General features: G+C 63.0%; 58 protein-coding genes (1 of these 58 cut by a window edge). 28 read left to right on the top strand and 30 right to left on the bottom strand.

Annotated features, from left to right (window positions below; translation table 11 throughout):
• Positions 1 to 128 precede the first annotated feature (128 nt).
• Both APY03_RS04755 and APY03_RS39990 read left to right on the top strand, forming a co-directional pair.
• A complete protein-coding gene (locus APY03_RS04755; protein ID WP_232324153.1) occupies positions 129 to 440 on the top strand; it encodes a hypothetical protein in 312 nt (103 codons plus the stop codon).
• A 269-nt stretch (positions 441 to 709) separates the two neighbouring features.
• Complete coding sequence (locus tag APY03_RS39990; protein WP_083944158.1) at positions 710 to 1102, top strand: DUF2924 domain-containing protein; 393 nt, start codon at positions 710 to 712, stop codon at positions 1100 to 1102.
• A gap of 551 nt (positions 1103 to 1653) precedes the next feature.
• Here APY03_RS39990 and APY03_RS04745 read toward each other — a convergent pair.
• The 3 genes from APY03_RS04745 to APY03_RS04735 all read right to left on the bottom strand — a co-directional run bounded on the left by APY03_RS04745 (position 1654) and on the right by APY03_RS04735 (position 3832).
• Positions 1654 to 2709 (bottom strand): acyltransferase family protein, encoded by a 1056-nt coding sequence (locus APY03_RS04745; RefSeq protein ID WP_068674418.1) that lies wholly within the window; start codon positions 2707 to 2709, stop codon positions 1654 to 1656.
• 32 nt (positions 2710 to 2741) lie between these two features.
• On the bottom strand, positions 2742 to 3323 hold the full coding sequence (locus tag APY03_RS04740) for a hypothetical protein (RefSeq protein WP_198161215.1): 582 nt from the start codon (positions 3321 to 3323) through the stop codon (positions 2742 to 2744).
• A gap of 89 nt (positions 3324 to 3412) precedes the next feature.
• A complete protein-coding gene (locus tag APY03_RS04735; protein WP_068674414.1) occupies positions 3413 to 3832 on the bottom strand; it encodes a hypothetical protein in 420 nt (139 codons plus the stop codon).
• 108 nt (positions 3833 to 3940) lie between these two features.
• On the opposite strand from APY03_RS04735, the gene APY03_RS04730 reads away from it, so the two are divergent.
• From APY03_RS04730 to mazF, 3 genes are all read left to right on the top strand, one after another.
• Entirely contained in the window at positions 3941 to 4918 is a 978-nt protein-coding gene (locus APY03_RS04730; RefSeq protein WP_068674412.1) for a helix-turn-helix transcriptional regulator, read from the top strand.
• Between the two features lie 153 nt (positions 4919 to 5071).
• On the top strand, positions 5072 to 5305 hold the full coding sequence (locus APY03_RS04725) for an AbrB/MazE/SpoVT family DNA-binding domain-containing protein (RefSeq protein ID WP_068674410.1): 234 nt from the start codon (positions 5072 to 5074) through the stop codon (positions 5303 to 5305).
• Positions 5302 to 5643: an endoribonuclease MazF gene (gene mazF, locus APY03_RS04720; RefSeq protein ID WP_068674408.1), complete on the top strand. Its 342-nt coding sequence runs from the start codon at positions 5302 to 5304 to the stop codon at positions 5641 to 5643. Before APY03_RS04725 ends, mazF begins: the two co-directional genes overlap by 4 nt.
• Positions 5644 to 5872: 229 nt before the next feature.
• Here mazF and APY03_RS04715 read toward each other — a convergent pair whose 3' ends face one another.
• From APY03_RS04715 to APY03_RS04695, 4 genes are all read right to left on the bottom strand, one after another.
• Positions 5873 to 7591 carry a hypothetical protein gene (locus tag APY03_RS04715; RefSeq protein ID WP_102906934.1) on the bottom strand — a complete coding sequence of 573 codons (1719 nt, stop codon included), beginning with the start codon at positions 7589 to 7591 and terminating at the stop codon, positions 5873 to 5875.
• Positions 7592 to 7878: 287 nt separating this feature from the next.
• Entirely contained in the window at positions 7879 to 8784 is a 906-nt protein-coding gene (locus tag APY03_RS41225; RefSeq protein WP_146039517.1) for a hypothetical protein, read from the bottom strand.
• 1366 nt (positions 8785 to 10150) lie between these two features.
• The gene (locus APY03_RS04700; protein ID WP_068674400.1) at positions 10151 to 10840 is read right to left on the bottom strand and encodes an SHOCT domain-containing protein; all 690 of its coding nucleotides are present in this window, start codon (positions 10838 to 10840) and stop codon (positions 10151 to 10153) included.
• 33 nt (positions 10841 to 10873) lie between these two features.
• Positions 10874 to 11371, bottom strand: coding sequence for a hypothetical protein (locus APY03_RS04695; RefSeq protein ID WP_068674398.1), 498 nt, complete (start codon positions 11369 to 11371; stop codon positions 10874 to 10876).
• Between the two features lie 192 nt (positions 11372 to 11563).
• On the opposite strand from APY03_RS04695, the gene APY03_RS04690 reads away from it, so the two are divergent.
• The 4 genes from APY03_RS04690 (at position 11564) to APY03_RS04680 (ending at position 16054) form a co-directional block, all read left to right on the top strand.
• On the top strand, positions 11564 to 11971 hold the full coding sequence (locus APY03_RS04690) for a hypothetical protein (RefSeq protein WP_232076906.1): 408 nt from the start codon (positions 11564 to 11566) through the stop codon (positions 11969 to 11971).
• Positions 11972 to 12051: 80 nt separating this feature from the next.
• Entirely contained in the window at positions 12052 to 13014 is a 963-nt protein-coding gene (locus tag APY03_RS41220) for a hypothetical protein (RefSeq protein ID WP_162570817.1), read from the top strand.
• A gap of 66 nt (positions 13015 to 13080) precedes the next feature.
• Positions 13081 to 15201, top strand: coding sequence for a GYF domain-containing protein (locus APY03_RS04685; protein WP_083944156.1), 2121 nt, complete (start codon positions 13081 to 13083; stop codon positions 15199 to 15201).
• Positions 15202 to 15226: 25 nt separating this feature from the next.
• Positions 15227 to 16054 carry a hypothetical protein gene (locus tag APY03_RS04680; protein WP_068674396.1) on the top strand — a complete coding sequence of 276 codons (828 nt, stop codon included), beginning with the start codon at positions 15227 to 15229 and terminating at the stop codon, positions 16052 to 16054.
• A 25-nt stretch (positions 16055 to 16079) separates the two neighbouring features.
• On the opposite strand, the gene APY03_RS41215 is transcribed toward APY03_RS04680, so the two are convergent.
• The 4 genes from APY03_RS41215 to APY03_RS04660 all read right to left on the bottom strand — a co-directional run bounded on the left by APY03_RS41215 (position 16080) and on the right by APY03_RS04660 (position 23582).
• A complete protein-coding gene (locus tag APY03_RS41215; RefSeq protein ID WP_146039522.1) occupies positions 16080 to 16505 on the bottom strand; it encodes a hypothetical protein in 426 nt (141 codons plus the stop codon).
• 562 nt (positions 16506 to 17067) lie between these two features.
• Positions 17068 to 17712, bottom strand: a complete 645-nt coding sequence (locus APY03_RS04670) for a hypothetical protein (protein WP_068674392.1) — start codon at positions 17710 to 17712, stop codon at positions 17068 to 17070.
• Positions 17713 to 17751: 39 nt separating this feature from the next.
• A complete protein-coding gene (locus APY03_RS04665) occupies positions 17752 to 20958 on the bottom strand; it encodes a UvrD-helicase domain-containing protein (RefSeq protein WP_068674390.1) in 3207 nt (1068 codons plus the stop codon).
• Positions 20955 to 23582: a PD-(D/E)XK nuclease family protein gene (locus APY03_RS04660; protein WP_068674388.1), complete on the bottom strand. Its 2628-nt coding sequence runs from the start codon at positions 23580 to 23582 to the stop codon at positions 20955 to 20957. The genes APY03_RS04665 and APY03_RS04660 overlap by 4 nt, the downstream gene beginning before the upstream one ends.
• Positions 23583 to 23688: 106 nt before the next feature.
• Between APY03_RS04660 and APY03_RS04655 the strand changes: the two genes are divergently transcribed.
• Together APY03_RS04655 and APY03_RS41210 are read left to right on the top strand one after the other, a co-directional pair.
• Positions 23689 to 24591, top strand: a complete 903-nt coding sequence (locus APY03_RS04655; RefSeq protein ID WP_232076905.1) for a helix-turn-helix transcriptional regulator — start codon at positions 23689 to 23691, stop codon at positions 24589 to 24591.
• Between the two features lie 96 nt (positions 24592 to 24687).
• Positions 24688 to 24840, top strand: coding sequence for a hypothetical protein (locus APY03_RS41210; protein WP_157103372.1), 153 nt, complete (start codon positions 24688 to 24690; stop codon positions 24838 to 24840).
• Positions 24841 to 24908: 68 nt separating this feature from the next.
• Here APY03_RS41210 and APY03_RS04650 read toward each other — a convergent pair whose 3' ends face one another.
• Both APY03_RS04650 and APY03_RS04645 read right to left on the bottom strand, forming a co-directional pair.
• Entirely contained in the window at positions 24909 to 25298 is a 390-nt protein-coding gene (locus APY03_RS04650) for a hypothetical protein (protein ID WP_146039523.1), read from the bottom strand.
• Positions 25299 to 25547: 249 nt separating this feature from the next.
• Positions 25548 to 26087 carry a hypothetical protein gene (locus tag APY03_RS04645; RefSeq protein ID WP_068674381.1) on the bottom strand — a complete coding sequence of 180 codons (540 nt, stop codon included), beginning with the start codon at positions 26085 to 26087 and terminating at the stop codon, positions 25548 to 25550.
• 245 nt (positions 26088 to 26332) lie between these two features.
• On the opposite strand from APY03_RS04645, the gene APY03_RS04640 reads away from it, so the two are divergent.
• The 5 genes from APY03_RS04640 (at position 26333) to APY03_RS04620 (ending at position 31535) form a co-directional block, all read left to right on the top strand.
• Positions 26333 to 27295 carry an MYG1 family protein gene (locus APY03_RS04640; protein ID WP_068674379.1) on the top strand — a complete coding sequence of 321 codons (963 nt, stop codon included), beginning with the start codon at positions 26333 to 26335 and terminating at the stop codon, positions 27293 to 27295.
• Between the two features lie 163 nt (positions 27296 to 27458).
• Positions 27459 to 28211: a GIY-YIG nuclease family protein gene (locus tag APY03_RS04635; RefSeq protein WP_068674377.1), complete on the top strand. Its 753-nt coding sequence runs from the start codon at positions 27459 to 27461 to the stop codon at positions 28209 to 28211.
• 15 nt (positions 28212 to 28226) lie between these two features.
• Positions 28227 to 29303 (top strand): MBL fold metallo-hydrolase, encoded by a 1077-nt coding sequence (locus APY03_RS04630; RefSeq protein ID WP_068674375.1) that lies wholly within the window; start codon positions 28227 to 28229, stop codon positions 29301 to 29303.
• A gap of 99 nt (positions 29304 to 29402) precedes the next feature.
• Positions 29403 to 30740 (top strand): type II toxin-antitoxin system HipA family toxin, encoded by a 1338-nt coding sequence (locus tag APY03_RS04625; RefSeq protein WP_068674373.1) that lies wholly within the window; start codon positions 29403 to 29405, stop codon positions 30738 to 30740.
• 141 nt (positions 30741 to 30881) lie between these two features.
• Positions 30882 to 31535 carry a hypothetical protein gene (locus APY03_RS04620; RefSeq protein WP_232324152.1) on the top strand — a complete coding sequence of 218 codons (654 nt, stop codon included), beginning with the start codon at positions 30882 to 30884 and terminating at the stop codon, positions 31533 to 31535.
• Between the two features lie 375 nt (positions 31536 to 31910).
• Here the strand turns inward: APY03_RS04620 and APY03_RS04610 are convergent, their stop codons facing one another.
• From APY03_RS04610 to APY03_RS04600, 3 genes are all read right to left on the bottom strand, one after another.
• Positions 31911 to 32306 (bottom strand): hypothetical protein, encoded by a 396-nt coding sequence (locus APY03_RS04610; RefSeq protein WP_068674366.1) that lies wholly within the window; start codon positions 32304 to 32306, stop codon positions 31911 to 31913.
• Positions 32307 to 32473: 167 nt separating this feature from the next.
• Positions 32474 to 33106 (bottom strand): hypothetical protein, encoded by a 633-nt coding sequence (locus APY03_RS04605; protein ID WP_068674365.1) that lies wholly within the window; start codon positions 33104 to 33106, stop codon positions 32474 to 32476.
• A gap of 288 nt (positions 33107 to 33394) precedes the next feature.
• Positions 33395 to 33685 carry a hypothetical protein gene (locus APY03_RS04600; protein WP_146039525.1) on the bottom strand — a complete coding sequence of 97 codons (291 nt, stop codon included), beginning with the start codon at positions 33683 to 33685 and terminating at the stop codon, positions 33395 to 33397.
• Positions 33686 to 34232: 547 nt separating this feature from the next.
• On the opposite strand from APY03_RS04600, the gene APY03_RS41205 reads away from it, so the two are divergent.
• Positions 34233 to 34775, top strand: a complete 543-nt coding sequence (locus tag APY03_RS41205) for a hypothetical protein (RefSeq protein WP_146039526.1) — start codon at positions 34233 to 34235, stop codon at positions 34773 to 34775.
• Positions 34776 to 34853: 78 nt separating this feature from the next.
• On the opposite strand, the gene APY03_RS04590 is transcribed toward APY03_RS41205, so the two are convergent.
• The 6 genes from APY03_RS04590 to APY03_RS04565 form a co-directional block, all read right to left on the bottom strand.
• Positions 34854 to 35222 carry a hypothetical protein gene (locus APY03_RS04590; RefSeq protein ID WP_198161214.1) on the bottom strand — a complete coding sequence of 123 codons (369 nt, stop codon included), beginning with the start codon at positions 35220 to 35222 and terminating at the stop codon, positions 34854 to 34856.
• 128 nt (positions 35223 to 35350) lie between these two features.
• The gene (locus APY03_RS04585) at positions 35351 to 36061 is read right to left on the bottom strand and encodes a hypothetical protein (protein WP_068674356.1); all 711 of its coding nucleotides are present in this window, start codon (positions 36059 to 36061) and stop codon (positions 35351 to 35353) included.
• 233 nt (positions 36062 to 36294) lie between these two features.
• On the bottom strand, positions 36295 to 37119 hold the full coding sequence (locus tag APY03_RS41200; protein WP_146039527.1) for a hypothetical protein: 825 nt from the start codon (positions 37117 to 37119) through the stop codon (positions 36295 to 36297).
• A 293-nt stretch (positions 37120 to 37412) separates the two neighbouring features.
• A complete protein-coding gene (locus tag APY03_RS04575; protein WP_068674352.1) occupies positions 37413 to 37949 on the bottom strand; it encodes an SAM-dependent methyltransferase in 537 nt (178 codons plus the stop codon).
• Positions 37946 to 38485, bottom strand: a complete 540-nt coding sequence (locus tag APY03_RS04570) for a hypothetical protein (RefSeq protein WP_068674350.1) — start codon at positions 38483 to 38485, stop codon at positions 37946 to 37948. The genes APY03_RS04575 and APY03_RS04570 overlap by 4 nt, the downstream gene beginning before the upstream one ends.
• A gap of 80 nt (positions 38486 to 38565) precedes the next feature.
• Positions 38566 to 39636: a DUF6973 domain-containing protein gene (locus APY03_RS04565; protein ID WP_102905940.1), complete on the bottom strand. Its 1071-nt coding sequence runs from the start codon at positions 39634 to 39636 to the stop codon at positions 38566 to 38568.
• 247 nt (positions 39637 to 39883) lie between these two features.
• On the opposite strand from APY03_RS04565, the gene APY03_RS04560 reads away from it, so the two are divergent.
• Positions 39884 to 40420, top strand: a complete 537-nt coding sequence (locus APY03_RS04560; RefSeq protein ID WP_068674346.1) for a hypothetical protein — start codon at positions 39884 to 39886, stop codon at positions 40418 to 40420.
• A 207-nt stretch (positions 40421 to 40627) separates the two neighbouring features.
• On the top strand, positions 40628 to 40900 hold the full coding sequence (locus APY03_RS04555; RefSeq protein WP_068674344.1) for a hypothetical protein: 273 nt from the start codon (positions 40628 to 40630) through the stop codon (positions 40898 to 40900).
• 54 nt (positions 40901 to 40954) lie between these two features.
• On the opposite strand, the gene APY03_RS04550 is transcribed toward APY03_RS04555, so the two are convergent.
• Positions 40955 to 41692, bottom strand: a complete 738-nt coding sequence (locus APY03_RS04550) for a hypothetical protein (RefSeq protein WP_068674342.1) — start codon at positions 41690 to 41692, stop codon at positions 40955 to 40957.
• A 182-nt stretch (positions 41693 to 41874) separates the two neighbouring features.
• Between APY03_RS04550 and APY03_RS04545 the strand changes: the two genes are divergently transcribed.
• A complete protein-coding gene (locus APY03_RS04545) occupies positions 41875 to 42354 on the top strand; it encodes a hypothetical protein (RefSeq protein ID WP_068674340.1) in 480 nt (159 codons plus the stop codon).
• Between the two features lie 94 nt (positions 42355 to 42448).
• Complete coding sequence (locus APY03_RS04540) at positions 42449 to 43408, top strand: endonuclease/exonuclease/phosphatase family protein (RefSeq protein ID WP_068674338.1); 960 nt, start codon at positions 42449 to 42451, stop codon at positions 43406 to 43408.
• A gap of 23 nt (positions 43409 to 43431) precedes the next feature.
• Here APY03_RS04540 and APY03_RS04535 read toward each other — a convergent pair whose 3' ends face one another.
• The 4 genes from APY03_RS04535 to APY03_RS04515 form a co-directional block, all read right to left on the bottom strand.
• Positions 43432 to 44280 (bottom strand): tetratricopeptide repeat protein, encoded by an 849-nt coding sequence (locus APY03_RS04535; RefSeq protein ID WP_068674336.1) that lies wholly within the window; start codon positions 44278 to 44280, stop codon positions 43432 to 43434.
• Positions 44277 to 45197 (bottom strand): non-homologous end joining protein Ku, encoded by a 921-nt coding sequence (gene ku / locus APY03_RS04530; protein WP_068674332.1) that lies wholly within the window; start codon positions 45195 to 45197, stop codon positions 44277 to 44279. Before ku ends, APY03_RS04535 begins: the two co-directional genes overlap by 4 nt.
• A 530-nt stretch (positions 45198 to 45727) precedes the next feature.
• Entirely contained in the window at positions 45728 to 45997 is a 270-nt protein-coding gene (locus APY03_RS04520; protein WP_068674328.1) for a hypothetical protein, read from the bottom strand.
• 7 nt (positions 45998 to 46004) lie between these two features.
• A complete protein-coding gene (locus APY03_RS04515) occupies positions 46005 to 46343 on the bottom strand; it encodes a hypothetical protein (RefSeq protein WP_068674326.1) in 339 nt (112 codons plus the stop codon).
• A gap of 472 nt (positions 46344 to 46815) precedes the next feature.
• On the opposite strand from APY03_RS04515, the gene APY03_RS04510 reads away from it, so the two are divergent.
• Entirely contained in the window at positions 46816 to 49359 is a 2544-nt protein-coding gene (locus APY03_RS04510; RefSeq protein WP_068674324.1) for an isoleucine--tRNA ligase, read from the top strand.
• Positions 49360 to 49374: 15 nt separating this feature from the next.
• On the opposite strand, the gene APY03_RS04505 is transcribed toward APY03_RS04510, so the two are convergent.
• Together APY03_RS04505 and APY03_RS04500 are read right to left on the bottom strand one after the other, a co-directional pair.
• On the bottom strand, positions 49375 to 49794 hold the full coding sequence (locus APY03_RS04505) for a helix-turn-helix transcriptional regulator (RefSeq protein ID WP_083944155.1): 420 nt from the start codon (positions 49792 to 49794) through the stop codon (positions 49375 to 49377).
• A gap of 238 nt (positions 49795 to 50032) precedes the next feature.
• Positions 50033 to 50335, bottom strand: a complete 303-nt coding sequence (locus APY03_RS04500; protein WP_146039528.1) for a hypothetical protein — start codon at positions 50333 to 50335, stop codon at positions 50033 to 50035.
• Positions 50336 to 50698: 363 nt separating this feature from the next.
• Between APY03_RS04500 and APY03_RS04495 the strand changes: the two genes are divergently transcribed.
• From APY03_RS04495 to APY03_RS43250, 5 genes are all read left to right on the top strand, one after another.
• A complete protein-coding gene (locus tag APY03_RS04495; protein ID WP_068674318.1) occupies positions 50699 to 51790 on the top strand; it encodes a hypothetical protein in 1092 nt (363 codons plus the stop codon).
• Between the two features lie 221 nt (positions 51791 to 52011).
• Positions 52012 to 52314 carry a hypothetical protein gene (locus APY03_RS04490; RefSeq protein ID WP_232324151.1) on the top strand — a complete coding sequence of 101 codons (303 nt, stop codon included), beginning with the start codon at positions 52012 to 52014 and terminating at the stop codon, positions 52312 to 52314.
• Positions 52311 to 52637: a hypothetical protein gene (locus APY03_RS04485; protein WP_068674314.1), complete on the top strand. Its 327-nt coding sequence runs from the start codon at positions 52311 to 52313 to the stop codon at positions 52635 to 52637. The genes APY03_RS04490 and APY03_RS04485 overlap by 4 nt, the downstream gene beginning before the upstream one ends.
• Positions 52638 to 52678: 41 nt before the next feature.
• The gene (locus APY03_RS04480; protein WP_146039529.1) at positions 52679 to 53167 is read left to right on the top strand and encodes a hypothetical protein; all 489 of its coding nucleotides are present in this window, start codon (positions 52679 to 52681) and stop codon (positions 53165 to 53167) included.
• Positions 53168 to 53391: 224 nt separating this feature from the next.
• Positions 53392 to 53715 carry a hypothetical protein gene (locus APY03_RS43250; RefSeq protein ID WP_068674310.1) on the top strand — a complete coding sequence of 108 codons (324 nt, stop codon included), beginning with the start codon at positions 53392 to 53394 and terminating at the stop codon, positions 53713 to 53715.
• Positions 53716 to 53846: 131 nt separating this feature from the next.
• Here APY03_RS43250 and APY03_RS04470 read toward each other — a convergent pair whose 3' ends face one another.
• On the bottom strand, positions 53847 to 54419 hold the full coding sequence (locus tag APY03_RS04470; RefSeq protein WP_198161213.1) for a hypothetical protein: 573 nt from the start codon (positions 54417 to 54419) through the stop codon (positions 53847 to 53849).
• Positions 54420 to 54595: 176 nt separating this feature from the next.
• Between APY03_RS04470 and APY03_RS04465 the strand changes: the two genes are divergently transcribed.
• Positions 54596 to 55022, top strand: the start of a protein-coding gene (locus APY03_RS04465; protein WP_083944154.1) for a DUF2726 domain-containing protein. Its footprint extends 2246 nt past the window's final position; only the first 427 of its 2673 coding nucleotides appear in the window; its start codon is at positions 54596 to 54598; its stop codon lies off the right edge, out of view.

Genomic DNA, 55022 nt, shown 5'->3' with positions numbered 1-55022 from the left:
ATCTCCCCCTTCAGCGGTGCGACGCATGAGACGCCAGCAGGCGCATCGTCGAGTCAAGAACCGCGCACAAGAGAATCCGACCCTCGAGAGAGTGGCAAGGGGTCTCAATCGCGTACAGAATTGCTCGCATGCCGCACAACGAGCAACCCGCAAGCCCAACAGAAGGAAGAGGCCGCCTCTTTCGCAGGGCGCGCCCTGTGCTTGGAGCAGCCTTGCTGCTAGCAGTGGCCATCGGAGTTCCCATCGCAGGTGTTCTTTACAAGCGCGAGCGCTGGCAGGCCTTTGTGAAGGAGCACGACTGCAAGAAGGTTGGACACAAGGAAGGCGACGTAGTCACGTCAGTCGGCATGGACTCCAAGGGCTTTCCTGTCGTCAGCACGGGCGTCACTGATGACAAGACCGCCTGGAAGTGCAAAGACGGAGTCACCTACTGGCGCTGAAACTACGCCGAGCCGGCAGCAGCCCGTAAACGAGACGGACGCGTGCTGGCCCGTCAGGCTCCCAGGGGAGGCCTGCTGCAGGCCACCGTGAGACTGCGAAAAGCCGGCCAGGGCCTCAGCCCCACTCAGGGTGCCTCGCGAGCCTGGATTCACGCTCCGGGGTCACGGAGGGCGCCGCGGACCGGCCTGTTTGACTGTAAGAACTGAAAGTACTATAGTACTTTCGCCGGCGCAGACACGTTGCTCTGCACGATTCGAAGGAGCGAGCCATGCATACCATTGAAGTTGACTTCGATGTCTACAAGGAGCTGACTGTTCGTCGCGAGACAGAGGAGGTCACGTACAACGCAGTCATTCGAGACCTTCTTGGCCTGGGCAAAGCTAAGCCCATTCCTCCCAAATCGAACGATGCGTCTCCTCAGGACTGGGTCGTGAAAGGTATCCGGTTTCCGGCTGGTGCCGAATTCCGAGCCACATACAAAGGAAAAGTCCACACCGCGCGAGTTGAAGGCGGCGCCATGGTCCTCAACGGAAAGCGCTATGACTCGCCGTCACCGGCGGCGATGTCTCTCACCGCAAGTCAAGTCAACGGTTGGCGTTTTTGGGAGTGCCGCCTGCCGGGAAAGTCGACATGGCAACTCATGGAAAGTCTTCGTCGATGAGGCACGGGTGCTGGCGGGCTAGCCTAATGGTGCGAGCGCGCTTCTCGCATGGCGGTCGCCATGTCGCTGATGGAGGACCTTGGAGCGGGAATGGTCGCAGGAACGGCTGCGCTTTGTTGCGAAGCCTGGTTACCAAGCGAACCTGCTGTTCGACACACTATCGCCAGAGCATGCCCACCTGGACGCCATGCTGAACGACAGGAGGCGATGGCGTGGATAGCGAGCAAGCCGTTCCTGCGACACCTGGTGGTTCAGACCTTGCGCGTCCTTCCAACCGTTCATCCGGCCGCAACCGCGCAGCCGTTGGACCCTCGGCCTGGAGTACGAGTGCTGGAGTGCTTCGAGAAAGAGTTCCCCTTGGCGCCAAGCCCGGGCTCCTACGAGCGGCTGTCCGGGAAGTGATGTGTGAGATGCCCGATAAGCTTCGGGCCCCGATGCTCAGTTGGATTCAGCAAACTGCGTAGGGAGTTCGAGGGAGGAAGACGCAGCCTTTTAGGCCCAGCCCTGCGCAGCCTCCTCCGCTGCTACCCCCGTTGACCTGGGGTCTCTTTTCATGTCTCGGTTCGCCCCATCTGCCCAAGCGCGTCACGCCGGCTATCCACAGGAGCAGAGCTCCGCTGCTGCGAGTACTTGTCCAGTCCCCAGTACAGAAGAAATGAGACCCCTACGACCGTGGCCAAGTAGAGGGTTGGAGATTCGAGCGAAGCGAGCTTCAGCAGATAAAACACTGGGATGTGGGCCACGTACATCGGGTAGGAAATGTCGCCAAGCAGTCGCAGCGTTGCCGAGCCACCTGCTCCCACCCCAGGGTACGTCGTGAACCGTCTGAACGTCCACAGTACAACGACCAACGTGAATGCCTGCAAGGCGAAATGGTCGATTCCGCTGTTGAGGAACTCATCGACCAAGCCACGCTTCCAGCTGGAGGCAAACTGAATGGCGGTAGCGAGCACGATGTGCAGCGCGAACATCCAGCCAACTTCTTTCAGGATGGAGATGGAGTTCTCCGGCTCTCGAGCAAGCCGAAGGCCGGCCAACCAGATGAACGAGAGCAACAGGAGGTTCAGGCCGAACCCCACCCCGGAATAGTAATTCCAGTGGAAGAGGGTTCGCCCGCAGGTGTACGCCAGGTAGGCTGCGAATGAAGCAGCCGTCAAGGCACGCAACGTGGACGGGCGGAGCTTGAAGAGCAAAGGGGTCAAACAGTAGAGCCAGACCTCCAGAGCCAAGGTCCAGGCTGGCCCGACAAAGGAGTCGCTGGTCAGAATCTGATTCAAAAACAGGACGTTGACCAAGACAAGCCAAGCCGACGGGAACGTGTCGTGCTCAAGCGCGAAGACGCCACACGTCAGTGCGACTGCCGCAAGGTAAACCGGATAGATACGCAGCGCCCGGCGCCAGAGGAACCCCTCTGGCTCCTTCGCGTACGACGCTCCGATGGAGTAGCCGCTGATGAGGAGGAAGCCGAGTATCGCCTCGAAGGCACCGAACTTCGGGATGAAATCCCAGGTGCCGATGGCCACGAAGTCGGGCAAATGAGTCACCGCGACGATGAACGCCAGGACGAATCTCAGGCCGGCGAGGGCGCTCCACTTTTGGACTTGCATTTTGTCGGATGAATGTTGATGGATTTGTGGGCTCAGCAATGCGACTGCCATCGCCAGCTGCGCGCCTGCGAGCCCATCGCGAAGGAGTAACGGGAGGGGTCATCGCCTCGGCCCCACCGGTCCTTCAAACGACCTAGCAGCGCCGCCAGACCCCTTTGCTTGGCTGCGCAGACCAGATGCTTGCGGTAGAGCTCGCGCTCCGTTGCCAGCGCCATCCGCAGGGAAGAGATGTTCTCCTCTGTGTACGCCCACACGCCGTGGACCACGAAGTTTCCGGGGCTGCTCGCGTCAGGCGTGGGACGAGCTTCAATGTCCGTAGCTCCAATGCTCCTCAGGAACTCGACGCGCGCCGCTGCGACCATCAACCCGTCGCCGAGCTTCCCGAGCTCCCGACTCAACGCGAAGTGCACGGCCTGAATAGCCGGGAAGCGCTCGGCAAGGAACATGGTTACCTCGGCCAGCAATAGAGGTGCGAAATTGCGAGCTTCCCTACTTGAAGACGGCGAGGGCACAAAGCGGCCGACGCGAACCTCCGACCTGTCGGGGCTGACCTCGACAGGCTCCACTGTGCCCAGCAGGCGGGCACCTTCATAGACGAACATCGGCTCGCCCAACTCGTACCTCGACAGGCCTGGGCCCGAGAGGTGGAGTTGATGCGGCGGGGAGGGCGGTGCCATCGATTTCATGCTTTCTCGCTCCCTCATCAATGAAGCGTTAGCCCGCAGTACGTCAAGCTCGTCGCTTGCGCCTTCGCGTTCAGGCGCAACAGCTTTCGGCCCCTGCCTTGTCGCGTGTCGGAGAGGCTGCGGTCGCGCAGCACCTTGCGGTAGCGGTAGCCGACGGTGACGACCTGGCCATGAGCGACGACCGCGTACGCGGAGCGGGTCTCACTCGCGAGGCGCAGCGCCTCGGCACATTCGTTGCGGGCAATCTTTCGGAGGGCGCTGCTGTCCAGGGTGACCACCTCAGCTCCGAGGTGGTCATGGGAGTAGTGGCCGTACCGCAGCAAACAATCGAGCAGGAGGCTGTTCATCCCGCGCTGCTGGGCGCGCAGGGCTGCGTGGGCGCTGAGAACGGCCGCGACGACCTCGGTTTGCGTGGAAAAGTGCATCGAACCTGACATCACGAACTCCTCTTTTTGTTTGCAATGCAGGTAGTATTTGCAGATGGGTGGCTCATAGCGTGAGCCACCGATACCAAAGAGTTACTCCCCAGCCGCCACAAGCCCCCCATGGACCGGACCGAGCGCTTCTACAAAATCGATTCCTTGCTCCAGCGTGGAAGGCCGGTGCCCATCGCTCGGATGCTGGAGGAGCTGGAGGTCTCCCGGGCCACCTTCAAGCGCGACATCGAATACATGCGCGACCGTCTCCAAGCGCCCATTGAGTGGGACCGAGATGCCGGTGGCTACGTGTACGCCGGCTCGGGGCCCGGCCTGGAAAGACAAGAACTCCCGGGGATGTGGTTTAACTCGAGCGAGGCGTATGCGTTGCTGATGATGCAAGCGCTGCTGTCGGAGATGCAGCCAGGGCTGCTGGGCTCACATATCGAGCCTCTGCGGGCGCGACTGCGCGCCGTCATCGAGACCGGACAGCACGCCGCTTCCGACGTCGAGGGCCGCGTGCGCCTGATAACCACCGGCGCGCGGCCCGTGCCAGACAAGCACTTCGAAGTCGTGGCCGCTGCCTTGTTACGCGGCGAACGCCTGAAGTTGAAATATTTTGCCAAGGGGCGTGGCGAAAGCAGCGAGCGAGAGGTGTCGCCCCAGATGCTCTTGCACTACCGCTCGAACTGGCTTCTGTGCGCATACTGTCATGTTCGCAACGGCTTGCGGTCGTTCGCGATGGATTCAATGGAGGCCGTGGAGGTTCTCGCTCGCCCTGCAGGGAAGGTGCCGAAGAAGGTGCTTGCCTCGTTCATCGGCGAGGGCTACGGCATTTTTAGCGGCAGCCAACTCACATGGGCAAAGCTGCGCTTCAGCGCCGAGCGCGCCCGCTGGGTGTCGCGCGAGAGCTGGCACCCGAAGCAACGCATGACGCGCGACGCCCAGGACCGCCTAGTGCTGGAGGTCCCGTATGCCGATGCGCGCGAGTTGACGATGGATATCCTGCGCCACGGGCCGCATGTCGAGGTCTTGGAGCCGCCGGCCTTGCGTGCACAAGTGGCGCAGGAGTTGGCTCGGGCGGTGGAGCAGTACCAAGCCGCTTGACGGGTTTGCATCGGACATCTGACCGCGCTGGCATATGCCTAGCATTCCGCGCCTGACCTACCTAGACCAGACGGAGCCGCTACCCTCCTCGATGGGAGCTTGCATTAGGCGCCAAAGGTATCTACAATGTATCTACATTGCAAGGAGAGAAACATGCGTGTTGAAGTTCAAAAGTGGGGCAACAGCGCCGCGGTGCGTGTCCCTGCTCCGGCGCTGAAAGACGCCGGTATGCAGGTCGGCCAGAGCCTTGAGCTGCGGGTTGAAGGGGGCAAGCTGGTCATCGAGCCGGCGACAGAAAGCCTCGAAGACCTGCTGGCGCAGATGACCCCGGAAAACCAGCATGGTTTGGCACTGGAAGGGCCGGCGGTAGGGGCTGAGGCTTGGTGACGGGTGCGTACGTCCCTGGCCGTGGCGACGTTGTCTGGTTAGACTTCGACCCCCAAGCGGGGCATGAACAGGCGGGTCGCCGTCCCGCGCTGGTGCTTTCACCGGCGACGTACAACGGAAAGAGCGGTTTGATGCTCTGCTGCCCGGTCACAAACCAGGCGAAGGGCTATCCCTTCGAAGTGCCGGTCACGCCGTCCTCCGGCAAGGTCACTGGAGTTGCCTTGACTGACCAAGTGCGATGCCTCGATTGGCGCTCTCGCAATGCCTCGAAGTTCGCTTCAGTCACGACGAAGTGCACACTGGACGTGAGCGCGAAAGTGAAGCTTCTACTGCCCTGACCAGCGAAAACCTGATTGGTCGGGGCGGCCGCTACCGCGACCGGCTTCAGTCGGGCCAATACCGGAAGTTCGTCCGCAACCCTCCAGTTTTGCCTGCAGCCATAGCTGTAAGAAGCCAATCCATCGAACATCGAACCATCCTTGATGGGGTCGCCCGAGTGCGGCTCCTGGCGCGCCCGGGCGGGCACGCTTTCACTCGGTTCCGGGTGCGCGACAGGAGCCCAGTTTTTCAGTGAGGGCTCGACGGCAGCAACCGGACATCTGACCGCGCGAGCCCACCGTCGTGGTCGAGCCGTCCCCCATGAAAACGTAGTGTCTGCTGCAGCACGTGAAGCGGGCCGCCGCCCACGGTCCCTAAGGGCTGAGCCTCTGCTTCCACTCGGTCCTCGACGTACTGAAGCGTGCTGCAGTCGATAAAGCCGCGTCGCGTGGTGCCATCCCAAAGTGAAAGCCGGCTATCGCTTTCCAAGCGAACATTGGGCGACATAAGGCTCAAGGGACCAAGAGGCATTTGCCTCAAGATACTTCCCGTCATCGCATCGCGTTCGACAAGCGTGTAAGTGAAGCGAGTTTTCGGCTGGGCGGGCTTTGGCTGTGACTTGAACAGGCGTCCCAGGAAGCCGCCTTTCTCGGCACCAGCCGGAGCCGACTCATCCATCAGTTCCTCTTGGCTGGTCACGGCCCACCAACTGCCGCTTGATTCAGCGAACTGCCATCCGCCTACCGGACAGGACCCGCCTTGGTCAAGAAAAGGAAACTGCCACATCAGGCGGTTCGTGCTTAGGTCGACGCCCACGTATGCGCCTTTCTCTGAATCCGCCACCAGGCCAACCCATATTGGCCGCCCGTCAATCACCGCGAGCTGTTGTTCTACGCGCCAGTCGGAGCGGATGACCACTGCCGGTTTGCCTGATTCAAAAATCTGAAGCTTCGAAAGTTGCAGCTCGCCGGACTTCTTAAACCGTTCCCCGTCGAAGGCATAAAGCTGCTGCCCAACAAGGACAAACTGCTGGTTAGGGTCAACTGCCAGCCACTTGCCCGCACCGTGCAGGAAGACAGAACCGGCGGAAAACTTGTCCCTTAAATCAGCTGGAAGGGGCAATGAGAATAGCCGGCGGTGCTCCCATTGCTCCCTGTCCAGCTCATAGATGCCAAGTGCATTGCGCTTAGAGTCGTGGTGGAAGAACCAGCCGCGTAAGGTGCCGTCGTAACCGGGACCACCGACTTCAGACAGATTCGCGTCGAAGTTAGGGTACCTCAAGACTAGCAGCTCCTTCTCAAGGGGGTCCCACGGTGCAAGCGCCGCCTCCAAAACTCTGTCACCAACTACCCTCATGGCAACGGCTTCCCGGTAGTCCAGGTCGTCTCCGAAATCGTCCTGGTCGAGCTCATCAGCCGCGTCGCTGGAGGAGAAGGACCCGTCCTCATCGTGGGCGTCCCAAACCCAGCGTCTGACTTGACCGAAAAGTGGTCCCAAGCGCTGCGCATCTTCCTGCGCCATGAGCGAAATTGCAAAGAACACTGCTTGCAGAACCTCGTCCTGAGTAAGCTCCTCATCGTCTTCGAGCATGCGCTTCAAACTAGAGGCATGCTGCGCGATTGTCTGTTGCAACGCTTCGGTCTGCTCTTCTCTGGCGGCAGCTACAGCCTCGCGCAACGCCTCGCGTTCCTGGCGGCGGCGCTGTGCCCATTGCTCTTGTTGAGTAGCCTGCTGTGCGGCGAAAGCTGCTTGCCGCTGTTGCCGCGAGAACTCTTCCCGGGCATCGAGCTTCGCATTTGCGTTGAGGTATTCGCGGTCGAACTCAATCACGGTCCGGTACAGGCGAACATCTTCATCCCTAACAGGCTTTCCCGCGGCCCTATCTGCCAAGAGTAAGCCGAGCTTGGCTTCCCTGTCGGCCATTGCATTTCGCCGTACCGAGCTCGCCATGTCGCGCCAGAGTCCCATCTTCAAGCCTTTCGTTAGGTGCTCCCGCGGAAGGTATCAGAAAGTATCCACGGACGTCCATGTTGAAGGCGGAAAATTTTCGGATGTCTCATGCTGTTCATCCGTACTGCTGCTGTCTCCTGTGGTCGCTGCTGCCGCAACGGCGCTGTCGTCGGTCAGTGTCATCGCCGCCACACACCGCGTCCAGGCGGCGAAGGTGGAGTGACCGCGGATTCGGCGATGAGCGAATGGCGGCTTCGGAGAACCTCGCTCCGAAGCGGCCGTTCGGACGGCGTCCAAAACTTCCTCTACGGCCGTGCCTCTGGCGAACGACCCTGTACGAGCTTGAGTTCTGATACAGCATCCCTGAATGCAGGCAGACTTTCGGCGAACGAAGCAGAGGGCGCGCTCCCAATGATGTTGAGTAGCGCGCCCGTCTTCAGGCGGACAAGAGCTATGTACTGCATCTCGGATTCGGTTTCTTTGCTCCAGCCTTCGCAGTAGGAGGCGGAGGGCCTCTCTTGCGATGTCGGCCCAACAAACTTCCGACCTCCGAAGCCCGCTGAAATCATCTGCTGACAACCGGCCGGAAACACCGCATCCACCTTTGCGGAAGGCATGGGTGTCGCCTGAATCATGAGCATAGGCCCAGGGCTGCCGACTACTCCCGAACCGTTGTAAGTAAGGGCACCGAAGGTTCCGCGGACGAGCTTCAAACCCCGGGGGTTCAAGCTGACGCCGAGAGCGAACTCGGGCTCGGCAACAGCGTCGTTCCAAGTGATTGTCAGCAGATGGTCTCGAATTCGCTGGAAGTAGTCAGCTGAAGTACCTGTGTACGCCGCTGTGACGGTCAGAACCTTACCGCCCCTGGGGACGGTGAGCATCCAGCCATCCCAGCCGCCTCCATCTGCAGCTCTTGTTCGTCTAAGGAGGGTTCCAGCCAATGCCCCCTCAGTCTTCTCGGGCGGTCGCGCGAAGAGCTGTCGCCAAGTCGGGTCAGTATCAAGTCGGTATCGAGAGTCGCTCATCACAAAAGAGATGAACGTTTCGCCGCTTTTGTCTATCAGGGTCGAGCCGGCTCTCGCCACACTAAGTCCAGCTGGCGGGATGATTTCAACGCCTGTGCCTGGAACTTTCACGCGCTGCCCACTGACTTGGGCAACGCTGTTGGCAGCAATGAAGGCAAAAAGGAAGAAAGTGAAAATGCGAGACATGAAGTAGGCGTTGCGCGTGAGGGCGATTCAAAGATTGTGGAGGGGTGAAGGTCAGTGCGCACGCGCTCACTACCCTCTTCGTTGTGAGCCGGCGACAATGTCCGCTTTTGAGCAGATTTCGCCACGCCGTGAAGGTGAGATTGTGGCCGCTGGCAGCTGTTGGCCGGTCACGGCTAGTGTGGGCGAGGCGAAACGCGTTTATATGTTCCATCCGCAGATGCAGCGGCGCCAAAGTTGCAACCACCGAACTGATGGACCTGCGCAGTTCGAGCATGAACGACGATGAAGATTGCACACTGCTCGGACGGTTCAAGAAAGGCGCCAACGCAACCGCCGCCTGATAGCTGAACCCGGCCGCTCACAGCACCGGAAGTACTGACTCCATCTGGCAACCTCTGCCCGAGAGCGTGCAGCGTGAACTCCAATTCTGACGGCGCCGTTAGCCCCAAGCCAGTGAAGGTAAACGAGGCCGGCTGTCCAGGAGTATTGATACGCTCGTAAGCCCCTTCCGGTCGACAGCCAGACCCAGCGTGGCTGATGCTGGATGCTGTGAGCGCAGCTATGAAAAGGTATCGCTTCATGCTTCTAGGGTTGTGCCACGAATGACTGATGATGGCCGTCAGCGCTGCGGTCAGCGCCTTGCTTTCTCTTCTCGCCTGGAGAGACGTCTCATGCTTCGCTCCCGAGCCAGGTCCGCGGCGGAGGGCCGGGTGAAGTAGCGCCATAGCGCGCCCAGAACTGCCAAGGCGAGCAGGCCCAGGAAGATGTAGACCATGAACTCTGTGAGCCAGGGAAACGGGTCCTCGCCACCACCGCCACCGCCTCGTCTGCGTGCATGAACCGATGTCGCCATCAGGCTCGCCGTCGCAACTGAGCTCAGAACGAGGAATCGAGAGAGGGTCATGCCTTTGCGTGAACTGTAGGGCGGTGTCGAAGGTTTGGTGCTGGCCGCCAGTCATTGCGGCGCGCCTGCGACAGAGCGACTGTCGTTTGAACAAAAGAAGGCCCGTACGAAACGGGCCTTAAGGGGTTGGTCCTTGATGCCTACCCAGGGAGAAACCAAGTCCTCACGGTATTCCGATTGACGTCATTCACAAGTCAACTGAAGGTTCGCAGTGTTGGCACTATTTCACGAATCAGGCGCTATTTTTGAGGGGACCTGGTGTCGCGTAGAGGTTGTGATGCCATGCCGCGCAATGTACGAAGGGCAGCAGCGCCTTCCATCGTCGCAGCGGTGCAGTATCGAATGGCGCTACCGGGCGTCGCAGCGCATGCATCCGCACTGGCGCCGCCTCCGCGCCATAGGAGCCCGATGGCTCGTCCGGAAGCTGGGAACCCGCCCGCGTGCCGAACTGCGAGCAAGCTGCTAGCCGAGCCGCCCCTCCTGCGCACTTGCCAGCACGCGAGCCTTTGCAAGGTCGAACTCCTCTGCCGTCAGAATGCCGTCTGCGTGCAAGTTCGCCAGTTGCTCCAAGCGCAACATCATCTTGGCGGTTGCATCGCTAGCCACCGCGTTGGCTATTGACTCGGGTTTTGGGCGCATCAGGCTCTGAAGCTCGGGGCTGCTAGATGCCGTTATGAAATCGAAAGCGGTTCTTCCAGTGCTGTCAGGATGGTCGGGCTTTGCGCCGGCTTCGAGAAGAAGCGGGATGCAAGAGAGTGCCTGTTCCGAGACGGCGTATTGGAGAAAGCCGCGCCCTGTTGGCAGTTCGTCGTATGGGTGAACTCGCCCGGCCTGCAGCGCAGTGCGAATGACCGAGGGGACGTCATGTTTCAGCGCGTCGCGAAAGTCCTCGATGGCGGATAGCTTCTCGGTACTCAATGCCGTGCCGTCACCATAGCTGACCGGCGGGATGTCCTTCGTGCCCCCGCGCCCGCCGAACACCATGAAAATGGCCCCGGTCACAGCCGCGGCGCACGCTGCGAGCAACAGGTTTTGTCGGTCCTGCATGAGGCCGATGTTGTTGACACGACTGCCGTAGCCCGTCGCTACGCTCGGGTCGAACACGAAGAGTGCATAGCCCCCGACCAAGACCGCACCAATGAACAGCAGCACTCCAAATGCCTTCATCCGGCTCTCCCGTGGTGCCTAGACCGCAGCCGACGGGATGAGCCTGGCCGCAACCGCATGCGCCTTTGTCGCCAAGAAAATCCCCACCGCCAGCTCCCCGAACCCAATCATCCCGTCGATGTGCATCCAAGGGTCCATCGTCGTGATGGGCTGCCCGTTGGCAATCACGATGGCGCACAGCGACAGGTACTTCAGCACTGCCGGCAACGCCTTGATGGCAATGACGAGCAGCCCGAGCACCACGCAGGCGACGACCAGGGCCTGCTGGCTCGGAAGCTGTAGCTTGTCTTCAAACCTCGTCTTCGGAACCAAGCGGTGCGCGACGGACATTGGAAACAGCCATAGGAGCGCGCCGGCTCCGACGTAGAGCCCGGCCACCAGATACGGCACCCACACGGCGTCCGGGTTATTCGACGCCTTCAGCGCCTGGGCGATGGCGAACGCCTGGAACGCGGAGATAGCGAGCCAGATTGCGAACAGGCGAGCGGCAAGGCCGACGATTTGCTGTGGAGTCATGAGCTGGCTTGCCGAAGTGAGGGGCGCATGTTGCGCAGACGAGTTACTGCTGGTAACATAAGGTTAGCACAAAAGTACCCACTGCCGGTGGCGAGTGCGCTCAAAAGAATGGAACGGCGGTACTCCCTACGGGAGGCGCTTCAGGAGTCGAGGGCTAAGGCACGTGCCGGGGACTACCGGTCACGCGCCGGGTTGGAGGAAATCGCGATGCAGACTTGGGCGAAGGTGCTCGATTGGATTGGTGTTGCCTGCTTCGGAGTCGGCGCGCTTGCCATGGCCCGCTACCCGCAGGCCTCTCCATGGGTCATGGTGATTCATCTGCTGCCCTTCGGCGCAGCGCTGATTGCCTTCCGGCCAGACTCCTCGCGCGTTGCCGTTGTAGGAGCGCTGGCGCTCAATGGGCTGTGGCTGGCAGGACTGGCCGCGGCTGTCGCTTTCGTCCTGTGGTCGCTTAAGGCCCGGGAGAGCCTGTTCATCGCCGTCTTCATCGCGGTGATGGCGACACCGTGCCTGCTCAACATCCTCGCGCTGATGTCATCCAAGAACCGAGCGGTAGCGGGCGAGTCGGCTGCGCACACGAGCTTCGCGGCGGCGGAATGATGTCGCGACAAGGCTCATTCTGGTGCCCGCCAGCGCGTTTTCCTCTGGCCGCATGCTGGCGACGTGAAAGTCGTGGCGCGATGTGTTTGATTGTTCCCGCCCTGGCGGCACTCGTCCTGTTGTCCAGCGCCGGCGCAGCAGTGGCCGCTTCCGAAGACATCGCTTTACGCGGCTGCTGGCGTAGTCAGCAGGTTCGAGTCACCCTGGCTGACGGAACGCACCGCGAGCAGAACGGCGACTGTGTCATTGAGTACGACGGTAGTCGGGCTCGGTCGACGTGCCACGGCAGTAACGGAAAGACGGAGACTCTGTCGAGCTATGTGCCATCCGGGCCAGGGCAGTTGCGGGTGACAACCCTCGACCCAGTAACCGGTCAGCCGAAAGGTCCAGCCTCTGAGCTGAACTATCGTATCGAAGACGAATGGCTTCTGTTTGAGCGCCAACTCCCGGCTTCTGCTCAGGCGAGCCCAACGGGAAAGCAGCCGGTTTCGTTGAAGTCGGTGTCAATCCGAGTCTCGTCAGGGACGACGAAGGGAACGGAGTGCCGGCCCCGCGGCGAAAACCCGCTGCGAGTGGGGCGCATGCCGACAAGTTCGCTGCTCTTGACACTGCCCACTGGCTGGAAGCCATGGAACGTCGACCCGGCGACCGACAAGAATCTTGGACCGGCAGTCAACTCGAACTTCTTCGTCGGTGCCTTCGTTCCTCAGAGTGCAAACTTCGGGTCCTCGGGTCCGGTTCAGTTCGTGCTCGTTCTGGACGACACGCGCTATGGGCCGATACCTGTGCGGCCAGCCCAGTTTGCCGATGTAAAGAAGCGATTCATCGGCGAAATGCCTGGGTCTCGGCTGAGTTGCGATGACCAAGACCGAGTATGCGCCAGTCTGCGAACTCCAAATGGCGCAACCACCTATACCGAGCTAGTCAATCTAAACGGGCGCGTGGCCATGGTCACTGCTGCCTCCCAGAACGATTCCATCGACACGCTGCGGAGGTACGCCGCGCGATTTGTGGAAAGACTGCGACTCGACAACCAACGTTGATGCCCCGGACGCTCTAGCGCCGAACGGGCCCTACTCACAAAAACACTGAAAGACTGAGGAGCGAATATGACCATGGAGCAGGCTGGCTCGCTGCTGCCGCTGTTGATATTCCTCGCGCTGATTGCCGGTTGCGTGTGGCTGGTACGTCGGTCGGCACGCCAAAGGGAGGCTCGCGGAGAGAGGCTCCACGGAACGAGAGGCTGGCTCGGCTTCTTTCTTGTCGCTTCATTCGTCCTTTCGCCGCTGATAGGTATTGGCACGCAATTCAGGAACTTCACCGAGGCGGAGGCGCGCAACCCCGCGCTCGTGGAGCTTCCAAGCTATGTGCAATACAAGGCTTTCTGCTGGTGCCTGATGCTGGGCATGATTGTCTGGCAGGTCTGGATGGCCAACCGGCTTCGCACGAGGTACGAGCCGGAGAGCGTGACCCACGCCAAGCTCTTTCTTGCCCTAAGTCCGTTCGTCATGTACCTCGGCGATGTGGGCGCTGCCTGGGCGTTCCTCAACGTGAACGCCGCGGGGGAGGGCGCTGCTCAAACGGTTCGCGGCTTCATTTCAAGCTTCCTCTGGTTTCTGTACTTCACGAACTCGGAGCGAGTAAAGAACACCTACTTTGGTGCCAAGCAGGCCGGGGACCTTGAGCCGCTCGAGTCTCTGCGCATGCGAGCACGTGGCCGGAAAGCGCTCGAAGACCGTCGAGACCCTGTGTTCGCCGAGGCCCCGTTGGCTGCGTTGCCGACGCCGGAGCAGACCGACACGCCCGCAGCAGACGCAGCCGAGCAGGTCTGGTGGTACGCAGAAGGCGAAAACAGGAGCGGTCCGCTGTCGGCAGTGCAGCTCGAGGAGCTTGTGCAGGCGGGCACCATCAGCATGACCACGCTGGTTTGGCGCGAAGGGCGCCTGAGCTGGAAACCCATGCAGCACATCCCGGAGCTGGCCAAGGGCCGGGCTGCGCCGGCCGCGGACGCTGAGCCTGGATTCCTCAGGCAAGCTAGGTTACGCGAACGCGCCGCCGGCGCGCCGCTGTGGACCGCAGCAATCATCTTGGCCGTGGTGCTGGTCGCGTTTGGCCTGGCCTTCCATCTGCCTGAGAGGGCATCGTTGCCCTATGCGCTCGGAGTCGGCATCGGCACGCTGCTGCTGCCAGTCGCGGTTGTCGTCATTTTCTCGCTCTGGAGCGACTACCCCAGTCAGCGCAAGAACCTGAAGGTCTTCGTCGGGTGCTGCACGGTGCTGCTCGCAACTTCGGGCGCGACCACGCTCATGACACGCGGCTACGTGGAGCGTTGGCTCAATCGGGACCAGTTGACGGCGGAGGACCACCGTTCTCAGGCAATCAAATGTGTGCAGCTGCGCGACCTGCGATGCCAGGAAGCCAGCTGGCGCGAGTACGTACGGCTTCGGCCCGATGACGCCTTGGGCGCCGCGCGCCTGGGCATGGTCCTGAACTTGCGTGACAAGCACGAGGAAGCCATCGTTCACCTCAGGAGGTCGTTGGACCTCGGGGAGGGTGCGTACGACCTCTTCGCGTTCTATGCCGACAGCCACGAGAAGCTGGGCCACACGGGCGACGCCATCGAATGGTCGTACAAGGCACTGTCCGTAGCTCCGAGCTTGGTCGACGTCAGAGGACGCTTAGCCAGCCTCCTGCTCAAATCGAAACGGCCGTACGAGGCGCTGTCTCTCCTGCAGGCCTACGACAACCAGCTGGAGGCAAAGGGCGTTCGCCCGTACTTCGTGGCGCAACGGATTTCCATTGAGACGGCTATCGACCAGGCCGAGCCAGAGAAGACCTTGGAGCGCACGGCGCTGCGGTTGCCGGCCTTCAGTGGTCACTTCTTCGCGCCAGTGACCCTGGGCTCGAGCAAGCCGCGGGCTTTCATGGTCGACACCGGCGCCAGCCGGACGAGCCTCAGCGACGCGATGCTGCGTGACACGAAGGTCGTCTACCGGGTGACCGAGCCGCAGGTGAAGATGCGCACAGCCGACGGCAGAGTAGCGCTGGCACGAGGCATCCTCATCGAGACGATGAAGGTCGGCCCTTTTGAACTCAAGAACGTGCCAGCAGTCGCGTGCGTCGATTGCGCCTCGCTACTTGGCCAGGCGAGCTTAGCGCATTTCGACATGCAATCAGCGCGGGCGCAAGGGGTCGAGTTCCTCCTCCTGGCGCGGCGCGGACCTCAATAGTTGAACAAAGGAAGCGAGACCTTCGATGGAAAACATGTTCTTCCAAAGGCTGCGCCGCCTGAGCGTTGCGCTGCTCGCGGCGGTGTCGTTCGCGTCCGCCGCGCAGCAGCCAACGCCGGCTCGGTTGCAGGCCGAGATTTCGCGGTGGATGCAGCGCTACGTCAGTGACGAGACTCTGCTCGAGAAGACAGTGAGCAACTCGTACGGGCCGAACCTGGCGCCGCCGAAGCGCGAGGCAGTCAAGGCAATGTTGCGAACAGTCATGGTGCACGAACGGATGGCGCCATACCTGACCAAGGTGGTGCTGCCCTTCTACGGCAAGCAGCTCGGCACGGATGAAAGCAAGAACTACGTGCTCGAGGCCGTGGTCGAACTGCAGGTGAAGGGGCTGCGCCGCCTGCCGACCGAGGTCCATGCGCAATTCCTGCGATACATCCTCGACATGGCTGCGGCCACTCAGCCTACCGTGTGCAAGGCGCTCTTCCTCGGGAAAATGGGCACCCAGCAGTCTGCCGTCTATGAGCGCCGGTACATGGCGAGCTTGCCGACAGAGAAGTTCGAGGCCGTTCTCGGTATGTACCAGGCGGCAGCGCTGGCCGAGCTTGATGGCTATCCCGACGTCAAGCCGCTCAACCCGACGCAGGCCAAGGCGGCCGAGAGCGCCTATGCCGTTGCAGTCAAGTCCCGCATCGCGCGCATGCCGCTAGGGCTGCACGCACGCGTTTCCGCGGACATTGAAGGTGGCGAACCGACTGAGGTGTGCGCGTGGTTCCGTGACACCGTTGGAGCGGCATTGGACCTGCATGAGCCTTACCTCGGGTGGTATCTCACCCGCTTCATCCAGGCCATGTGACGGAGCGAGGTGCGCGATGTCGTGTTTACGCCGGCAGTGGCTTGACGCGCCACCCACCAGGAGCGGTGAACGTGGCACCACAGCGCTGGCTCGGGCAGCTTTCTGCGTCAAGGAGCACGACGGTATCGCAATTCGGGCACGTGCCCTTGGGCTTCGCCTCGTAGGCCTCACGCTCGAGACGAAGTCGACCTTCTTCTGTCTTCAACTGCTCTACCCTCTCTCGCTCGATTCGCTCTGCAGCCAACTCGCCAGCGCGGCGGCCGGTATAGAGCGCTCTGGAGCGAACTTCATCGCCCAGAGCTTCTGTAAAAGCTTTTGCCCAGACCCCGGGCTTTCGCTGCGCTGAATCGCACTCGGCCATCGCTGCGGCGAAATCGTCATCTGTTGGCCCCACATGTGCGGGAGCGGAGGAGGACTTGGTTGATGCGTCGAACAGCGCAGCGGCATTCATGGCGCCCGACGAGGAATGCGCTGAGGTGCGGCCAGCACCAGGTGCCGGAGTCGATTCCCCTGTGGCAAGATTCTTCGAGACTGCGAGAATAATCCCTGCAATCAAGGGGCTGATGAGCAGGCATAGGAAGAACCATCCCCAACCGCTTCGGCCGCGGGTCGATGCCCAGATGCCGACCGCGATAGACAGGGGCAACGCAATCGTCAGTCAGCCTAGTAGTTGTCCCATTTCACGCTCTCCTCAGTTCCTGTTTGAATTGTTGCAGCACGAGAGTGCTCATTATCGTTCTGGCCGCACGATGCTGTTGGCAACCTAACGGCACAACGGCTTCAAGCGTGCAAAGGACGCCGCGGCTTTCGCCACATCAGAGTCGCCGTTCCCAGCCAAGAATTGGAAGCGAGATGAAGTAGTCACCGAAGCAAGCTGAGTACATGACCATCCGCGCTCTCAGAATTCTGGCCCACTCGTGGAGCATGTCGAGCTCCACGATGGCGCAAACGAAGCAGCGGCGAGGGCGAACAGCCGCTGTCGCCTCGATAAGCGCCTGCGTGGCGGACGGTCTTCAATGCGAGGCCGGGAGGCGGCGAGCACAGTCCAGGCCGCTCACTTGTGCAGGTCCATCCGCTCCGTTGAAGGCCCGCAGTACAGACTGCTTCCAAGTCTGTGCGATTCCGGCGGCGTCGTCAGGATGAGCACTGCCTCGCTGAACGGCCTGCTCGAGGTCCTCCGGCAGTTCATCTTCCGGGCCCAGTCGCTCAGCCAGCATGGCGCCGAGGGCTCCTGCGGCCTTGGGCTGCAGGCGTGTTGAAAGCAGAGCCCATTCGGCCTTGTTCGCAAACTCAGGGTCCACCAACGATGCAGTCGCGACAAGCTGCGGAGCAACCCAACTGTCAGCTTGAATTGCCCGCCACAAGTACCAGAGCGTCTTGGGCGTCGTGTGCCCGCACAGGAGCGCCACACATGCCACCAAGTGAGGCCTCCACCCACCCGCGTCGAGTACCAGGCAGATGGCTCGTTCAACTTCCTCACGGGGATAGTCGCTCATCAGGGTTCGGAGCTTGTCTGCCTCGGCGGCGGCTCCTGGCTGCATCCATAGGAACTCCAAATACCCGACCTTCAGCTCCAAGCCTTCATGCTCGTCGGCTTCAGCAAAGAACAATGTGGACGCGGCCGCATTCTCTGCGCGGTCAGATTCATCAAAGGACATGCGGCATACCTTTTCTTGTTGGCTTCGTGCTTGCGAAGGTCAAGCAACCTCAAGGCTAGGGAGAGCTCGAACGCGCAGCGCCCGAGCGGCTACCGGCAAGAAGAGCCACTGTTCGGTAACCGGCCGTCCAGTCGCGCGGACCAGCGCATCCGCGTACGAGGCGAGCTGAGGCCCGTGCTCGCGCACGAGCTCCTCATCGTGAGTCGCACCGCGCGGGTTGGACTTGTGGTCGATGAGGACCCATCCGGCTGGTGTGTCAACGAGGAAGTCGATGCGCCCGCGCAGCCGCGTGCCGTCCTCACGGTCGACCTCGATGGGCACCTCCACGTGAACCGGGCAACCGGGCCAGCGCTTGGCAATCCAGGCGAGGAAGGAGTCGACCTGGCCGACCACGGCGCCCGTGTCGACAGCGTGCGCAACATCCCAGCGCGTCAAGAGCCGCTCGACGTCCTCGCCCGAGATGCTTCCGGCCACGCCAGAGCGGGCGATGCAATGGTGCAAGGCCGTTCCAAGGAGAACCATGTCGACGCTCTTCGAGATGGCAATGCGGGTGCCGACAGCCTCGACCTCACCGACGGCGAAGACGCTCGCCTCGGCGCCTTCGCCGGTGCTGGGCCGGTGCCACAGCGGACGGCTGGCAAGCGGCGCGGCAGGGCTGAACCAACTGCGGTCAGCGGCAGTGGCCGCCGGTGGCTCCGCGGCGCAGTCGGCGGCGGACCAAAGCTTGGTCTCGCGCTGCACATGACGACCGTCGGGCAGCACCATCACGCCGCTTTCACCAAAAAGTAGTTCTGAGGCGCCGACCTCGTCGACCCAGGAGCGGTCGGGCCTGGTCTTCATGGCTGAAACCAGGACGAGCGCGTCTCGAGCGCGTGTCATGCTCACATAGAGGAGGCGCTTGTTTTCCTCCAGGCCGGCTTTGGCCATCGCCTGGCCGATTTGGGAGTTCTCGGCGTTGAGCGCCGCTTGCGGAGCCTTGCGTTTGCCGAAAGTTCTCGGCCAGCAGTGGATGAAGCGGTCGCGCAAGGGCTCCTGCGGGTCGAGCTTCTCGGCATTGGTGCGCGCACGGACATCCCAGACCGCGGTGCGCGCGCCAGCGCCCAGCCCCGTCAGGATGGCAACGGGCCACTCGAGGCCCTTCGCGCCGTGATGCGTGAGCACGGCAACCGCGTCATCGGCTGCAGCGGCACGGGCGTCCTCGCCGCCGGCCGCTTGAGCTGACAGCCACCGCAGCAGCCCGCCCACCGATGCCGGCTGCTTTGAAGAGACGCACTCGCTCTCGTAGGTCGTGGCCATCGCGAGCAGCGCTTCCACGTTGTCGATACGAACGCGTGCTTCTTGCGGCGTGCGCGACCAGGCGCTGGCCAGCATGGCCACGTGGGACTCGGCCTTGGCCAGCCGGAGGGCTTCCGAAGGCGTCAACGAGAGCAGGGATGGACGAAGCTCCTCCAGTCGTGCAAGCAGGGGATGCGCGTCTTCGCCCGTTGCCTTCCACTCATGAGACGGCTTCTCCGCGGCAAGGTGGTCCAGACGGTCGCCGAGCCACTCCTCGGCGGGCATGCCGGCCGCGAGCGTGAGAATGAGCGCCGTCGCCACGGTGTCTGTAGGGTCCTGCAGGCGCCGAAGGCAAGCTGTGACCAGCAAGGCCTCGGGCGTGGACAGGAGGCCCGGGCGGCCGCTCGCCGACGGGATGCTCCAGCGCGCCAGAGCCGCAGCGGCGAAGTCAATCTGGTCGTTCGTGCGGCACAGCACGGCGATGTCGCCGGCCCTGATGGCGCGCAGCTCTTTCGTGCCCTTGTCGTAGACCTTCGCCCTGGAAGCAAGGAGCTCCGTGATGGCAGGCCCGAGCCCGAGGTAGTCGAGCTCGCCCTTCCTGCTTTCAAAGGTCCAGTCGTACAGTGCCGGCTGGCCAGGAATGTCGTCTCGCGTCGGCGTGAGTTTCACGGCGTCGGCTTCGAGGTCCGGCGCGAACGCAGGGAGGAACACGGCGTTTGCGAGCGACACCAGCGCGGGCGTCGAGCGCCTGGACTCGGTGAGCGGGTCGCCGATGATTCCACCCCAGCCCTGGATGGCGCCGATGACCCCAGCGATGAGCGAAGCGTCGGTGCCGCGGAACCCGTAGATGGCCTGCTTGGGGTCACCGACCCAGACCGAGCGCTTGGCGAGCTTGGCAACCTCGACAAAGAGCGCGAGCTGCAGCGGGCTCGTGTCCTGGAATTCGTCGACGAGCACCAGGTCGAGTTCGCTCGCCAAGGCCTCCCGCACCGCTTCGCTCTCGCGCAAGGCCCGCAGCAGTTCCACTTCCTGGTCGATGAAGTCCACCGCGCCGAGCTCTTCCTTGGCACGCCTGAAGGTGTCCAGCGTATCAGCAGCCAGGCTGAACACGAGGTCGAGGTAGCGCCGCACTTCCTCGTGAAACTGCGGGTGACGCTCGTGTGCCTGCGCCGCATCGACGACCGGTTGCACGAGACCCACGAGCTTGGCGCCAATCTTGACGTTGCACGCGGCGAGCCAGTCAGGCCAGTTCCAATTCCCGGACTTGAGGACACGATGCAAGCGCTCGAGCTCCTCGAGGCCGTCTCGCATGACCTGGTCGACCCTGCCGCCAGCTGCATCCCGGGACTCGATGTCCTTGGCGACTGCCGCCTTGGCCGTCGCGAGTTCCTGCAGCAGCCTGGCAGTGTGGTCGACCCCACCCTCCGGTGCCGGCCAGTTCTCGAGCATCCGGTCTGCGTTCGTCGCGCCCATCGGGCGAAGCGCCTCTCTGGAAATGTCGTTTTCTCGAGCGGCCTTCAGGACCTTCCCGATGGCTTCTGACCAGCTGGCGTCCTCCATGCCTAGACGACGCATGAGCGTGAGCAGCTCCGCACGCCGGTCGGGGTCGAAGGTATCGTCGAGCGCACGGGCGAGAAGCTTCTTGGTCTGGGCCTCGCTCAGCACCGTCTGGTCGGGGGAGAGACCCATCTCGAAGCAAAACCGCTCGAGCAGCTGGCCACAGACACTGTTGACCGTCCCAATGCGCGCTTGGCCGATGGCGGTGACCAGGTCCATGCGGCCATGCTCGAGCAGCCGGGTGCGCACGCGTTCGCGCAGCTCCGTGGCTGCCTTCACCGTGAAGGTCGTGGCGAGCACGGCGTGGGGACGCACCGGCGCGTTGCCCTCAAGGAGCGCTTCCGACAGGATGCTCGTCAGACGGTAGGTCTTGCCGCTGCCGGCGCCGGCGCTGATGAATTCAACTGGATTCATTGTTCCCAGCCTCCGAGCAGGGTGAGGTGTTCACGATGGAAGGGACCGAGTGTGGTGACCGGCAAGGTGCCTTCCGGGCCTTGGAATTCGGCAATGTCCGCCTGGGCGTCGACCAGTTCGACGATGCCTTCCGCCCACTGAGACATCCGCCACGTCCAGCTTCCCCTGGCCTGAGCCAGCATCTGGTTGACGGTGATGCCGCCCGCGGGCTTGCGCACTTGGGCATCCGGGAAGATGCCTGCCGTGGAGATGAGCAGCGTCGCCGAGTCGAAGACAAAGTAACCCAAGGCCACAGGCAGCTGCCCGTGAACCTGGTGCGTCAGACTTGCATACAGCGCGAGCTGCAGATGCCGGCCTTCCACAAGCGCCTCTCCATGCCGCTTGGTGCCGGACCACTTGAGGTCAAGCGTGACGCTGCGCTCCTGCGGCAGCTCAACCAGCAGGTCAATCTTGCCGATGACCTCCACGTCGCCCAGCAATCCCTGAACGGGAACCTCTACTTGGACTCGTACGGCACCGGCGCTTTGCAGCTGCGTGAGCAAGCTGAGGAGCGCCGTGCGGCAGATTCGCTTGAACCGGCTCATGCTCACGCCGGCGCCCTGCATCAGGAGCGGTGCGCCTTCCGCGAGCAGGAGCTCGTCGACCATGGCGTCGAACCAGGCGCCGGCCTGCGCGCTGGTCCAGTGCAGAGCATGTTCTTGCTGGAAGAATCGCTCGATGACCCGATGCGCAAGGTTGCCAAGTAGCTTGTTCTCGTGCTCATCGTCGAGGCCACTGCCGGGTCGCAGCTGCGCCACGTCCTTCAGGACGGCGAGGGCAGGGTTGTTGAAGAGCTCGTTGAGCGCCGTGTACGACTGGTGCTTCTTGCGAGAGGCGAGGGGACGCTCGAGCTCGAGGTAGCGCCCCACGCGCTGCAGGGGAGCATCGGTGACGCGATGGGCAATCGAGCCCAGGTGCGTGCCGTACAGGTCGTCATCGATGCGGTGCACCTTCAACTTAGGCGCCAACTGCCGGATAAGTTGCCAGATGGGGTGTTCTTCCGCACCCGGCGGCGGCAGCACAAGGACGAAGCGCTCCTTGGCGGCAAAAAGTGGGCGCAGCCATTGCACTGCGAGCAGCTCCAGCTCACCCTTGGGGTCACGAAGCTCGACCCCCAGGCTCCTGAGTGCATCGACCTCGCTTTGCGACCAAGGAAGCGGGCGGGGAAGGGCAGGTGTGGAGGGCATCCACCAGACGACTTCACCTGCAGGCTCGAGGCATGCAGCCGTGGTGGTCGCTGACTTCAGGCAGCCGACCTGGGAGACGGCAGCGGGGTTGGTCGCGCCGGCAGGCGTGGACTGCGCCAGCAGCTGTTCAATTTGCCGCGGCGCCAGGTGCTCCAGGCCTTGCTGGCGCAGCTCGGCCAAGCCCACGAGCACGGCTTCGCACTGGCGAAGCGCCGGCGCGATGGTCGCAGCTTCACCAGCTTGGTGGACGGCGCGTCGTTGCAACGCCGTGCGCACCTTCTCGACGCGGACCGCGACCTCGGTGATGGGGGCGCCGTCTGCGCGGGACCAGCGCTCCCCCTCGAGCCAAAAGGCGACCTCCGCCAGAAGTGTCTGCGCGTTTTCCTTCTCGCCGATGCTCGTCTTGGCTGCATTCCAGGCTTCGCCGCCGAGCCCTGGCTGCTCGGCAATCGCACGCGCGAGCTGGCCTCTCGCGGCTCGGCTGAACGGCCCGTAGGGATGCACGAGGAACTCGACAAGCCGTCCGACATGGAGCGGCGCCCACAGCATCTCGAGCGCTAAGCCCAGCGTCTGGAGCGCGGGTCGCAGGCTGCTCGGGCTGTCGAAGCCACAGGCGGCTGCACCCGTTGCCATCAAGGTGGCGTCCAGGGAGTCCCCACCTTGCTCGCAAAGCACCAGGCGATTCGCCGGGTTGGCGCGGCACCAAGCGCTCAGCCAGTGCTCGGCGGTCTCGCGCGACTGTGCTTGCAGGACCTGGACGGTCCCATCGTTGAGCGCAAAGCCCTCGGGAGCTTTCAGCTGGCCATTGGCCACAGATTCTGCGGCGAGGCGCTGCAGCTCACGAAGCTGCCCTTTGCCCTCAGGTTCGGCGGCTTGCGGCTCCTGCACTCCCTTCAGGTGCTTGAGAACAGCGCGCCACATGGCCGGAAAGCTCGCGGAGGGGTCGGCGAGCATGACCTGCGAAATAGGCACTGCGTTGCCTGCAGCGAGCGCAGAGGCCACTTCCACAAGGCGCTCACCCTCGCCAGGTGCGACGTGGCCGGAGGCAGCCTCCTCGACGCTCGCCAGTTCCTGGATGCGCTGCGGAGAGGAGGGCGATGCCCTCCCATCCCAGCCGCCCAGGCGCCACTCGTCGCGCCATGAGAGAAGAAGTGCTGCGGTGCCGACGTCGTCCACCTGGAGCGACCGGCTGTAGAAGCGGCTGCCGTTGTCGAATCTGCGCAGGTGGCCGAGGTACGCCGCCACGCGCTGCGCCTGCGGCACCTCCGGCCGAGCCAGACCCAGGTAGGTCTCCAACAGGCCAAGAAGTCCCATGCGCCCGACGACCGGCTCCCTGAAGTACCCCCTGTCCGAGGGGCCCTGGCGCTCGTCAAGTCTCAATCCAAAGGTGACCTGCATCCGGATTCCTCACAGCACCGCGAATCGCGTACAAAAATTATACGTATAAAAAGAAGACTAAAGAACTGATTTTTCGTATCATCCAGACATGCCGCAGCAGCCGTCATTGCCCCCGGACTCCGACGAGGCGGGGGAAAAGGCGCCCGCCCGCTGGAGCCAGGGCCGTCGCCTCGAGTTCTTGGATTTCCGCCTTCGCTGGGAGGGGCGGCTCAACCGCAGCGACCTGACGAATTTCTTTGGCATCTCGGTGCCGCAGGCATCGCTCGACATCTCCAAGTACCTGGAGCTCGCTCCCAACAACGCGGTCTACGACCGGAGCTCGAAGGTCTACCTGGCCACCGACGGGTTCGAGCCGCTCTACCCCTCGAACGAACCCTCGCGATACCTGAACGAGCTCCTCGCGCGCGAAATCGGGGTGCTGCCTGCAGAGCAGAGCTTCCTGGGCTGGACGCCGCCGACGGCCGCCGTTGCCGCGCCCACGAGAAAGCTGGAGGCGAACACCGTCGTGGCCGTGCTGACCGCGATACGGCAGCGTGTCTGCTTGCGCGTGACCTACCAATCGATGTCCTCGGCCGAACCCAAAGCGCGAATCATCTCTCCGCATGCGGTCGCCTTCGACGGCTACCGGTGGCACGTCCGTGCGTTCTGCCACACACGCGGCGACTTTCGTGATTTCGTGATGGCGCGGATGCTCGGCGTGGAGGTACTCGAGGACGCCGGCACCGACGGCGCAGACGACGAGGCTTGGCACCGTCAGGTCAGCCTGGTGCTGGCGCCGAACTCACGTCTCTCGAAGGCCCATCGCAAGGTCATCGAGCTCGACTACGGGATGGTCGACGGAGAGGTCGTTCTGGAATGTCGCCAGGCACTTCTCTTCTATTCACTCAAGCGACTCGGGCTGCTGGAGGTGGATGCATCAGAGCCGCATGTGCAGCAAATCGTGCTGAGAAACCGTGCCGCGGTGATGAAGTTCCTGCCGGCGGCGCCCGCGGAGGAGGGCGGGGCGTGATGACCACGAAAGACGGACGAATGATTGCACTCAAGTGCGTTGGTTGTGGAGCATGTCCCGAAAACTCCTGGACCTGGTGCAGCTGGCCGCCCTTTGGTGGCCCTCGTCGTTATGGCCCTCGTCGGGGGCCTCTGGTACCTGGGCGATGCGTACACCGAGAACGGGTTTAAGAACTGCCGCGCCAACGGCAGCTCCTATACCTGGTGCCAAGCCACCATCAAGTGGCAGTCGTTCAAGGCGCTGTTTTAGCGCGTTTCGTTCCAATTCAGCCGCCTCGTACATCGGGGCGGCTTTTCTTCGTGCCGGGGTGGCGACCCTTACGAGCCAAAGAGCGCCTTCGACGGCGTTTGGACCCAGGCGTGGGTCACCTCGTTGAGGAGGTAGAAACCGCTTGCCACCCCCTTGCGCCACTGGAACAGGACGATGGCCTTCGCGCGGTAGACGTCCTTCACCGCCTTCAACCGGTCAATGTCCTCCTCGGTTGGCTTCGGCGCCGAGCCGCCCTTGACCTGGATGAGCGTGATGTCGAACAGGTCCAGCGACTTCAGCTGCGGGTGAGCCGGATGGTTCGGCTTTCCACCGCTCTTGCGGATGGCAACGATGTCCACAATGCCTGCGGACTCCCGGCCCGCTGGCCCGAGAAAGTCGACAAACTTCCATCGCTTCGAGCTTCGCTGTGCCAGCGCCTTGGCCAGGGTGTTGGCCATCCGACCCGTCTTGGCCGCGGATGCTGCGGCGGCTTGCCATTTCTCCAGATGGGTCGCTGGGACCTCGACCTTCGGCGGTCCGGCCGCGGGGTCCACAGAGACTTCAGTGACTAGAGTCGTGGAATTCTTCTTGGTCGTTGGCATCTGGTCTCCTGTTTCGATGGCGAGGATGGTAGCTGTCGGCAGGAAGCTTGGTTGCGTGCCGGGCGTGGAAAAAGCCCGCAGCGTGATGCAGCGGGCTCTCGAAAATCAATCTTTCCATCCGCGCCAGCTCAGGTTCGGCACGGTCATGAAGCCCGCGACCTCTAAGGGCTGGTGGCAGTTGAACTTGGCGCCATTTTTCAGGCGTAGCTCGGGATAGAGGGAACGGAAGTACTCGACCACCGCAAGGCCTCGGGTCGTGGAGTACACGTAGCCGTTGCGCGACAGATGCAGTAGGTCGTTGAGGTCGGCGCCGATGCGGTTGGTAAAACCGCTGACACCTTTGCTGAGGCCGTAGGCGGTCGGCCGCGCGCGAGGCGCGATGCGGTCAAACCACTTGGTCTCGCATGACCTGCCGCGCTTGCGGACCAGGTATTCGCTTTCGTCAGTCTCGGTAACACCCAGCAGCAGCCATAGATGGCGCGGGGTGAGTGCTTCGCGTTGAGCCAAAAAGGCGGACGTTCCAGGGATGAGCGCCTCCGCCTCTTGGCGCTTGTTCTCCCACCGCTCGAGCATCAGGAGCTCTCGGGCCTGGGCCGCCTCCTTCCGTCGGAGTTCGATTTCTTCAGGGGTGAGTTTCTTGGGCATAGAGTTCCTTGGTAGATGACCTTCTGGGTATAGGGAAGCCCGCCAGGCTCCGTGCCTCTCTAAAGGCGCGGGGGTCAGGGATAGCAAGGAAAATCTCCGACAGAAATAGGCGCATTTCCGCCACGGCAAGCTCTTTCCGAGGACTCGGCCTGCAGGCACGGGAGAACTGGTTTTCTGAACAGATGCCCGCCTGGTATGAAGGCGGCGAGCTACACGAAGCAGGACCAACAACATCCAGGAACCCCATGAAGAAACAAAACCCTGTTATCGCGACCCATTCGGGTTCTTTCCACGCCGACGACGTGGCAGCCTGCGCTGTGCTGGCCAAGCTCTTCCCTGCGGCCACCCTCGTTCGCACCCGCAACCCTGAATTCATTCGGCGCGCGCAGTTTGCGGTCGACGTCGGCGGAATCTGGGACCCGGTGAACGGTCGCTTCGACCACCATCAGAAGGGCTTCGTTGGCGCGCGCTCCAGCGGCGTCGTCTATGCCAGCGCCGGCCTCGTCTGGGCTGCTCACGGCCAGGCCTATGTGCAGGCCGTCGCGCCCAAGCTCACGCCGCTGCAAGCCGCTCGTGTTGCCAGCTCCATCGACGACGAGTTGATGCAGCATCTGGACATGGCCGACACAGGCGCCGCGCAAGGGGCGCCCGGCTACTTTGGCTTGTCTGCAATCATCAGCGCATTCAACACCACCCGGCTCGAGGACCAGTTCGCCACCCAGCTGCTGGCAAATGAGCCCGAGAAGTTGGCGGAGGACCTGGCACAGGCGAAGTACCAGCAGTTCAATGCCGCCATGGGGGTTGTCAACACGGTGCTCGAGCGCCTGGTTGCCCAGTTCGTCGATGAAATATCCAGCGAAGCACTTGTTCGCAATGCGCCGACCGCGTTCGATGGCCAGGTGCTCGTGCTGCCGGAGTCCGGGCTCACCTGGGCCAAGGTCATCTGCGCAGAGATGCCGGACGTCAAGTTCGTCGTCTATCCGGACTTGACGGACAACCAGTACCAGGTGCGCACCGTCCCGGTCGCGCCTGAATCGTTCAAGGCCCGCATGGACTTGCCCGCCGCATGGGCCGGGCTTCGCGACGCCGACCTCGCTGCCGTCACCGGCGTGCCAGATGCGGTCTTCTGCCACAACGCTCGCTTCATCGCCGGCGCCGTGTCTAAGGAAGGCGCTCTGCGCATGACGGAGCTCGCACTCCTGCAGTAAGCACTTGCGGCTTTGCCATAGTCATTCTGAAGCCCTGGGACTTTTGTCTCGGGGCTTCGCTCTTTCTGAGGGATGCAAGGACCTGTTTTCTGCTCACGCTTGGCGCGGAGCAAGGCAATGGGCAGAATCCGGCGACATCCGTACGGCCTGGCCCACCCTCTCAATGCACATCCCCAAGTACTACTGGCGTGTCGCGTGTCCGCTGAACGAGGAAACGGCCCCGCCGTCCGAGAGCTTCGACGTCCCAGACGCTCTCTCGGGTCAAACGCGTCCGCCGCGGCAGGGCGATGGGCTCCTTATCGCAGCTTTCGACGACGCGGCGAGCACCGGACTCGTGCGGTACCTGGGAATCGTGACGGCAGGGCAGGGCGCGGCTGTTACCGTCTCCTGGATGCCTGTGCGGGCCCAAATATGGGTCGATTCGGCTCTCGGCTGCCGCTTCTGGAGCGACCGGGCCGGTTTCCGCTTCGCCGACGGCAAGGTGCCTGGCTACAAGCTACGCGAGCTCTTTGCCAGCACGTTCGACGACTTGGAGGAAGGGCCCGTACCGGCAGCTCGCACCCCCTCAAAGACGCCGCGTGTGGGCGGAGCCGGGGTCAGCCGCCTCTCCAAGGAACGCCTCGTGCCCATGGAGGTGGTTGGAGAGCCAACGACCGGCCAGGCGCGCGCCGGCGTGGTCTACGTGCTGAAGTCCGCCTATGGCTACAAGGTCGGCCGCACCAACAACGTCCCGAATCGGATGCGGACCTTCGGCGTCCAGCTGCCTTTCTTCTACACCATCCCGCTCTGTGCATGGTTCGACGACTGCCATGTCGCAGAGCGCCGCTATCACGACATGTTTGCTGCCAAGCGCATCAATGGCGAGTGGTTTGACCTCGACGAGGCCGACATCGCGCACATCCGTGCGCGGGCCTGACCGGAGCCGGGGGCCATGCCCGCAATTCTTTTCGGCCTGGTAGCCGCGGTCGCCCTCGGCGTTTGGGCTCAGGAAAAGCTTGCCCATCCAGCACTGGCACCGCACGTCATACTCGACGCGACGGACGTGCCGGGCCCGAAGGTGAGAGCGACCTACTTCGGAACCAGTACCATTCTCCTGGAAGGTGAGCAGGGAGCGGTGATGGTCGACGGGTTCTTCTCCCGGCCGAGCAAGCTAAAGCTTGTCAGCATGTGGCCCCTCGCGCCCGACGAAGGACGCATTCGCGCCGCGTTGGCGGCGGCGAACGTAGACAACCTGGATGCCGTCCTCGTCTCCCACTCCCACCACGACCACGCGATGGATTCCGCCGCTGTGGCGCGGATGAAGGGCGCGTCGCTAGTCGGTTCCACCTCGAGCCGCAATCTAGCCTTAGGCGAGGGCTTCACAGGTCCGTTTCATGTGCCCAACTTCGGCACCGAACTGTCGATAGTCTCTGCACGCGACCCTAGCCAGCCGACCGGCTTCTCTGTGGAAGCCTTTCCGAGCAAGCACTCCCCAAAACCTGTTTTTCCGGGAACGATTGACGACAAGCTCGGGATGGCTGAGCGGCCGCTTTCGGCATTTAAGGAGGGCGGCACATACAGCTTTGTGATTCGGCACGCTACGGGGACCGTCCTGGTCCAGCCTAGCGCCAATTACCTGTGCGGGAAGCTCAAGAAGGTGAAGGCCGACGTGGTCTTCCTGAGCATTGGCCTCCTGGGAAAGCAGAGCGACACGTTTGCCCGCAATTACTGGCGGGAGGTAGTCTTGGCAACAGGGGCGAAGCTCGTCATTCCCGTCCACTGGGACGACTTCACCGTGCCCTTGGCTGAGCCGCTGAGCGTGACACCTTTGGCTATGGACGACGTTGCGCGAGGCATCTACATGGTGGTAGCCCTCGGGAAAGAGTTCCAGGTTCCCGTGGCGGTCATGCCGGCGCTTCAACCGCTCGACCTCCTTCCGGCGCGCCGACCAGCCTCGGATGCTGAAGCAGAGGCCAAGCGGCGCGTCGCGCTCGCGGAACCGTGCGAGGAGTCGCCGCCGGCGGGCTAACGGCCCTGCGGACGCCCTGGTCGCTGCAGTGTTGGCAGCAGAAAAACGCCCGTCGCGTCGCTACACGCGGAGATTGCAATCAGATAGGGGGAGAGGCCCATGGGCCGGAATGACACGCAGGCTTTGTCCATTTGGTCCAATGGCGAGCGGGTTGGCACCTGGCTCGTCTCCGGGCGCGGCGCAGATGAGCTCCGGTATAACGACCGTTGGCTCGCGTCCGCAGCAGGCTGCCCGCTTTCGCTTTCCTTGCCGCTCATCCGAGGAGTTGCCCACGAGGGCCCAATCGTTCGGAGCTACTTCGACAACCTCCTTCCAGACAGCACGACCATCCGGGAGCGCCTCGCCCGGCGGTTCAAGACGCAGACCACGGGGGCGTTCGACCTCCTTCAAGCAGTTGGGCGGGACTGCATCGGGGCCATTCAACTCCTAGACGAGGACGAGGTCCCTGGCAACGTCGAGCGCATTGACGGGGTGCCACTTAGCGAGGCCGACGTTGAGCGCCTCCTTCAGCAAATTGGCACACCCGGCGGCCTAGAGGCCGATACCGGCCCGGTTGACGAGCCGCGCACCGCGCTCGCCGGGGCGCAAGAGAAAACCGCGCTTTTGTGGCACGGGGGCCAGTGGCTCCTTCCTCTGGGCTCAACGCCAACCACCCACATCCTGAAGCTGCCCCTTGGCCTGGTGGGACATCGCCAAGCTGACTTCAGCACGTCAGTAGAAAACGAGTGGCTTTGCCTGACCATCCTGGAGGAGTTCGGCGTCCCGGTGCCGAGGTCAAACATCGTGCACTTTGGGGCGCAGAAGGCACTTGAGGTCGAGCGCTTCGACCGCCGTCTCCATCCGTCGGGTCGGTGGCTCCTTCGCCTACCTCAGGAAGACTTCTGCCAGGCGCTTGCCAAGCCGTCCCGCCTCAAGTACGAGGCTGACGGAGGCCCAGGGCTGGTCGACTTGGCCAACGTGCTGCGCCAGTCGGCTCAGGCTAACGAGGACATCGGCACGCTCCTGCGCGCACAGCTGCTTTTCTGGATGTTGGGCGCCCCGGATGGACATGCGAAGAACTTCAGCATTGCGCTACTGGCAGGGGGTCGCTACCGGATGACGCCCGTTTACGACGTCATGTCCATCTGGCCCGTCGAAGGCAAGGGCCCGAACCAGTTTTCCAGACACGACGCCAAGCTCGCGATGGCAATTTCAGGGAAGAACAAGCATTACCGCTTCAAGGACATCCAGCGACGCCACTTCAACGCCATGGCCAGAAAGTGCCACCACGGCCCCGATGCGGAGGCGTTGATTCAAGGCGTTCTGGAGGCTACCCCAGAAGTCATCGAACGGGTCGGCTCTCGTGTGCCACCGGGCTTTCCCTCAGCTGTCACAGACCGCATTCTGGCCGGCCTTTCCCGAGCGGCAAAGGCGCTGGAGGCGATGCAGGGGCGCTAGGCGGTGCCTGACTGCTCACCGGCATGAAAGAAAAGCGGAGTCCAAAAGGACTCCGCTGGAACGGGAGAGACGCTCCGGTCATACGCCGAATGACGCTCCATGATGGTCGCAAAAACCTGCTACAACAGACTGTTCACAGCCATGTCCATCCAGCTCGAAAAACTGCCGTTCGACGACAAGTCCGACCCGCAATCCAGTGCGGACTTGCGTCGGCGCGCCGATTGGATTGCAGGGATGCTCATGGCCCTAGTGCTTCTGGCGTGCGCGTTCGCGTGGCGCGTACAGCCTCAGGAGCCAGTGCCCGCACCGCATCCCCAGACTGTCAGTCACCTTCACCCGCGAATTGCGAGCGTCGCCATGGATTCGGGGGAAAACGGGGCGCTGGAAATCTTGGTCGACCAAGACACGGCCCTGTACGAGGCAAGCGCCGTTACCGACTTGGCAAAAACTGCGATGACGATTTCAGCGGGGCTGAAAAAGTATTTTCCTGAAGCTCGGGCCGACAAGGTGCGATTCATCGGCCGGTGGCCCGTGGCGGGCATGGAGCGTTTCGTGGTCAACACGCGGATGCTTGAGCTGACCTTCAGTTGGGAAGAGCTCATGGCCGACGACTTCGACGCCTCCCTCCCCTTTCAGGAGGTACTCAACCAGGCGGAAGCAGTCGGGTACGCAAAGCCGGAGGACCGAAAGCTCGTTGAAGGCTTCTGCAACGACCCCATCGCCAAGACCGCTGGGCCATTCTGCCGCCGAGCTCTCGACTCAACCCGCGGTTCAGCCGGTGGCCGCGCCGTATAGTTCGCGTTCGCCGCACTCGGAATGGAGGTCCCCGATGAGGAAGCAGTCCGCGCAGGACCGCGAAATCAGGCTTTCGGAGGGCCGGTGTCCGGTTCATGGCTGCGCCATGCACCAGGTGGGCTTGGCAAAGGGCGAACGTCGGCTCATCGTCGGTTGCCCCCGCGGCGACTGTGAGATTCGCGGTACCGCTGAGCGACCCGCAGGCCCGGTAGTCCTCCTTCCGGAGCATGAGCATTTGCTCGCTGGCGAATAGGTCATCCTCGGCCGCCCCCGCGACGCCGCCTACGGCGTTCACCGCAGGGCGGGGCATTCCCGGAATTTCGCGGTGAACGCGCCGCAAAGGAAAACCGCCTCCAGGTCGGAGGCGGCTTGCAATCAGGAAAGGGCCGATTCGGGCGACTCGGCCGGCCAGGTGGCGGCGAGCTCGAGGAACATTGGCTTGAGCTTGTCCGCGAGGGCTTGGCCGGGGCGCTCGCGCTCCCGGTAGCTGTTGTCGACGCTCTGCGACCAGAGTTCGCGGCCGCGGCTGAAAGCCTGTTCTGGTCCCAGTTTGGCAACGTCCTTCAGAAGGCCAAGAGCCATGTGCACCTGGCCACCGGCCCCGGGGATGTCACTGTCCGTGAGCGCCATCTTGAAGCCGCTTGTGCCGTCCAGCTCATTGGCCTCGGCCAGGCTCGCGTACTTGCGCATGATGAGCACCGCGATGGTCACGGGGTGGCCGGGATAGACGGAACCTTCGGGTCCGCAGAGCTCGCGCTCGAGATTTCGCATGTTGGGATGTCCTTGTTGGAGTTGGTCCGCAGTGTAGGAATGCGTCCATGCGCTTGGTGTTGAGCGATTGCGCAGCGCCCTGCAAAATGAACGCATGCCGCGTCCTCAGCGGCGCCGGTCAAAGAAAGAGCTCCCCAGAAAAAGGCCGGGGAGCTGAAATAGGGGTATCAGTCGCTACGTGGCACCGCGTAGATGGCCGCGGTGTCGCGAAGGATGAGCGCCCCCTCTGCGTAGTCGCCATGGTTCTTGACCACTCGTGCCAGGTCGCTGCCTTCCGGTGCGTAGGTACGGTTGGCCCAGCCGATATCGGTGTCTTCGCGGACGAACAGACCCTCGCCCGTCGAGAAGACGGTCAGGAGGTTTTCCTGCGTATCGTTCGACAAGGACACAGCAGGCACGCCACCGTTGATTTCAAGATGCAGCGACAGCACCGGCTTGCCGGGAAAGTCGTCCTCTGCCACCCCTTCCGGCATCACCAAGACCTGGACACCTGAGAGATAGTTCTCGACCCTCACGGTGTACGGCCGCTGCCGCTCCGGGGTGCATTCCTCGTTCGCTGGCTCCTCTGCGAAGAGCCAGTCGTGCATAGTGCGGTCGAGCGCCACAGCGTCCTCGCCCTCGACAGGCGCCTTAGCTGCTTGAGCTTTCGATTCTGCCGCCATGGCTCGGTACGTCGAGAACCCGTGCATTGCTGCCAGGAGTTCGAGCGCCTCAGCGTGAGCGAGCTTTTGCCCGGTCTTTGCCAAGAAGAACTTTTCCAGTGCGCGCGCTGCCGTGCTGGGGTTGATATTTGTTTGCATTCCTGTTTTCCTTTCGGTGCACGAAGGCGCCCGTTCGGGATGGTTGGAGTTCCTCGCATTACCCGGCCCTCGCCTTCGTGCTCAAGGTGAGCAGGAGGTTGAGAGTTGGATTTCCTTGTCCCGGACTTCGCCGTACTGCTTGCGCAGCGCGAGGGGGAGGCGCCAGGGGCCTGCTGCGTATAGCCAGCTGCCGATGCGGCGGCCTATAGGGGCGCAGTCGTCCCAAAATGAAAACGACGCCGGGAGGGCGTCGTTCGAGAAGGGTGCTTAGCTATTAGCCTGCGAAACTCAGAGGCAGTCGTAGAGCGCCTGATATTGGCCAATTGGCAGCAAGGCTTTCGCCTGTGCCAACAGTTCTTCGTAGGCTGCCCGGCGTTCCGTGTAGAGGTCAGGCGGGAGTTCCCCGGCGACGGCCTGGGCATGGGCAATTCGGTCGAACCGCGCAGCCAGGTCGGTTAGGCCTAAGGCACTTGCCGCCGTTGTGTAGGCCTTGCTGTGCCTGTTCACAGCCGTGAGCTTCTCGATTTGGGCGAGGGTTGACCGCTGAAGCACTACGGGAGGGGTCGTGATGGATGCCAATTTTTTCCTTGCGATGTGTTCCTTCGACGTGTAGCGAGGGAAGCTCGTCGACACGACCGCCAGCTCAGGCCGCTTCCGGTGCGCCTTTTATGGGCGCCTGGTGTAAATTCAGCATCTGGCCTGGGTGGCGGCACTTGGGCGAAAGGCCCGTGCTATGCGGCTTCTCACCGGTCGAACGGCTATAAGCGCGAGCCAGGGCGTCCCGTTTCTGCTTGCGTTGTCTTTATGCGGCTGCGCTGCGCCCCAGCGCAATCCCGTATCCGAGGAGGGAACGAACTTGTACCGGGCCTTGCAAGTGGCGGGGCGCGCCGCCGAACCCGCCCGGGACCGATTCGACAAGCTCGCGCGGTCCGCCTGCGCGACGGAGTCGGGCAGCTTGTCCAGCTCGGAGCCGACTCTTGTAACGCTTCACTGGGACCATCCGTTTCCGTTCTGGCACATCGAACGGTACGCGACCTATGCCAAGTGCCACGAGCACCTAGGGAGCGCGTGTACGGGACCGTACTTTGTCAGCAGCGACCGATGGGGAGCTTTGGGCACCGCAGCCGTGTTCGTCGCCTATTACCGGGAGCTGAGCCGGCGCGTGGGTTTTGACGACGGTGAAGTAAGGCTAACGCTGGATGCGCTTGAGCGGGAGGCGTTGCTGCATGCAGACTACGAGGCTACGGGGAAGCCGACGGACCGCGCCTGGGGTGGTCCGTCGGCAAAGCTTCGGTACCAGCTAGCGTCCTCTTGGAACTTTAAGCTCGCAGGCCTGCCTCGAGAGCAGCAGGAGCAGATTCCGGCCCTGAATTTTATGCCCTGCCCTGGAGTTCCCGCGGCGGGCGGGGCCTATGGGTGGAAATATCCGGTTCGCTCTGAGCCGCTTGGCGCCCGGATTCACCTCATCAGCGACTTCGACTTCCGGCTGTGCGAAGCGCGAGGGAAAGAGCAGTGGAACCCGGACTCCTGCGCAGACTGGGAGCTGCTGGCAACCGAATCCACCCGTCTGATTGGCACATACCGCTATATCGCGACGTGGCCGGATGGCAAGGTTTCGCGCCAGACGATTAAGGTTGAGCAGGAGGACCAGAACCCAGTCTTTAAGTAGCGCCGGGCTGCAGGCGCCGCATGCGCGCTAGGGGGCAGTAAAAAAGCCTTCTCGCGCGCGGGCGAGAAGGCTGGGGAATCAGCAGGGGAACGAACGGCGCCGGCAGGCGGCCAGATGGGCCCAGGCTAAGCGCGAGTGACAGCTGGAGCCATGAGCTGCCTTGCGCAGTTCCTGCTTCATGTCTGCAGGGTACTCTTCGCGACCGATGGCGGAGATGCGGTAGTCGGTGATTTCCCGCGGGCGTCCAAAGGTCTGTACATGTGCCTGGTCGAGCAGCTGCCCGTGGAGGGTCGCCAACCGTTCGCTTTCAGCCCGATGCTTGGCCGCCAGGTCGAGATGTTCGGCAGACGACCAGTCCGGGTTCACGCGCTTGAGCACGCGCGCACCGTCGGACGGAAGGCAAGAGCGGAAGACGTCCACTTTTCCGTTGTAGCCGCGAAGCTTCACGGGTTGGTGGTAGGCGGGATGGTCCAGGGATGGCGACAAAGGCAGGGAGTTCATGATGGCCTCAAAGGTAGTTGTGTCTGCCTTCGTATAGCCATGCTCCCCTGTCGCAGCACCGCGCCGGCCAGTCCTTAAAGCTTCTCGATGAGAAGATGGCCCCCTTCGGGCGCTTCGAACGGTTGCCTTCCCGGGCAGACGCCCAGGATGACGAGCTTGTCGCCTCCGTACGAGCTCGCCCGAACCTTCCGGGTCGCAGCGGCTGAAGTCCCCGCGCGCACGTGACAGCAAAAGACTTGCCGCGCAACGTTGTCGAAGGCGAGAACCGTCTGGGTCAGGTGTTGTGCCAGATAAAAGGGGATGTAGTCCGGGCTGCGCGCCGGGTCAATCACGACACGAGGCGCGCAGGTCAACAGCCCGTCGAGGATGCCGAGGCGCAGCCCGTCGACGATTGCATCTTCGCTGTAGGACTTTCCGAGCGTCTTGTGGAGCTCGTCCCAGGTCGCTTGATGCCAATCATCCCCGCGGCCGTCAGAACGGCTCCGCAAGAGCGAGACCAGTACGTCGAGGACCTCGGCAGCGTTGGCAGTGGGCGTAGCCCCTTTGGCCTCAGAGGCGATGAAGAACGCCAGGCCTTGGGACTCGTGGAAGTTGCCAACGTACTCGAAACCGAGGGTTCCATTCTCGATTTTCTCGCGCAAAGCCCTGGAGACCTCTTCGGGAGAGAATGTGGAGGCGAGCTTGCTGCTGATGAGTGTCAGGTTCGCGTGACCGTTGGGGGCAAAGGCCAGCGTTGCCATCAGCTCGTCCGCGAGGATTGGGGCCGGGATGTGGTTGGTGTCCATTTCTTCGTCTGGTTAGTTGGTCTGCCCGGTATAGCGAACGGACCCCCCAACGCTGCCGAGAAACTTCTCCAACGTTCGTTCAGGCGCATTTCGCTGTCGCTTGGACGCCGGACGGCCGAAAGGCGCATGCCATGCGCCTCGGCCCGGCAGGTGCAAATAGGAGAGGAACGGGGCCTACGGCGTCCTCAACAAGTGCGGGAGCGGCTCCATATCGCCTCGGCCCCTCAGGAGGCCTACGCTCTCACCTTGGCAAGCGCCGCTTGAACAACAGGGTTCCACCTCGCATATTCGAAGCTGGATTGCGGGCTGTGGATGCAGACGCGCTCAATGCCAGGCGTTGGCGGCAGCCATTCAGCAAGTCGAGCACCGAGGACCACCATAAGGTCGGGCCGTAGCTGTTCCACGACTTCATAGAATGCCTTTTCTGAACGCCGTTGCAGCGACCGTTCAACAGGCAGCCGGCTATCGTCTCCGACATAGTGTTGGATGTAGTTGGTGAACGCAATGTCTTGCCAAGCTTCACACAAGCACTCCGCGGCAAGGTATCCGCCATTTCGGTTCAGCACGATGTTAGCTACCTTCGTCGGGTAGGCTCGACGCTCGCTGCCAAGGACGTATCGCTCGACGTCGAGAATGACGGCTTCCTGAATAGGCTCTTCGCCCGTGAAGCTGAACATCGACTGTCCAAGGAAAAGGACCTTTGCGCCAAGCCGGCTCTCATCGCCGTAGCGCTTGCCGACCCAGGGCCGAACGGGAGACAACGCACCTTCGTGGGTGTTGGCTGACTTTGCAGCGTTAGGGGCATCGTTAGGTTGAGCCACGGACAAATCTGGGGACTTCGCAATCGCGTGAATGTAGGCTTTCCATCGGTTATGAAGCAATTCGAGTTCCGTGCATTCGGCTTGTGAGAGACAAATCCCTGGGTTCCCCATTAGCCTGCTCGACAGCGCGGACCACCTATGGCCAACGTCGACGAGACCAGCGAACTGGAGGAGCAGGTTATTGAGGCGTGGGTCGTGCTTTCTCTTCGTTGTGCTTGCGGCTGAATCAGCTTCCATTTTGAGTACTCCGGTGCGGTGCGCCACCCCTGAAAGGGGGGCAGCGGTGCTGGGCTGTTGCCCTGCACGCTACTGAAGCGCGGAAATCCAGTTTCAAAGCGGGTAGCTTCAGAAAAACCTTCGGTGGACCGCGTCGATTTAACTGTGAAGGGATTTCGTGAATTTTTCCCTTGACCAGGGCTGTGGGCAACCCAAAAGGTTGTCCTTAGTTGCCACGCGATGTGGCAAGTAGAAGGCCTCTCACTGTCGTGAGAGGCCTATGAAGGGTTAAAACGGCAGGTCCGTTCAGTTGCTTACCAGGCGGCGAGCTCGCCGTGGTCCTCGCGCTCGTAAAAGTCCTCGGGCAGCAATGCGTCGGGCGTGTACAGGAACATGTGCTCGCCGTCCTCGCCCACGGCACGCCAGCATTTGGCGTGCCGTCCGAGGTAGCCGTCGAGGTCCTGGTCCAGATTGCGCTCGAGGCCGACATAGAACGCGCTGGCTCCGCGCCGCAGCGCTGCTTCCATTGCGTTGTAGGCCCAGCCGTCATGCGAGGGGCGGCAGGCCATCATCCAGGTCTTGGCGTCGTAGGGATACGTCTCGGCTTCCATGCGGAGGACCGCCTCGTCCTGTCCTTGGCGCGGCATCAAGTCAATGCCGACCATGTCGAAGCCTCGTGCTCGCGCCTCCACGGGCACCAAGCCGCAGCCGGTACCCGCATCGATGATGCGCAGGTGCTTGTAAGGCGCCAGCGCTTCAAAGAACGCGTCCTTTGGAGTGAAGAAGCGCAGGCTCGGAGCGACTATCTGGCCAAGGGCGTGGTTGCGAAGGTTGCGCATGAAGTCGTTCATTGCTGCTCTCCTTCGCCGGCTACCTTGCCCTTGGTCGGCTCCACCGCTGCCTGGCTTTCCGCTTCCGCCTCCAGCCGCTCGTTGCGCATGCGCTCGAGCTGCTCGTTGACCGTGGGGTCGTCTTCCTCACCGGTAAGGGTGTCCTGGCCCGACAGACCAAGCTGATTCAGCGCCCGGCGTACGCCTTCAATTTGCACGTCCGTCGGCGGGACCGCACCCTTGCTTAGCGCCGTGCTGCCGGTGGTGAGGCTGTAGGCAATGCGCACCAGGGGCAGGCGGCATGCGACTTCGTGCTCGAAAGCTTGGAACGCAAACACGTCCAGGTCCTCGGGCGAGCCTTCCAGCGGGGGTGCCTTGTGCTTAAGTGCGAGCTCCGGATAGAGCAGGGCGGTGATGACGCCGTGCATCCAGCGGTAGCAGAGCGCATGGGTGGTGCCATCGGCTTCCACCACGTAGCCGTACGGGCTGTACTTCGGTTCGATACCGGGCGGTGTAGTCAAAGCGACGTGGCTCAGCGGCAAAGGTTTGTTGTCCAAGTTGTGCTCCTATGAGTTGTCCATAGGAGGTCTAGCGACCGGGCGGCCGTCGGCTGCGCCTATACCGCTAGCCGGCTTGCTTACATCTCGCGCCCGCCTTGCTGTTCCTGGCGCTCCGCGCTGCGCTCTGCCTGCTCTTGGTGGGCAGGCTCGTTGTCGCGAGCGGAACTGCGCTGCACGTCGGTGAGCTCGGAGAGGGCCGACATGAACTGCCGGAACTCCGCGCCCGACATGCATGTCTCGCGGCCAGGCCCTGCGGCGGCCGCGATGGTGGCCACCACCTTCGGGTCCAGGCCCCGCGCGCACGTCTCGCCGTCGTTGAGCTGCTTCTCACTGAATGTAAAAATGGGCGAGTCTCCGGACTGGCGCAGGGCATCCTTCAGGGCGTCGCCGTATGCTTTGAGGGACTTGTCAAGTGCCGTTGCCGCCTGGTCAAGCTGCTGTCGGCCCGATTCCACTGCGTTCTTTACCCCGTGGATGCCTTCCTTGAGACTGCCCGCGAGTGCGCGTGAGCCCTCGACAACCATCTCGTTGCTGGCGGAGAGGCCCCGCATGTCAGATTGAGCGTTGTACTCCTTGAGGGCGCGGGGGTCGTCCGGCGTGACGATGAGCCGGCCCTCGCGGCCGGCGGCGAGGACCGCGTCTCGAATCTCCTCCGAGGTGGCGTCTGCTGGGAGCGCCCGGTAGATTTCCCGTCCGACGCGATTGTTGTGCAGGTCCATCCCGATGTCTCGAGCCGTCTCCAGCGTGGTGTCGTTCTCTCGAACGGCGGCCGCAAGCATCTCGACACCGCGCCCGAGCAGATTCGCGACAGGCGTGCCGAAGGCCTGGGAGGCTCGCACGCTGGAGTATGTGTGCCTGAACGCATCCTCGCCTTTGTAGTGCTGAGCGTTCGGCGGGCTCATGCCCATTGGCTCGGAGGCGGACACCAAGTTGTCCCTGAAGGCCGACTGGTAGGCGGCGAAGGACTCTCGGAGCAAGCCGCTCATTGTGGACATCTGCCGGTTGACGACCGCTCCCGCTGTCGCCTGGGCGCGGTTCTGGGCGGAGACGGGCGGTTTGGTGTTTATGGCGGGCATGGCCGGGACCTCTGGAAGCAGGCAGCGCTGACGATGGCGCACGTCGTCTAGATACTGGTGCCGCGCAATCAAGCAGGCAGCTCCGACTATTGGACGTGCTGCTACCCGGCGGGGAGGGGCCTTGGCGCGAGTCAAGGGACGCGTTGCAGGCTTGCGTTTCGCGCGGTCCGACGCTATGCTTGCGGCGCCCGTCGGCACCGAGCTGTACCCCCCAGCTCAAGCTCAATGACATTGCTGCTCGCAACGCGAGCATCACAACTTCAAGTCCAGGTCGATACGTAAATTGGGGGGTCTAGGCCTGGCAGCACTTGGAGTTTTCATGCCCAAACACGCCCCGGCCACTCAAGCCGCCCTCGACGCGCTCAAGGCGCAGGTTCGAGACCGCTTCCATGATGTCAAGCCCGGTCATCGCACCGAAGCCATTGCAGCGGGTCTCGGGTTCAGGAACTTCGCAGCCCTTGGGTCTCACCTCGATGACCTGGAGCCGCCCTTGCCGGCAATGCAGCCGAATGCGCACAGGATGGCAGCCCGTTTGGCAGAGCTTGGCTATTCGCAGCACAGTTCGCCGCGCATTCCTTTCAGCCACAGCGAGGTCTACGAGTTCGCGTGCCAGGACGGCACTGACCCGAACTGCGCAGGCAGGCTTCGGGAGAAGCTCCCTTACGAGGGGCTTTCGGATGAACAGGTGGAGCAGGTCATCAAGGACCTAGCTGTCGACCTGACTCCTGACGACGTGGACCGCAACCAGCTCGACCTTTCACGAGCTGACCGAGCCGAGCTTGCTGACAGAGGCTTCGTCCGGCTGGCTGTCTCGTTCCGCGTCACCTGCTGCCCGGCCTGCGGAAGCGACGGCTAGCCGACATCGTAGGACTCCCTGCCACCGGCCACGCCAAGGCTGTGGCAGGTACCCCGATAGAGCGCGAGGGCCGCGGCGCCTCCGTGGCACTTTGCGGCCGGCACCACGGCAGCCTCCTGCGCGCATGTTTTTTAGCCCCTCTTGAAAGCGAGCCGACCCTGCACGCCTCCCGGACGGGAGCCATCCTGAGTGCGAAAGGAACCTCCCATGTGTGAAGAGCAACCCCTGGAGCTCGAGCTGCCCCAATGCAGCTATTGGCTGCTGCTGGGCCACCTTGTTGCGGACAGCAACGCCTTTGTAGAACCGGAGGAGGCGCTCCCGCCGGATAGCGAGACGGTCGTCCGATTCCTCGCGAGCTTCTTTAAAGCTGAATACGCGGACCTTCGAGAAGACCTGTCCAACGTGGCCTGGGCGAAGTCCGTGATGGAAGAGGACCAGGCCCGGCGTGAAGGAAAATCCGAGCCGCCAACCGGCGGATAAGGCAGTCGGGCACAGGCACCGCCGGCCGGTGCAGGACTGGCGAGCCAGGCATGGCTACCCGCGTACCTGCCGGCCGCAGTCCCCGTAGCCCATCGGTGCTACCTCGATTGCGCCCAGAACGGGTGAAAGCGCATGAGTGCAGCTGAAGTCGATGCCTGGCTGCAGCCAAGCTCCTGCCTGGCGCTCAACCACCCCCATGGCGACCGCGTCGCCCAGGTCGGAGCCGAATGGCCATGCCCGTCCGCTGTGCGGGTTTACCGCAGCCGAGACCTCGAGCTCACCACGGCCGGCGTCTTTGACGCGGCCGAGGACCGGCTCACCGCTGGGAAGCGCAAATTGAAAGGAGGCACCCCCCTCGTCCGTGCTTAACCAGCGATTGTCGCCAGGGCGCAGCGAGTACAGCTTCTGCCGCAAGCCTTCATTCACCGCGAGGACCATGAGATTGCGGTAGGCCTTCGCTCCAACCGGAGCGTCTGTCAGATATGCGGTCCACGGGCGTGTGTCGACCAGACCAGCACTCGCAAGGTCGAGCCGTTCGAACGCGAAGTCGGGGTCGTGCCCAAGACCGCTCAGTTCAGACAATCGGTCAATGAAGCGGCGCGCGTTCAGGACGATGAACGGTGGGTCGGCTTGCACGGCGTGCTGGTGTGCCAGCAAGGCGGCATGTGAGCGGAACCCCAGCGCAGCCGCAATAGCTTCCGTGCGATGCGAGGAGCTGGTGCCAGAGAATTCGATTCGCAGCGAGTTCTTGAGGCTGCGCAGCGACGATGTAGTAAGACAGAGTGAGGCCAATGGACTTCCAGTCGATGTTTCGGTCGACGACCTCCGATTCCCCGTCGACCCGACTGAGTCGATTCTTGTTCACAAGTTCGATGTCCGCTCTAACCCGGAGGCAGGTTCGGCCCGGACGGCCAGCTCCAGTATATCGGCCAGTGGGCTATACGGGGTTTAAACCGCTCCCGTAGGACATCGTCATGAAATACCTTCAAGCCATCCTCTTTGGCCTGGCAGCTGCCGCCATCCTCACCGTGGTCTGTCGCTTGGCCATCCCGAAGACCGGCAAATCGCTGACCAGAGGTCTCGTTCTGGTACCAACACTGCTGGTCGGCTTCCTTGCGGTCGTGCTCACCCCGAGTGAGACCGGAACGCAATGGGGCATTCGCGAGCCGATGGGACTGCAGTTCATCGACCTCCCCGAAACAGACGCCTTCGCCTACGAGCGAGGACTCGTCGCCACCCCGCGGGGTCTGCCTCTGCCCGCCCTGGCTGGCCAAGTCGTAGCGAAGTACTCGCGTTCGACGAGGCTAACCGCAGAGTGGCAGGGCAACGCCCTGGTTGTGAGCGCTCGCGGGGAAGACGGCTTTCCAGCCAAAATCCAATGCGGAGCTTCTCGTATCGGAGGTTACGCTATTGAGTACAGCCATCCGCAGCCCGTGCCCGCCTGCGCAGGTTAACCCTCCTGTGATTCTGCGACCCTCAACGGAGGGTCGCTTTTCTTTGCGTAAAGCCGGTTGTGCTGGGACGCACCTGCTAAAATGCTCTCCTAAAATGAAACTCTTTGCCCCCGCCATCCGCAAGACTTTAGCCAAGCGGGGCACGCGGTACGCAGCGGTTGGGCTGCTGGGGTTTGTCTTGCCGGTCGCGGCTCTGTGGGCCCCCTCACTTCCCGCGCCGCTCGCTTGGGCCCTGGACCTGGCGGCACATTGGCAGTGGCTCTTTGCCCTGTTCTTCCTGATAGGTGCAGGACTAGCCTGCCCCCACTGGGGCTGGCGCGCTGCCGCTTTCATTCCGCTTGCCGCCATCCCCCTGTTGACAGCCACGTCTGCGCGTGAGGTCTACGCCGCAGCCGGTGCTCCCACCTTCGCCGTGGCATCGGCGAACGTCCACTACTCGAGTGACGACCCCGGCGTGCTGCTGCGCTGGCTCGAAACCGTGGCGGCTGACGCCGTCGTGGTCATGGAGGTCTCGCCGGGCTATGCCGCGGCTTTGCAGACCCAGGCGCAGTTCCCCTACAGCAAGGTCCTTCCCGCTACTGGCCCATTCGGCATTGCCTTGCTCTCACGCAAGCCGTTGAGCAACGTGCAGGTTCGCCAGCTCAGCGCTGGCCCTGACTTCATCACTGCACAAACCGAGTTCCAGGGCAGGGCAGTGACCGTCGTTGCCTTGCACACAATGCCGCCCCTGGCGCCTGAGTACTACCTTCAGCGAGACCGAGACGTCGCGGCAGTGCTTTCCGAGGCCACTGCGCTTGGCGCGCCGGCGGTCGTGGCAGGCGACTTCAACGCTTCGGCCTGGTCAAGTGGGCTGCAGACCGCACAGCGGCTCGGTTTCTTGCGGACGACTTCCCTTGCGCCGACCTGGCACTCGCTCTTCCTCGGTCTCATGGGCATCCCCATCGACCACGTGCTCGCCGACGGTGCCTGGCGGCGGGTCTCCAGTGAGCGGGGGCCGGATGTTGGCTCGGACCACTACCCTGTGGTTGCCAGGCTGGCGCTCGTCCCGCGCTGAGGTCGTGCCGAGCCCCTAGCAGGCTAAGGCCGCGTCATCCGCCGGTAGGCGTTGAAGTGCCGCAGCGCACTTTTTCCGTCGCCCAGCTTGTCACCAAGGCAGCCCAAGTTGAAATGGGCGTCGGCCTGGCTCGGGTCTAACTCGAGGCATCGCTCGTAGTGCTCCACGGCCTCCTCCAGGCGCCCCAGGTCTTCGAGGGCGATGGCCATGTTGAAGTGCAGCAAGGCTGAAGGCGCGCACACCGTCATTGCCTTGGAATAGAGCGCAACTGCTTCGGAGCAGTGCTTAGCCTCGCACATCAACGCCCCGAGGTTGACGTACGCCTCCACGTAGTCAGGCTTGAGCTCCAGGGCTTCCTGGTATGCCTTCGCAGCCTGCCGCGGGTCCGTATCCTCCAGGTCTTCGCCGCGCCTGAACCATTCGCTGGCGCTCGCCTCCGTCTCCCCTCGCTGCGTGCTTGCCGGGCGCCTCATTTCGAGAATGGTGACGCCTCCGTCCACCGGTTCGACCTCGAAGTCCATAAGAAGCTGCCCCGAAGCCGCCTCCCAGCTGGCGCCACGCTCGCGCACCGCGACCTCCGCACCGACGGCCGTGATGCGCATGCCGGTGAGTGGAATCTCGGCCGGCAGCGCGGCCTTGAGCCGTCGCAGCGACGCCAGAATCTTCCTCGGAGGAATCTTGGCCTGGTGCAACTCGTGTGCGGTCCGCAGGAGCATCAGGTCTTGAAAGGTAAAGCGCTGCTCGTTGCGCTTACCCTTGCTGGGCGAAACGAACCCGGCAGCGATGAGCCCCTGAACGACCGTCCGCGGCAGCCCCAGCGTGGTCGAAACCCGCTGGAGGCTGTAATCAGGGACTTGGGATGGCTGGGTCACTTCCTCGAGCGCGCACGGGCCGGCGCCGGCGCGGCCTCCGTCTTGGGCGCGCGCCTTGCGACTTTGCGCTCCTTCACTTCGGGCATGTCCTCATCCTGCGCCGCAGGTTCTTTGCCAGCCGCGCGCTGAGCCGCCTTTGCGGCTGGGCCTTCCAAGCTAGCTTTGAGCATCGAGACCAGGTCAAAGACCTGGGCGCCCGCAGGCTCCTCGGTTCGAGCGGCCGCCACGATTTCCTTGCCGGCAATTTTCTCGTCGATGGCATGGAGAACGCGTTTTTTCTCTTCGTCCTCGAACTGCGTCGGGTCGTAGGTTTCCTGGGAAATCTGCTCGATAAGTTGTAGCGCGAGCTGGAGCTCCGCAGGGGAGACCTGCGCCTTTTCGATGCCGAGTTCCTTCATCGAGCGCACCTCGGCAGCGTACAACAACTGCTGCAGAACCAGACCGTCTTCTGCCGGGCGCACCTGGACCACGTACTGCTTTGCCTTCCAGGACCACTTGGCCAGGGCGCAACGTCCGCTCTGCCGCATGGCCTCGGCCAGAAGCGAATAGGGTTTGCCCCCGCGTTTGTCAGGCGCCAGGTAGTAGGCCTTGTCGTAGTAGATGGGGTCGACCGAAGCCAAGGGCACAAAGGCAACGATATCGATGATGGGGCTGCTACCCTCCTCGAGGGCCTTAAGCTCCTCCGGCTTGAAGAGGACGAAGTTGTCCTTCTCGAACTCATAGCCCTTGACCATTTCAGAACGTGGAACGACCGTCTGGTCCTTCTCGGAGATGTACTGCTGCTTCACCCGCGAGCCGTCCTTTTTCAGCAGGTTGAACCGGACGGCTGCCGCACTCTCCGTCGCGGAGTAGAGCCGCACGGGGATGGAGACAAGGCCGAAGCTGAGGGTGAGCGAGGCAATTGAGCGTGCGGCCATTGTGGGCTCCGAAAAAACGGGTTTCCTACGGCATTGGCCGCAGGAGCCGAATGCTAGCCCCAGCCCCGGCCAGGGGCCAAGCGCGGCGCGCCCGTGGGGTTGTAGGCGCACACCTACCGCAAGAGGGCTTTTCGCGGAAAGTGAGGTGCGCTCTCCCTGATATGCCTTAGGGCAGTTGCGGTCCGCCCCGACCGGGCGCCACCTGGTTTACTCGCCAGGAGGCCGGTCGCCTTCGGTCTCAAAGTTCTGGCGCGCCGCTGCCCGGAGAACCTCGTCAGACTCATGGTCGTACGTCTGGAAGCCCCAGGCCTCTAGGTAGCCGACCAGCTCAGGTCGGGAAGCGCGGTCGATAGCCTCAAGGCTGCGGAGGAGCGGCAGAATCGTCATTGCCGACATTGTCTCCCAGGTCGCCACCTGTCCTCTGAGAGGTGCTGTGCCTAAGGCCTCCGAATTGCCTTCGCGCATCATGCCAGGAGCCGAGGTGCTTCTCGCAAGTCAAAGCGGGGCCCGTCGCGAGCACACCAAGGGAGCTAGTCGTCCAGGTGCCGCGGACGGACCACCGGCGTCGAGTCCTTCAGGTCCTCGGGTGCCGACAGGTCCCAGACGAGATTGCAGGGGAAGACGACCTGGCACGCGGCCTTGATGAGGTTCGGCTGGCTTTTGTCGACCTTTCCGAAGAACGAGAAGACGTCCCTGCCGGAAATTTGCTTAAAAAGTGCGAGCAGGACCATCACCACAAAGAGCCAGAACCACCAGTGGCGGTGAAGTGGCTTGTCGTCTGGCCGTTCGTCTTCCGACATCAGCGCTTCAGGCGTTGGCCGCAATTGGCATGGCCATGCCGAGCGCCGACGCGGCGAGGGCGTTCTCGCCTTCGCTACCTGCGAGCGAATAGCCGCGCTCGAGCAGCCGCCGGGTGTAGTACTTGTTGTACATAAACGCCCAGATGATGCCGATGGCGAGCGCGCCGATGCCGAAGGTCATCAAGCCGATGATGACGGCGATGACGAAGCCGCCGATGAAGGTGAGGAAGTCGCCCCGGAAGAGCGCTGGGAAGAATCCGAAGAAGAGCGTCGTCCATGAGAAGCCGTAAAAGCCATTCTTCATGAGCCCGGTGTCCTTGTGCCGGAGAGCGATTCGAGTTGCCATGGCTGAGTTCCTCTTAGTGTTGTTAGTGTGCTGCCGGCCGTTCGACCCAATTTCTCACGTCGTGCACCAGGGGCAGTCTACGAGCGAGTTCCCGTACCGCCGGCTCGAGGGAGTGGTTTGTGTGCAGCATTGCGCACTTCGCTTCCTTGGATGGCGAGCGGTGGTATGGAAACTACGGGCCCCGCGCAGACCGGTTGCCCGCTGGCGGTTGCTCCGTGCAGCTATTCTTGGCCAATGGCCCTAAAACGTGAAAGAATAGATGCAGTTCGTTTAAAATGTGAGTGCCTATACAAGGCGTCACACTCAATCAAGCACATCGTGTCCAAGCACTGGTCCTTCTCGATTATTCGCACCTCCGCTGCCGCAGAGCACCGGGGGCGAATTACGTTGGGCGATTAGCCCCACCTTCGACCTCGACCTCCCAAGGCAGCGACTCACCCTCGCTGCCTTTTTGCTTTTCTGGACCCGAATCATGTACCACCTCAATCTCTTCAAGTCCTCGTTCGAACTCCCGCAACTGCATGCGGACAAAGCACCCTACCTCGCCCTCTGGGGCGCGCCGGCGACCGTGGACGCCTTGCATCGCAATCCTGTTGGCAAACCGCTCTTCCTGCTGCACGACGGACCTCCGTACGCCAACGGCGGCTTGCACCTCGGCCACTTTGTGAACAAGACCCTCAAGGACGCGCTCGTCAAGTTCAAGCGCCTGGACGGCTACTTCGCGCCCTTCGTTCCTGGCTTCGACTGCCACGGCCTGCCCGTGGAGCTCGAGGTCGAGAAGCTTGGCGTCTCAAAGGACGACCCCCGAGCCTTCGTCGAGGCCTGCCGAGCCTACGCGGAAGGCCAGGTCGCCAACCAGACCGCGGAGTTCCGCACCTTCGGGGTCGCTGCCGACTGGGAGCAGCCGTATCGCACGCTCGACCCGGAGTTCGAGGCCGGCGCAGCGCGCCTCTTCAGCGAGCTCCCCAACGTCGCCAAGCGGCTGCGGCCGGTGCACTGGTGCCCCGACTGCGCGTCGCCCCTGGCTGAAGCAGAGGTGGAGTACAAGGAGCGGGCTTCCGACAGCCTGGTCGTGCTGTTCCCCGTCGAGGGGCTGGAGAACACGTTCTTGCAGGTCTGGACCACGACGCCCTACACCCTGCCTGCCAACAAAGGCGTTGCCTACAGCCCGGCGCTCGACTACGTGGCGGTGGCGGACGGCGCGCGCACCCTGGTGCGAGCCCGGGCTCCGGAAGACGCCGCTGATACGCCTACGTTCGACCTGGCTGGCCGCCGCGCCTACAGCCCCTACACCGGAGAACTGGTTCCCTTGCTGCCTGCGGACTACGTGACGAGCAGCGGCACCGGCCTGGTGCACCTGGCGCCGGCGTTCGGAATGGACGACTTCCGGGTGGGAGAGGCACACGGCCTGGCGGTCGAGCACTACGTCGACGAGCGCGGCCGCTTCCTCCACGGCGAGATGGCCGGGATGAGCCTGCGGGAAGGCACGGCCCACGTGCTTGAGCGCGTCGCACCGCTCGTTTTCTCGCACGAGAACGTTCAGCACGAGTACCCGCATTGCTGGCGTCACAAGCGCCCCGTCTTCTTCCGCGCGTCGTCCGAGTTCTTCATGGAGTTAGCGGACGTCGGTCCCCGCGCGCTCGATGCGCTGCAGCACGTTCATTTCGTGCCGGAGGGGTCGCGGGAGCGGCTCAGCAGCATGCTGCGCTCGCGCACGTCCTGGTGCCTCTCCCGCTCCAGACTTTGGGGGACACCCCTGGTCGACGCGTCCGACCCCGAGGACCGCGCCCTGGCGGCCCGAGTTGCAGGGGAGGGCGTCGAGGCATGGCATTCTGCAGGTCCACGTCGTACCCTCGATGTCTGGTTCGACAGCGGCGCCACGCATGAGCTCGTCATGAAGAAGCGCTTCGGGCGGACAGCGGACGTCTACCTGGAAGGTACTGACCAGCACCGAGGCTGGTTTCAATCTTCGTTGTTGACAGCGGTGGCCGCCGGCGGCCCGGCGCCGTACAAGGCCTTGCTCACCCACGGCATGGTGGTCGACGAGCATGGCCGCAAGTACTCGAAATCCAGCAAGAACTACCTGCCGCTGGACGAGCTCTTCAAGCGTTACAGCCCCGACGTGCTACGCCTCTGGGCCCTACAGCAGGATTTCACCAAGGAGCTCAAGCTGTCGCCAAAATCGCTGGACCAGACGGTGGAGCGCTACCGCAAGGTGCGCAACACACTCCGGTTCTGCTTGCAAAACCTGGTCGACTTCGATTTCGACTTCGCGCTGGCGGAACTCACCCACTCGCAGAACCGCCTGCAGGTCCTCGAGCTCCGGGAGCTGGTGACCGGCGTGCAGGAGGCCGCCGGCTTGTACGACTTCGCAGCGGCGACCGCGCTGCTCTTGAAGTATGCGGATGCGGTCTCCAGCGACTACTTCACTGCTGTCAAGGATGCGCTTTACTGCGAAGCTGCAGGCTCGGAGCGCCGGCGCGAGGTCCAGTACGTCCTGGCCTGCGTGCTCAACACCCTTCTGCGCCTGCTGGCCCCCGTTTTGCCGTTCACCGCAGAAGAGGTCTTCCAGTCGGTTCGTGATGCGCTGCGTCGTGAGGAGGCATCTGTGCTCCTGCTGACGCTGGGAGACCTGGCGCTTCCCTCTGTCGACACCGCGGACGAGCTTCTGGCCACCTACGACCAGCTGAAAGCGCTCAAGCGCGAGGTCAACCAGTACGTCGACGCGCACCGGCAGGACGGCCTGAAGTCGGCAAGCTCGCTTGAGCTGGCGGTGGTCGTGCCCGACACCCCTGCGGCACTCCTGGTCAGCGAGGCGGAGATGGTCGACTTCTTCGGCTGTGCCGAGGTGCGGCTCGGCCGCGGAAATGGGTACGGCGTACGCGCAGTCAGCTCCGAACGCGGGCTGTGTCCCCGGTGTCGCAGGCACAGTCGCACGGGGCTGTTTCTGGACCTGTGTGCACGCTGTGATGACGTGGAGGGCACGGCAGCGGCGCTGGGGGCCGCTGCGGCCTGAACGGAGCACCCGGCCTCAGGCCAGGCCGTGCCATTCGCCAAGCAGTTCGACCAGGCGGCGGTCCGAGAGCTGCCTGCTTGCGCAGGCCGCGACCAGCGCCTGTACCGCGGCTTGTTGCAACGGAGACAGCGAGGACAATGGGGTGCCAGCAGCAGACGCTTCAGGAGCCTGTCTGCGGTGCCCCACCTTGCTCGGCGCTCCTTCGGGCTGCCTGAGGTCCTCAATGGTCACGCCCAGAATACTGGCGAGCTTCTCGAGCGTGGAAAGCCTGTCGAGCCCTTCCCCCGCTCGCTCCATCTGAGACACCCGGGCCTTGCCGACGCCTAACTCCTTGCCGAGCGCAGTCTGCGTCAGGCCTGCGGCGATACGCAGTTCCCTTAATCTTGAAGGTGCAATGATTGTCATCAGGGAAAGAATAACTGTACTTTGGTACATCTATTCTAAACTACTCGGGCCAGGGCCGGAGGGCCCTTCTGGACATTTTCTTGAGCGGCGGAGAGATTTCCAGGTCGTACGCCGAAATCTGAAGGAACTCTTGCCATGGCGCAGGCCGCAAGCGTCGGCTCCGCACGAAAAAAGCCGCCCGGGAGGGGCGGCTGAAGAAGGGGGATGCGCTTAATTGCCCGAGTAGGCCTGGGCGGCGCGGCGGCAGAACATGTGACCAACGTCCGGTTCAAGCCGAGGGCGGAAGCACGTAGCCCAGGTTCAGCAGCAAGCCATCGCACCAAGCCTGGGATTCTGCGTCCCAGCCGTCGTCGCCTTTGGAGCCCGGATGCCAGTTGCGGTAGTCGGTGTGCAGGTCGGTGAAGGGCGCATTGCGCACACGCGGCGTCTTTTCGATGAATGCCACGCGGTTCGCGACCTCGTTGATGTCTGTTCCTTCGATGCAGCGCATCGAACAGTGATGAGCGCCGGGTACGGCAAGCCAGGCAGTGAGGCGCTGACCGGCCGCGGGAGGCGATTGGAGTTTCTGCATACAGGTCCTTGAGAGTTGTCCTTTTACCTGTAGCCACCGCGGCCGCTGCCGCCAGGGGCGTTGGCCTAAAAGCGCCGCGTCGCCTGACTGCGTTCGGCGAGCAGATGTCCAGCTTTCTGGACAATTCCGGCCCCTTTTGCCCGGCCCGTTGGACAAATGGCCGGAGGTCTTAAGCCTGCAAGACCGCAGGAGTCGCTATAGGCGGTACGGGTTCCATTGCCCATCCGCCTGCGCCCTTCGGGGTATGGAAAAGCAATGTTTTCAAGGCACTGTGCCCATCCATCCGATTCACCGGAAGGTTGCGCTCAGCAAGGCAGGCACTGACAACAAGCTACGCGACCTTCCAGGTCAAAAGGACAAACCATGCAGTTTTTTATCGGACGCCTCCGCGTCACTGACGCCAATGACAGCCACGCAGTCAACTGCTGCGCCAGCGCAAAGGACCGGCACGAAGCCGAGGAGCTCTTCGCTCGCCGCGCTCGTACCTATGGGTGGGGGCCGTTCACCGTGAGCGCCGACGGCTCTTTCTCCTTCAAGGAGGACCGCGGCCGCAACGTTCGCGTGGAAGAGGTGCTCGAGGTCAGCGCCGTGACGTTCCAAGAGCTCGCGCAATCGAAGTGGTTCGACGTCTGCGACTCCGGTCCGGCGGCCGTGCTCGAGTGTGAGGAGCCCAGCGAGCGCGTGAGAACGCTGTCGCGGCGCATCGGCCGGCAGCTGACCAAAATGGACGCCAAGGTTGCTCACAGCAAGCTTTTGCATGCAGTGGCTGCCAGCATCGGCGAGACGGACTGGCAAGTACTCGTGCACCAAAGGACCCCCACTGTCTGCAGCGCGCCCGACCAGGCGCCGCATTCGCAGACGGAGATTCCGGGAACTGGCTTCTTGTACCGGGTTCCGGTGTCAGTCGACACGAGCATGACCGCTATCGTGCTGGCGCGAGGCGATACCCCGGAGGACGCCATCGAGGCCGCCCGGCAGTTTGCAGCTGACGGCAAGGCACGCTTCGAGGTCGACGACGGCAACTACCGCGGCTTGGCCGACCACTACTGCCCAGATACGAGCGAGGACGGGGTTTACCAAGTGGACGAGCCGGAGCCAGCTCGTCAGGACCCGAACCTTGGCGGCGCCGTCTACGGCCCCTACGCCGTAGAGCTCACCAGCCTTGGCGGCTGCGACGACGAGCTGTTGTGGGCAGACCTGAGGGTCCTCACGGCAGACCGGTCGGTGGCAGACACCGAATCGTGCTTGTCCGCATGCCCAGTCAGCGCCACCCAGGCTGAGCGGGTCAAGTTCTGTGACAGAGTGGCTGCGCTCATGTACCGGTGCGCACCAGACCTCAGCAAGGTCAACCCCGACGACGTTCGCGGCCTGTTCGTGCGTGCTGTGCAAGGTGACCAGAGCGACGCTGCGTTTACCCAGATTGAACAAGAGGGCCTCCCTCCCAAGAAACCATAACCGGCTGGTCGTGCGATAGCGCACATCATTCCTGCGGCTCACCTTGGTGGGCCGCTTTTTTCTTGGTTCGCCGTGGCGGTCCGCTGCTAGCATCGGCTGCCATGCCGCATGCCCACCCTCCCGACCCCACATCGACGAGCGTCGCGCGCGCCGCAGTCCATACGCGGCTGAGCGACTTGGCGGACGTAGGCCTTAATGTGGCTCTCGCGCCCTGGCGCCTCGTGCGCATCCTGCTGTCGACCGCAGCGCCGCGGCTGCGAATCCTGGCCCTTCTGGCACTGGTTCTTGCTTGCGCTTTGGCCGTCTGGCTCATGTCCCCCAGTGGCATCCTTGCCGCAGCCTTGGCCATCGCGTTCAAGTGGGACCTGCTGCGTGGTCTCGTCTACGCGGCAGGCATGTTCCTCAGCCCCGCGCTCCGTGCCGCCGTGGGCGCCGCTGCCTTCGTGACCCTGTCGGCCATTTTTCTTCACGCCATCAGGCGGGCCAGCGTCGACCAGACGCAAGAACGCGTTTCGCCTAGATGACTTCGGAGGTCCGCCTAGCGCTCAAGAAACTCGCCATCGAGTTCGGCGAGCTGCTGGACGACCAGGGGTTCCCGCTCGGGCGACTGCAGGAACTCGACTGCATCGCCATCCTGGCCGGCGCGAGTGACTGGGCGGCTTTCAAGGTCGACCCTTTGCGATACCGAGGCGGCCCGGACTGCAAGCAGTTGCGGGCAGCGGCGGTGTTCGAGCACCTCAACCGACGCCCGAACGTCCGGGCTGTGCCGCCGGCAACGTTCCTGGACGTGCTCGGGAAGCTCAACCTCCCAGTAAGGTGGCAGCGGGGGATAAGTGCTGAGACCTAGACGGTGCATTCCCCTTTCTCAGCCCCTGACCCGCCAGCACCATGAAACCCGAACTCGACCAAGCCCTTTGTGAGAAGTACCCCCTTGTCTTCAAGGACCGACGCGGTGACCCGAGCCGCACGCTGATGTGCTTCGGCTTCGAGGTGGGAGATGGCTGGTACTCGCTCCTTGACGCTCTCGGCAGCCTCCTGGAGGCGGACCATCGGGCTGCCGTGCGCGAGTATGAGCACAAGCGGAGTATCGAGGGAACGGTGCCCTACAAGGGAGCAGAGCGAGTGAGCGCGGTCGACGTCGAACGTGCACGCCTGGCCATGTCCGCCGCGGCCGACCGCGTCCCTGTCGCGGTCCAGGTGAAGGAAAAGTTCGGCACCCTGCGCTTCTACGTCTCCGGCGCCAGCGACGTGCAGTACGCCTACATCGCATTTGCCGAGGCGATGAGCGCACGCACCTGCGAGGTTTGCGGCGCGCCGGGCGAACTTCGCAATTCCGGATGGATTAGGACGCTCTGCGACGTGCACGACACTGAGTAGCCTGGCTTCCGGCGCAAGCAATGCATCGCGACATCGAGCCGTAAGCTCGTAGTGCTCGGCCAATCAGGTCAGGCCTCTGATGGCCGGGCTTAGCGCAGGCTGTCCGTTTCGCAACGCCAGCTCGCGCTTGCTGTAGGCACAGACCCGCTTCATGGCTATACGCCCTATCAATCGTTCAAGAACGTGCTAGCTCACCTTAGTGTGCGGGCCGAAAAGGAGGAAATATGGAAGATTTGGTCACGAAGGTCACTAGGGTCATGCCGAGGCGCGATGGGTCGGAAGTCAAACTCGTGGCGCAGGCGTACTTTGGCGCTGGCCTACACCGCTCGACGGGAGTTGACGTGTATCGCCGAGCCAGCCCCCATCAAAACTGGCAGTTGTGCAGCGACCAGCCCCACCCCGATTGGCGAACCCTGTCCGTCGACGCGTACTGCAAGCAGGGCCGGTCAGAGAAATTGCAAGCGGCCTCTCTGGGGGAAATCCTGGCCGTCGCCGCCCTGATTGGAAAACCGCTCCACAGCCTGCCTTCCGGTATCGAGCTTCAGTAACCGTCATTCCCGCCCACCGTGCGCTACTGCGCGCCGTGGGCGTCTTTTTTCTGCGCACTCCAGCCAGGTGCCGATTTCCCCTGAATGACGGAAAAAGCCCCGACCGAGAGTGGTCAGGGCTCTGAAGGAGGTTAGGGGCGGTTGTCCTTACCGCAACGCTGGCACGCGCTACCGTAGTAGTTTCCGACGGTCATGAAGACGCCGCAGCCGTGGCATCGATAGCGCTCAGGCGCCTGCCGCTCGGGCTTGACCAACAGCGCTCGAAGCCACGGGTCGCTGAGTGCCTTCTTGTGGTCAACCGCACCTGCAGCCACCGCTGGGCGACGCTGGGCTTCGACCAGAGCTCGGGGCCAGGCAACGCCCGGGATGCCGTCCAGCTCGTCGGCGCGGAACAGGCCTGCCAGACCCAAGTTGGTCGTCGAGCTACCGTCACGCGTGCGAAAACAGATATCGTTTCCGATGTAGCGACGATTGGCGTCCTGCACGTAGAAGAGGCCGCTTGCTTGTATCGCCTCGGAGGGGATTTCCTCGTGACGCGGCAGGTATTGCATGTCTACAACCGGGCGGGCGTGGTCGCGCAGGTAACCGGTCGGCCATGGGATGTCGGACTCGCGTGACGCGTGCTGCTTGAATGCGTCGAACTCGGAGAAGGGTTCAGCCTTAGACAAATCCGAGGTGTAGCCGCCACCGATGGCCCACCACATCAGGTTGTCGCCAACGTTGCCGCGGCTGTCCTGCAGGTGGAACGAAGGTGCGTCTGGGGAATTTCTCATTGTTGCTCCGTAGGTTTTCCTGGCTCCTATAGCGAGTGCCGCGGCGTTTGGTAGTGGGGCCCCCTAAAATAAATCCCTCGCCGCAGTTCTAAAAAGAAGACGCTCCAATGGCAAAGTCGAAATCACGCAAGTCTCGTAACCCCCGCGCGCAGGCGCCCGCGTCTGCGCCAACGGCCGCGGCCGCTGCCGCTGCCGAGCATCCATCCCCAGGACGGCGGCCCTTTTCGGAGCTCCGGGCGCGCGCGGAACAGGCTCGCGCTGCACAGGACTTCGACACGTTGCTTGCGCTGGGTACGTTGCCCCCGGCGGAAATCGACGTAGAGCCGGGCAGCAATCTTCAGGCGTGGCTGGCCTTGCAGGAGGTTCGCGGGCTTGCCGGTGACGAGTCTCTGGACGCCTACGACCGCGTCAGGCAATCGGACAAGCCCCGGCTGACGGCGGCGCTGGCTCGCCTGAGCGAGCACGACCCGGACTTTGCAGTTCGACCCGAATTCGACGTGTACCTGCGGACGCTTGGCTACGACCTCAAGGACG

Origin of the sequence: Variovorax sp. WDL1, from assembly GCF_001541225.1 — a bacterium.
Taxonomy (GTDB): Bacteria; Pseudomonadota; Gammaproteobacteria; order Burkholderiales; family Burkholderiaceae_C; genus Variovorax.
Note: the sequence above shows the minus strand (reverse complement) of the source record. Positions and strands in the feature narration are given on the sequence as shown.

Excerpts from the sequence above, each read along its gene's own strand:
- APY03_RS04755 (WP_232324153.1), top strand. The coding sequence starts at position 129 with ATGCCGCACAACGAGCAACCCGCAAGCCCAACAGAAGGAAGAGGCCGC.
- APY03_RS39990 (WP_083944158.1), top strand. The coding sequence starts at position 710 with ATGCATACCATTGAAGTTGACTTCGATGTCTACAAGGAGCTGACTGTT.
- APY03_RS04745 (WP_068674418.1), bottom strand. The coding sequence starts at position 2,709 with ATGCAAGTCCAAAAGTGGAGCGCCCTCGCCGGCCTGAGATTCGTCCTG.
- APY03_RS04735 (WP_068674414.1), bottom strand. The coding sequence starts at position 3,832 with ATGTCAGGTTCGATGCACTTTTCCACGCAAACCGAGGTCGTCGCGGCC.
- APY03_RS04730 (WP_068674412.1), top strand. The coding sequence starts at position 3,941 with ATGGACCGGACCGAGCGCTTCTACAAAATCGATTCCTTGCTCCAGCGT.
- APY03_RS04725 (WP_068674410.1), top strand. The coding sequence starts at position 5,072 with ATGCGTGTTGAAGTTCAAAAGTGGGGCAACAGCGCCGCGGTGCGTGTC.
- APY03_RS04715 (WP_102906934.1), bottom strand. The coding sequence starts at position 7,591 with ATGGGACTCTGGCGCGACATGGCGAGCTCGGTACGGCGAAATGCAATG.
- APY03_RS41225 (WP_146039517.1), bottom strand. The coding sequence starts at position 8,784 with ATGTCTCGCATTTTCACTTTCTTCCTTTTTGCCTTCATTGCTGCCAAC.
- APY03_RS04695 (WP_068674398.1), bottom strand. The coding sequence starts at position 11,371 with ATGACTCCACAGCAAATCGTCGGCCTTGCCGCTCGCCTGTTCGCAATC.
- APY03_RS41220 (WP_162570817.1), top strand. The coding sequence starts at position 12,052 with ATGTGTTTGATTGTTCCCGCCCTGGCGGCACTCGTCCTGTTGTCCAGC.
- APY03_RS04685 (WP_083944156.1), top strand. The coding sequence starts at position 13,081 with ATGACCATGGAGCAGGCTGGCTCGCTGCTGCCGCTGTTGATATTCCTC.
- APY03_RS04680 (WP_068674396.1), top strand. The coding sequence starts at position 15,227 with ATGGAAAACATGTTCTTCCAAAGGCTGCGCCGCCTGAGCGTTGCGCTG.
- APY03_RS41215 (WP_146039522.1), bottom strand. The coding sequence starts at position 16,505 with ATGAATGCCGCTGCGCTGTTCGACGCATCAACCAAGTCCTCCTCCGCT.
- APY03_RS04670 (WP_068674392.1), bottom strand. The coding sequence starts at position 17,712 with ATGTCCTTTGATGAATCTGACCGCGCAGAGAATGCGGCCGCGTCCACA.
- APY03_RS04665 (WP_068674390.1), bottom strand. The coding sequence starts at position 20,958 with ATGAATCCAGTTGAATTCATCAGCGCCGGCGCCGGCAGCGGCAAGACC.
- APY03_RS04660 (WP_068674388.1), bottom strand. The coding sequence starts at position 23,582 with ATGCAGGTCACCTTTGGATTGAGACTTGACGAGCGCCAGGGCCCCTCG.
- APY03_RS04650 (WP_146039523.1), bottom strand. The coding sequence starts at position 25,298 with ATGGCCAACACCCTGGCCAAGGCGCTGGCACAGCGAAGCTCGAAGCGA.
- APY03_RS04645 (WP_068674381.1), bottom strand. The coding sequence starts at position 26,087 with ATGCCCAAGAAACTCACCCCTGAAGAAATCGAACTCCGACGGAAGGAG.
- APY03_RS04640 (WP_068674379.1), top strand. The coding sequence starts at position 26,333 with ATGAAGAAACAAAACCCTGTTATCGCGACCCATTCGGGTTCTTTCCAC.
- APY03_RS04635 (WP_068674377.1), top strand. The coding sequence starts at position 27,459 with ATGCACATCCCCAAGTACTACTGGCGTGTCGCGTGTCCGCTGAACGAG.
- APY03_RS04630 (WP_068674375.1), top strand. The coding sequence starts at position 28,227 with ATGCCCGCAATTCTTTTCGGCCTGGTAGCCGCGGTCGCCCTCGGCGTT.
- APY03_RS04625 (WP_068674373.1), top strand. The coding sequence starts at position 29,403 with ATGGGCCGGAATGACACGCAGGCTTTGTCCATTTGGTCCAATGGCGAG.
- APY03_RS04620 (WP_232324152.1), top strand. The coding sequence starts at position 30,882 with ATGTCCATCCAGCTCGAAAAACTGCCGTTCGACGACAAGTCCGACCCG.
- APY03_RS04610 (WP_068674366.1), bottom strand. The coding sequence starts at position 32,306 with ATGCGAAATCTCGAGCGCGAGCTCTGCGGACCCGAAGGTTCCGTCTAT.
- APY03_RS04605 (WP_068674365.1), bottom strand. The coding sequence starts at position 33,106 with ATGCAAACAAATATCAACCCCAGCACGGCAGCGCGCGCACTGGAAAAG.
- APY03_RS04585 (WP_068674356.1), bottom strand. The coding sequence starts at position 36,061 with ATGGACACCAACCACATCCCGGCCCCAATCCTCGCGGACGAGCTGATG.
- APY03_RS41200 (WP_146039527.1), bottom strand. The coding sequence starts at position 37,119 with ATGGAAGCTGATTCAGCCGCAAGCACAACGAAGAGAAAGCACGACCCA.
- APY03_RS04575 (WP_068674352.1), bottom strand. The coding sequence starts at position 37,949 with ATGAACGACTTCATGCGCAACCTTCGCAACCACGCCCTTGGCCAGATA.
- APY03_RS04560 (WP_068674346.1), top strand. The coding sequence starts at position 39,884 with ATGCCCAAACACGCCCCGGCCACTCAAGCCGCCCTCGACGCGCTCAAG.
- APY03_RS04555 (WP_068674344.1), top strand. The coding sequence starts at position 40,628 with ATGTGTGAAGAGCAACCCCTGGAGCTCGAGCTGCCCCAATGCAGCTAT.
- APY03_RS04545 (WP_068674340.1), top strand. The coding sequence starts at position 41,875 with ATGAAATACCTTCAAGCCATCCTCTTTGGCCTGGCAGCTGCCGCCATC.
- APY03_RS04540 (WP_068674338.1), top strand. The coding sequence starts at position 42,449 with ATGAAACTCTTTGCCCCCGCCATCCGCAAGACTTTAGCCAAGCGGGGC.
- ku (WP_068674332.1), bottom strand. The coding sequence starts at position 45,197 with ATGGCCGCACGCTCAATTGCCTCGCTCACCCTCAGCTTCGGCCTTGTC.
- APY03_RS04520 (WP_068674328.1), bottom strand. The coding sequence starts at position 45,997 with ATGTCGGAAGACGAACGGCCAGACGACAAGCCACTTCACCGCCACTGG.
- APY03_RS04515 (WP_068674326.1), bottom strand. The coding sequence starts at position 46,343 with ATGGCAACTCGAATCGCTCTCCGGCACAAGGACACCGGGCTCATGAAG.
- APY03_RS04510 (WP_068674324.1), top strand. The coding sequence starts at position 46,816 with ATGTACCACCTCAATCTCTTCAAGTCCTCGTTCGAACTCCCGCAACTG.
- APY03_RS04505 (WP_083944155.1), bottom strand. The coding sequence starts at position 49,794 with ATGTACCAAAGTACAGTTATTCTTTCCCTGATGACAATCATTGCACCT.
- APY03_RS04500 (WP_146039528.1), bottom strand. The coding sequence starts at position 50,335 with ATGCAGAAACTCCAATCGCCTCCCGCGGCCGGTCAGCGCCTCACTGCC.
- APY03_RS04495 (WP_068674318.1), top strand. The coding sequence starts at position 50,699 with ATGCAGTTTTTTATCGGACGCCTCCGCGTCACTGACGCCAATGACAGC.
- APY03_RS04485 (WP_068674314.1), top strand. The coding sequence starts at position 52,311 with ATGACTTCGGAGGTCCGCCTAGCGCTCAAGAAACTCGCCATCGAGTTC.
- APY03_RS04480 (WP_146039529.1), top strand. The coding sequence starts at position 52,679 with ATGAAACCCGAACTCGACCAAGCCCTTTGTGAGAAGTACCCCCTTGTC.
- APY03_RS43250 (WP_068674310.1), top strand. The coding sequence starts at position 53,392 with ATGGAAGATTTGGTCACGAAGGTCACTAGGGTCATGCCGAGGCGCGAT.
- APY03_RS04470 (WP_198161213.1), bottom strand. The coding sequence starts at position 54,419 with ATGTGGTGGGCCATCGGTGGCGGCTACACCTCGGATTTGTCTAAGGCT.